Raw genomic sequence first — 57386 nt, forward strand, 5'->3', positions numbered from 1 at the left:
CCGCCGATGAAGTCCGGGGCCTGGACATGGACCAGCAGGGTGTCCCCCAGGTCCTCGCCCAACCGCTCGGAAATCAGCCGGAGGTCGGCGGCCATGTCCTCGCTGCGGGTGTCGGTCAGCGCCGTGGGGCAGACGCCCAGCACCGAGGGCTTGGACTTGGTGGCGATGGTGCGGATCGCCGATTCCAGGTTGTCGGTGCCGCCGAGGATGGTCTCGATCTCGCCGAGCGCCGTGGTTTGCAAGGGAATGGCCTCGCGGAAGTGGCGCACCAGCAGCACCAAGGCGAAGGCAGTGCAGCCCACCGACCCATGGAACAGCGGCATGCCCCGGTCGACGCTGAGCAGGGCCAGCGCGGCGCCCAGCGGCGGCGACACCTTCAGCGGGTCGATGGTCAGCGCCTTGCGGGACGCCTCGACGCGGGAGGGAGTGGTCTTCGGACTCATGCGGTGTATCCCTCCTCCCAGGGGGCCGGGCTGTGCACCTGCTCCCAGATCGGGGCGTTCAGGGTCAGGGACATCCGCTTGGCCAGGTTGATGAAGCCCTCGTAGCCGGCGTAGGCGTGGTGACGCTCCTGGTTGGTATCCAGCCAGGGGCGGCGGGCGTTCAGGGCTACGAACTGGCTGCGACCGCCGGACAGCATGATGTCGGCCTCGCCGTCCTTCAGCATGCGGAACATCTCGCCGGCCGGGATGGCGCCGAACAGCTTCTTGTCCTCGTGCAGCAGGTCCTTGGCGCGGGCCTTGCCGTGGTCCGTGGACTTGCGCACCGAGGTGCCGATCACCTCCATACCCATGTCCTGCAAGGTCTGGACGATGGACCAGGCCTTGTTGCCGCCGGTGTAGAGCAGCACCTTCTTGCCCTCGAGGGTGGCGCGGTACGGCTCCATCTGACGCTGGACCTCGGCTTCCTTCTCGGCGATGAGAGCCTCCGCCCGGTCGATCAGGTCCGCGTCGGCGCCCTGCTCCACCAGCAGGCGGGCGAAGGTGCGCAGGGCTTCCGATGTGGCCCGCACACCGTTGAACGAGCCCTCGAAGTAGGGGATGCCCCATCGCTCCTGCAGGCCGCGTCCCACGTTCACCATGGCCTGAGAGCAGACCACCATGGAGGCCTTGGCGCGGTGCGCGTAGGTGACCTCGTGGTAGCGGGCGTCGCCGGTGATCGGGGACAGCAGGCGGATGCCCAGGGCGTCGAACAGCGGTTTAACCTGCCACAGGTCGCCGACGATGTTGAACTCCGCGATCAGGCAGATGTCGGTCGGCGTGGTGGTCTCGGGTTCACCGGTGCCGATGACATGGTCGAGCAGGGTCTGACCGGCCAGACGGTTGCCCGCGTTCTTGGTGCCGACGAAGCCCGGGGCCTCGACGGGGATCACCGGGCGGCCGTGGCGCTCGGCGGCGGCGGCGCAGACGGCGTGGATGTCGTCGCCGGTCAGCGACGGCACGCAGGTCTGGTAGACGAACACGGCGGGCGGATCGAACTTTTCGACGGCCTGACGGATGGCCTTCCAAAGCTTCTTCTCGCCGCCGTGGATGACATCCAGTTCGGTCAGGTCGGTGGTCAGGCCGCGCCGGTACAGGTCGGACCCAGACGACGCCGAATGGCGGTTATCCCAATTATTGCCCTCGCAGGCGATGGGACCGTGGACGATGTGCGCGGCGTCGACGATGGGCTGCAACGAGATTTTGGCGCCGTCGAACGCACAGCCGCCGGCCGCCGCGCCCGGGGTCGGGCCCTTGGCCTTGCAGCCGGCTCGCTTCTGCGCGTCGGTCTTGGCGCGGTTGGTGGCACAGGCCGGTTCTTCGAACACCGGCGCGAGACGATCGGTCAGCATCAAGGCCCTCCCGCGTTGGCGCCCCCGAACGAAACGGTGGGCACGGGGCATGCAAGCAAACTTAATGCCACCACGGCAATGCTCTGATCCATAAAGAGAATAAGCCCATGCCCCGACCCGAGTGTCTGACATGCGACAGCCTTGATGTCGCAACACGAACGCGACACGACCAATTTTAGGACAGTCCAGCCCAGGGATTGACCTGACCGCGCGGGTTCGCCAGAAAGGGACGGGGTCGCGCCCTGCCGGAGACGCCCGGCAGCGCCGGTTAACGCTTCATTTTATCAACCGGCGGCATCCTGCAAAGGATACACACGGCGAAGTTTCGCTTAAGGATGGGTGGCCGAGCGGTTTAAGGCACCGGTCTTGAAAACCGGCGGACGGGAGACCGTCCCGTGGGTTCGAATCCCACCCCATCCGCCATTTATACTAGAAAACACACTCTCCACTCCCGGCTTCGGCCGGGTTTTGCGGTCTTTCAAAGGGGTATGGGGCCGGGCTGTTCACCGGCTCACGCCCGCACCGCAACTCAAGGGCGAACGCCGTTTCCCCGGCGGTTCAAACCCCGCCGGCGCCTGCGGGACTCAGGACAAATCGCTGCGGCGAATCGGATTCCCGCGCCCCGCCCGTCGACAGCACGGCCCGCGCCGCCTGGGCTCATACCCTTTCCCCGGCCGCAAGGGGCAGCCACACGGTCACCGTGGTCTGCCCGGGCACGTCGGTATCGAGCGCGACACGGCCTTTCTGGGCACGGGCCATCATGCACGCCGAATAGGTGCCCAGCCCCGTGCCGCCGGACTTGCCACTTGTGGCGTACTTGTCGAAAAAGCGGTCGCGGATGTCCTCCGGCACCGCGCCGGGGTTGGTGACGCGGATGACCGCCTCGTCCCCGTCGGTCGTCACGCGCACATCGACGGCCTGCCGTTTCTCCGGCAATGCCTCGACGGCGTTGCGGACCAGATTGGACAGCAGCGTTCGGCACAACCAAGCATCGCCCAGGGCGGCGACGGGCTTCTCCATGGTCAGTCGGAGTCCGGCAAGTTTCGCGGCAGCGAGGTGCTCTAGTTCCTCATGGACCTCGCCGAACACGGCCCCCAGATCCACGGCGGTCGGTTCGAACCGGAAGGTGCCCGCCTCCACGCGGTGCAGGGTCATGGAGGCATCGAGCAGCGAGAGCTGTCGCTGGGCGGCCCGCTCCATCATGTCCAGCACAGTCCGGTTATCATCGGAGAGGGCATCGGACAGGCGAAGGATGTTGATCCCCGAAATGGTGGCCGATATGGGGCTGCGCATATCGTGGCGGATGATCCGCTCGATATCCTCGCGGAACTCGTCCTCGCGCTTGCGCTTGGTGATGTCCTGGACGGTGGCGTGGACCACGTGACCAGCAGGACCGCGATCCGGCATGGGGCGGCCGAGAAGATGGATCCATTTGACACGGCCGTCCGACATGTGCAGGGGCACCGTCAGGTCGAACGGCTCCGCATCGGCTACGGCGGCGCCTACGGCTTCGCGGAAGGTCTGGTAGTCTTCGTTCGTGAACAGTTTGGCGTGATCGCCCAGACGCGACGGCCCAAGCGCCGGGTCACGCTCGTAGATGCGATACATCTCTTCCGACCAGTCCGACCGTTCAACCGCCGGATCGATGGTCGCACTGCCGATGCCGGCGATCTGCTGCGCCATCTTCAGACGCACCAAGCTGTCCGCCAAGTCTCGCTCGCGGCGCTTTTCCCGGGTGACGTCCTGGACCAGCCCTCGCAACCGCGTCGGCCGGCCCCGGTCGTCGTGAACCAGATGGCCGTAGGCGCGCAGGTGCAGCGTTTCGCCGGTTTGATAGTGGATCACCCGGTGTTCCATCTGCTCGGCATCTCCGCGCAGCATCGCGACGAATTCCGTGTGGACGCGATCCCGGTCGTCGGGATGGATCCACTCCAGAAGCTCGTCCGTTGTGGTCGGACGGACCTCGGTCCCGGACAGTTCCCGCCATGTGTCGGACAGGGACCACCGTTCGGTCTCCATGTCATACTCGAACGAACACATGCGACCCAGGCGCTGTCCGGCCACCATCAATTCCGTGGTTTCGCGGAGTATGTGCTCGTGTTTCTCCCGGTCGGTGATGTCCAGCGCCACGCCACGGACCTTCACGACGCGGCCCGCGTCATCCAGGATCGGCGTACCCCGGACCTTGATCGTTCGAATGGCGCCCGTGGTCTGGTCGATGGTCCGGTGTGTGATGTCGTAGGGTCCTCCGCTCAGTGTCCGCTCGAAGGCGGCCTCGACCCGAGCCATATCGTCCGGGTGAGCAAGCGGCAACAGATCGCCGGTGGTCCGGGGAGGCTCGTCCACACCGTGCAGCCGGCACCAGTTATCCGAGAAGGTCCACACATCCGACGTGACATCCCATTCCCAGGAGCCGATGCCCGCCAGTTCCTCGGCGTTCAGCAACAGGTCGGCGGTCTCGCGCAAACGGGTTTCGGCATCCACGCGATCGCCGATGTCCTCGGCGATGGCCAGAACGATATCCGGCGACGCAGACGTGAACTTGAAGCTGACGTGCCGTTCCTTGCCGGAGGCGCGCATACGGTAAAGTCCGTTGTGCGCCAGCACGGTACCGTCTCGGCCACAGCGGTGGATCAGGTCAACCAAGTCCGGCCTGTCGGCGTAGAAGTCAGAGAGGCGCCTGCCAAGGTGCTCCTGGACGTGTCCTCCCGACAGGCGTTCGTTGGCCGGATTGACATCTTCCAGGACGTAGTCGTCCCCGTCGCGGCGCCAAACCGCCAGATAGTCGGGCATGGCCTCGAACAGGCCGCGAAACCGCGCTTCGCTGGCCCTGAGTGCTAGATCAGCCTTTTTTTGGTCGGTGATATCCTGGACGGCGCCGACCAGTGCGCGCGCGCGTCCGTTGTCGTCATGCAGCACCCTGGCATAGGCGCGCACGTAAACAACCTCACCGGTCTTCTGATGGATCTCGCGATGCTCATTGACGAACGAACGACCGCCCAGATGCGCCTTTAAAGCGACGGCGAACTGCTCATGGTCATCTGGATGAACGATCTCCATCAATCGAGCCGGCGTGAGCGGGCCGGTGTCCTCGACCCCCAGGCGCTCCAGGAAGTTCGGCGACACGGTCCAGGTCTCACGGATCATGTCGTATCCGAAGATCCCAAGTCCCGTCAGGTCCTGGACCGTGGCCAGAAGGTCGACCTGTTCGCGCAGCGCTTCAACGGACGGGCACGAAGCGGGCCCCAGGGTTGTGGCGTCCGGTTTCACGGACGCGCCTGAGGCCGTCTCCGCTTCGCGATCGGAGGTCATGCGCGGAGCCCCTCACCCAATCAACCAAACTGAAACAACATCCTTTATAATTATTCTAACTCTATTAGCGTAGCCTTGCGATGACAAGACTTCAACGCCCCATCGCAATTCAGGTTTCCACAAAATTCGAGCGACCATCACCCAGGAAGGCCGAGCGCCTCCAATTGATGTAATTGGATAGTTAACTGCACCACACAATGGGACGTGCGTCAATGTGTGTGTTTCGCGCTCCGCACAACCTGATCTTTGTTTCAAGCCCGTAACAAAACCGGTTTATTGGTTCAAACTCCGGCATGCTGGCGCGCGGCCCCGCCGACCTCGCGAGATCCTTTCGTCCGACCTCTGCCACGGCGCGCCGGGGGTCGGACTCAGAATGACATTTTCCGTTCCAAAACAAGACGCTTCGGTCGTCCCGCGCAAACTGGAGGTTCAGCCAGCCTGGCGGTCCGCCGCGAGACCTCCAACGCAAACGCATCAGACCGTCAGTCGGCGGTTTGCGGGGACGGAGCGGGACGCAATCATCCGAAATCCGTATCATTCCGCATCCGGCCGCCCGCGCAGCGCCTTGGTCTGCCCGCGCCGTGTCTTGGCGTCAGCGCGCCGTTGTCGGGCGGCCCGGCTCGGACGGGTCGGTTTGCGCGGACGCGGGGTGTGGGTGGCGGCGCGGATCAGGGCCGCGAGACGCTCGCGCGCGTCGACGCGGTTGCGCTCCTGGCTGCGGAAGCGGTCGGCCGTGATAACCACAACACCATCACCGGTCAGCCGGCTCCCCGCCAGCCGTTCCAGCCGCACCTTGACCGCATCAGGCAACGACGGCGAGCCGCGCGCGTCGAAGCGCAGTTGCACCGCCGTCTCGACCTTGTTGACGTTCTGCCCGCCGGGACCGGACGCGCGGGCGAAGCGCTCCTCGATCTCGCGGTCGGGAATGCTGAGGTCAGGGGTGATGTCGAGCATGGGTCCGGTGCTCCGGCACGGGCCGCGCCGAGGCCGGCCCCGTCCGGACGGGACCCGATCTCAGCCGGCCGCGTTGGCCGCCTTCAGTTTCGCAAGGATGGGCTGTTCGTACTGCATCAGGGTGTCGTACCCACCGATCAGATGGCCGTCCATCAGGATCTGCGGCACCGTCTTGGCGTCCGGCAGGCGCTGCTTCATCTCCGAGAAGGCGGCCACCGTGGAGACATCGTGCTCAGTGTACGCGACCCCGTGTTCCTGCAACCAAGCCTTCGCCTTGGCGCAAAACGTGCAATTCGATTTGGTGTAGACTTCGACACTGACCATCGGGTCCTCTCTCGCCTTGCAAATGGAAACCGAGCGCCGCCGAAATGGGGCGGACAAAACGGAACGCCGAGCGGATGGGCTCAGGCGGAAATCCCGTGCTGGATCGCCATGGCCACGGCCTGGGTGCGGTTGGCGGCGCCGATCTTCTTGAAGATGCTGCGCATGTGCGACTTGACGGTGATCTCCGTCAGGCCGAGGTGCAGGCCGATTTCCTTGTTGGACTCACCCCGGACCAACAGCGACAGCACCTGGATTTCGCGGTTGGTCAGATCGGCGAAGCGCCCGCCGTGGTGTTGCGCCTGGGCGGCCTCGCCGTCGCCGCCACCGGGGCTGAGCAGATGCGCCGAAAAATAGGGCTGGCCGCTGAGGATCAGCCGCAACGCATGCACGAACGACGCCCCGCTCATGGCCTTGGGCAGATACCCGGACGCACCCAGTTCCATGGCCCTGAGCACATCCTCGCGCAGCACCTGTCCGGTGATGATGACCACCGGCACCTCCGGGCACGCCTTGCGGAAGGCGCTGACCGTCTCCACACCGGCCATCCCGGGCATCTTCAGGTCGAGCAACAGCAGGTCCGGCGAATGCTCCGACGCCTGCGCCAGCGCGCTGTCGAAATCGACCGCCTCCATGATCTCCACATGCTCGCCCAGGTCGGTTAGGAACGGGCGGATCCCGTCGCGCAGCAACGCATGGTCGTCCGCCAGCAGAACCCGAACAACCGCCGAAGCCTTACCCGCCCCCGCCGACGAGGGACCATCCTGGGGCAGGTTGCCGTTGGCATTGACGTTCAACACGGATTCGTCCGGAGCCATCGTTGGCACCCTTCCTCATCAGAGACCCGGGCACCGCGAAGCGGAGCCCGACTTTGCGCGTATGAGTGAAATGCTACCAGACAGACGCCGGCATATCCACCTTTTGCGACGCGGCTGCGCCGCGAAAGGATCAGTGCGACCGATACACAACCCGTTCCTTGGAATGACTCCGACCTGACTTCCAATCCGGATCACGACACCCCCCTACACCGAAACAATGCGCGCAGCCTCTGCCTTGATCCGCTCGATCATCGACAGAAAGCCATTGCGCCGATTAGGGCTGATGTGCTGGTCCAGGCCCAGGCGCTTCATCTCGCCCTGGGCATCGGCGGCCAGAATCTCTTCCGGCGTGCGATCATTGAATAAGACCAACAGGATGGCGATCAACCCCTTGACGATATGGGCATCAGAGTCGGCGCAGAAGTGCAAACGCACCGGGTTGCCGTCGGCCTCACGCGCGGTCATCCAGACCTGACTCATGCAGCCGGGCACCTTGTTGGCCTCGGTCTTGTCGGCGTCCGGCATGGGCTCCAGCTTACGGCCCAGGTCTATGATGAAGGCGTAGCGCTCTTCCCAGTCGTCCAGAAGCTCGAATGTTTCGGACAGTTCGTCCAGGGTCATGGTCATGGTGGTGCCTCGAACGTCACGGAAAGGCGGGCGCTCCCCCGATGTAGGCAGAACGGCGCCTCTTGGGAACCCCGCGCGACGTGTGGACATGGCGCTTGTCGCCATCGCGAGTCTGGCCGGGGCGCTGTTCCCGATCCTCATGAGCGTTTTCGGAACCGGGCGACAGAGGCTGCGGCGCGGACTTCGTGGGCCGGCCCTTCGGCCCGCTTGACACGGCGGGCGGTTCGGTGTGGGTTCCTGCCCACCGACGCCACCGGGGCGCCACCCGTCGCACGCCAGGGAACCCGCTCATCATGCACGCCTTTCGCACGCACACCTGCGGCGCGCTGCGCCGCGCCGACGTGGGCCAGACCGTCCGCCTGTCCGGTTGGATTCACCGCAAGCGCGACCACGGCAACCTGCTGTTCGTGGACCTGCGCGACCATTTCGGCCTGACCCAGTGCGTGCTGGACGTTTCGTCGGACGTGTTCCCGACGCTGGAAGCGGCGCGCGTGGAAAGCGTCATCACCGTGACGGGCCGGGTCATCGCCCGCAGCGACGAGACCATCAACCCGCGCCTGCCCACCGGCGAGATCGAGGTGGGTGTGGACGCGGTCGAGGTGCAGTCCACCGCCGACGTGCTACCGATCCAGGTGGCCGGCGAGCAGGAGTACCCCGAGGACCTGCGCCTGACCTACCGCTTCCTCGATCTGCGGCGCGAGCAGATGCACCGCAATATCGTGCTGCGCTCGCAGGTGATCCAGTCGATCCGCCGCCGCATGGTGGACCAGGGCTTCCTGGAGTACCAGACGCCGATCCTGACCGCCTCCAGCCCCGAGGGGGCCCGCGACTTCCTGGTGCCGTCTCGCCTGCACCCCGGCCAGTTCTACGCCCTGCCGCAAGCCCCGCAGCAGTTCAAGCAGCTGATGATGGTCGCCGGCTTCGACCGCTATTTCCAGATCGCACCCTGCTTCCGCGACGAGGACAGCCGCGCCGACCGCTCGCCGGGCGAGTTCTATCAGCTCGATTTCGAAATGAGCTTCGTCACCCAGGACGACGTGTTCAACGCCATCGAACCCGTGCTGGCGGGCGTGTTCGAGGAGTTCGCCGGGGACCGGGCGGTGACCAAGCCGCCGTTCCCGCGCATCCCCTACGAAGAATCCATGCTCAAGTACGGCTCGGACAAGCCAGACCTGCGCAACCCGCTCCTCATCCAGGACGTGACGGACCACTTCCGGGGCGGCGGCTTCGGCCTGTTCGCCAAGCTGATCGAGACCAAGGGCGCCGTGGTGCGCGCGATCCCGGGGCCGGGGGCGGCGGACCGGCCGCGCGGCTGGTACGACAAGCTGAACGCCTGGGCGCGGGAGAACGGCGCTGGCGGGCTGGGCTACATCATCTTCGGCGCCGAGGGTCCCAAAGGGCCGATCGCCAAGAACCTGGAGGCCGACCGGGTCGAGGCCCTGCGCGTCCAGATGGATCTGAAGCCCGGCGACGCCGTATTCTTCGCCTGCGACAAGCCGCTGGCGGCGGCCAAGTTCGCCGGTCTGGTGCGCACCAAGATCTGCACCGAACTGGAAATGTTGGAGACCGGAGTCTTCAAATTCTGCTGGACGGTCGACTTCCCCATGTTCGAGCTGAACGAGGACACCGGACAGGTGGAGTTCAGCCACAACCCGTTCTCCATGCCGCAGGGCGGCCTGGAGGCGCTGGAGACCGTGAACCCGCTGGAGATCAAGGCGTTCCAGTACGATATCGTCTGCAACGGGGTGGAACTGTCGTCGGGCGCGATCCGGAACCACCGGCCGGACATCATGTTCAAGGCCTTCCGGATCGCGGGCTATGAACAGGAACACGTCGAGGCGCACTTCGGCGGCATGCTGAACGCCTTCCGCTACGGGGCACCCCCGCACGGCGGCGCCGCGCCGGGCATCGACCGCATCGTCATGCTGCTGGCCGACGAGCCCAACATTCGCGAGGTCATCGTCTTCCCCATGAACGGGCAGGCGCAGGACCTGCTGATGCAGGCGCCCAGCGCGGTGAGCGAGAAGCAGCTCAAGGACCTGCATATCAAGCTCGACCTGCCCAAGCCCAAGCCCCAGGCCAAAACGGGGGGGTAATGGGCCGGATCCGGCGGGGCCGTCCCGCGCGGGAGGCGGCGTCATGTCCCAGGATCGCCTGACCACCAGTTCCGTCACCGTCGATCTGACGGCCGTCGTCATTGCCGTCACGAACGAAACCCCCGTGACCCTCGTGCTGAAGCCCGGCGCGGGCGGGCGGCCCGCGCTGCCGGCCGGGCCGCTGCAGGCCGAGCACGGCACGCTTCAGGCGGGCCTGCGCAGCTGGGTCGAGCGGCAGACGGGCCTGCGCCTGGGCTATGTTGAGCAGCTCTACACCTTCGGCGACCGGCCCCGGCCCGCCGACGACCCCTCTCCGGGCCACGATGACCGGCGGCTGTCCATCGCCTATCTCGCTCTTGTACCGGTGGCCGGTGTGCCGGTGGCCGGCCGCGCGGCGTGGATGCCCTGGTACGATTGCTTCCCCTGGGAGGACGAGCGGAGCGGCGCGGGACCCTGGCGCGATCGCCTGCTGGCCGGGCTCGACGGGTGGGCGGAGACAGCGCCGGATCCCCTGCGGGCGGCGCGGCGCGAGCGCGCCCGGCTGACGTTCGGCGGCGATGCCGGCGGTTGGGACGTCGAGCGGGCGCTGGAACGCTACGAACTGCTGTACGAGGCCGGCTTGGCGCCCGAGGCATGGTGGGACGCGGGACACGCGCCGCCGTCCGACGTCCTGGCCGGGGTAGGACGGCCGCTGGCCATCGACCACCGCCGCATCCTGGCCACCGCCATCAGCCGCCTGCGCGGCAAGATTAAATACCGCCCCGTGCTGTTCGAACTGCTGCCGGAGACCTTCACCCTTTTGCGCCTGCAGCGGGCCGCCGAGGCGATCTCCGGCGTCCGCCTGCACAAGCAGAACTTCCGCCGGCTGGTGGCCCAACAGGGGCTGGTCGAGGACACCGGCCGGGTCGAGACCGACACCGGCGGCCGACCGGCGAAGCTGATGCGCTTCCGGCGGGAGGTGGTCTCGGAACGGCCGGCCCCGGGGGTCCGTGTGACGGCCACGCGACGCGGCGGTTACCCTTGAATGACAGCGTGAGTTCTATATACTCTGCGTGAGCATAAGGGCCGGATGCCCAACCGGCCCTGTTTTCGTCACGCGATAATGCTCGAAACGAGCATATGGGGGATATGATGACGGCGTTGACAGGTTTCGATCCGGCTCCCCTGCCCTGCAGCCGCGAGGCCGAGGCGCGCACGGCCGATGTGTACGCGCGCATCAAGGACGTCATCCCGGCGATGGAATGGCCGCTCCACGCCCCGGAGATCGACGCCATCCGCGACCTGAAGCGCGCCCGCAACGCGGTCGTCCTCGCCCACAACTACCAGACGCCGGAGATCTTCCACGGCGTGGCGGACATCCGAGGCGACTCCCTGGCGTTGGCCCGGCAGGCCGTGGAGAGCGACGCCGAGGTGCTGGTCGTGGCCGGGGTCCACTTCATGGCCGAGACCGCCAAGCTGGTGAACCCGGACAGGACCGTGCTGATCCCCGATCCCCACGCCGGCTGCTCGCTGGCGGAGTCGATCACGCCGGAGGACGTCGTGGCGCTGCGGGCGGCCCACCCCGGGGTCCCGGTGGTGACCTACGTGAACACGTCGGCCGCGGTGAAGGCCGAGTGCGATATCTGCTGCACCTCCGGCAACGCGGTGCGGATCGTGGAGTCGCTCGGCGTGCCCCGGGTCATCTTCATTCCCGACATGTTTCTTGCCAAGCACGTGGCCCGGAACACCGACGTCGAGATCATTCCCTGGCACGGCGCCTGCGAGGTCCACGAGCGCTTCACCGGGGACGAGATCCGGACGTTCCGGTCCCGCTTTCCCAGCCTGAGCGTCGTCGCCCATCCGGAATGTCCGCCGGACGTCCTCGACGCCGCCGACCATGTCGGATCGACGGCCCAGATGATCGACTACGTGCGGCGGGAACGGCCGGAGCGGGTCTTTCTGGTCACCGAGTGCTCGATGAGCGACAACGTGGCCGCGGAGCTGCCGGAGGTCACGTTCGTCAAGCCGTGCGCGCTGTGCCCGCACATGAAACGGATCACCCTGCCCCGCATCCGGCACGCGCTGGAGACCCTGTCGCCGCGCGTGGAGCTGGATCCCGAAATCGCCCTGAGGGCGCGCGCGCCGGTCGAACGCATGCTGGCGGTGACGTGAGGGCCGCCATGGTGACCAACGCCGGGGAGAGACTCATGACGAACGCGCCGGATCGCGGGCCGTTGCCCGACCTTCTGGTGGACCCGTTGGTGCGGGCCGCGCTGGCGGAAGACCTGGGACGGGGCGGCGACATCACCACCGACAGCCTCGTGCCGGCCGACCGCACGGTTCAGGCGGCGGTGGTCGCGCGGCGGGAGGGCGTGGTGGCCGGCGCCGGCGTGGCCGCCCTGACCTTCCGGCTGCTTGATGCCCGCGTGACCTGCCGGGGCCGGATCGACGACGGCACCGTGGTCTGCCCCGGCGAAACCATCCTGTTGATCGACGGACCGGCCCGGGCCGTGCTGTCGGCCGAACGGGTGGCGCTGAACTTCCTCGGCCACCTCTCGGGCATCGCCACCGAGACCGCCCGCATGGTGGCGGCGGTGCGCGGCACCCGGGCGCGCATCGCCTGCACGCGCAAGACGACGCCGGGCCTGCGCGCGCTGGAGAAGTACGCGGTGCGGGTCGCGGGCGGCATCAACCACCGCCTCGGCCTCGACGATGCGGTGCTCATCAAGGACAACCACATCGCCGTGATGGGCGGGATCACGGCCGCCATCACGGCGGCGCGCGCCGCGATCGGCCACATGACGCGGCTTCAGGTCGAGATCGATTCCCTCGACCAGCTCGACGAGGCGCTGGCGGCGGCCCCCGACGCCATCCTGTTCGACAACATGACGCCGGAGGTGCTGGCGGAAGGGGTGCGCCGGGTGGCGGGGCGCGCGATCACAGAGGCGTCCGGCAGCATCACGCTCGACAGCGTGGCGGCGGTCGCGGCCAGCGGCGTCGATGTCATCTCCGTCGGCTGGCTGACCCACAGCGCGCCCAACCTCGATCTCGGGCTGGACATGCTGCCCCTGGCCTGAGGCCGGGGACTTACGGCACGGCCGGGTCGTCCGACAGCACGATGCGCCCGTCCTCCGTGAGCGGGAACTCCCGCACCCAGGTGATCTCCCACGGATGGCCGTCGGGATCGGCGAAGTACGCGGTTACCCCGCCCCAGGGCATCTCGCGCGGTTCCTTCATCACGGTGGCGCCGGCGGCGACCGCCTCCGCCAGACGTGCCGGCACATCCTCCGGCTTGGGAACGTTGAAAGCCAGCGTCATGCCGCCCGGCCGGGCATCGGCAAGGCCGGTGTCTTCCGCCAGCGCCTCCCGGCCATACAGGCTCAGCACCACTCCGCCCCCGTCCAAGAAGGCGACGGCCTCGGCCTCGTTACTGGGCGTCGCGTCACGCATCCCCAACGCCTCGTAGAACGCCCGCGACCGCGCCACATCGGCGACGGCGAGGGTAATCAGGCTGATGGACGGCATCGACGTTCCTCTCGATTGAGTCCGTGTGACATCACACGTTCAGCAACAGGTACTCCCGTTCCCAGCTTGAAATCACGTGCTGGTAGGCGTCCCATTCGGCCCATTTGACGCTGGTCAGGACCTTGGTGAAGTCCTCGCCCAGCACCTCCCGCAGGCCACGGGCCCGGGCGAAGCGCTCGATGGCGTCGGGCAAGTGGCGCGGCAGGGCGTGGGCGCGGGAATAGGCGCTGCCCTCGATCGGCCGGCTCGGTTCCTGGCGCTCGATCATGCCCAGATAGCCGCAGGCCAGTGACGCAGCGATGGCTAGATACGGGTTGGCGTCGGCGCCCGACAGCCGGTTTTCGACCCGGCGGTTGGCGGCGTCGGAGTACGGCACGCGCAGGGAGACCGTGCGGTTGTCGTAGCCCCAGTGCATGTTGATCGGCGCGCCCCAGTCCGGCACCAGGCGGCGGTAGCTGTTGACGTTGGGCGCCAGCAGCAGCATGGCCTCTGGTAGGTGGCGTTGCAGGCCGGCGATATGCCAGCGGAACAGGGAACTGTCCTCGCCCGCGTCGTCGGCGAACAGGTTGCGGCCGGTCGCGGTGTCCACCACGGACTGATGCAGGTGCATCGACGAGCCCGGCTGCCCCTCCAGCGGCTTCGCCATGAAGGTGGCGTAGACCTTGTGCGACAGCGCCGCCTGACGCACCGTGCGCTTGAACAGGAACACCTGATCGGCCAGCGCCAGCGGCGCGCCGTGGTTGAAGTTGATCTCGATCTGCGCCGCCCCGCCCTCGTGGTGCAGCGTGTCGACATCGAGCCCCTGCGCCTCGCAGTGGTCGTAGATGTCCTCAAACAGCGGGTCGAACTCGTTCACGGCGTCGATGCCGTAGGCCTGACTGCCGGTCTCGGCCCGCCCGGAGCGCCCCTTGGGCGGCTCCAACGGGTAGTCCGGGTCGTCGTTCATCTTGACCAGGAAGAACTCCAGTTCCGGCGCAACGATGGGATGCCAGCCCTTGGCCTCGTAAAGCGCCAGCACCTGCTTGAGCACATGGCGCGGGGCCGCCGACACCGGCTCTCCCGAGCGATAGACACAGTCGCTGATGACCTGGGCGGTCGGCTCCTCGTACCACGGCACCATGCGCACGGTGGTGGGATCGGGGATCAGGAAGATGTCCCGGTCCTCGATGTCGATCGGATCGTCTTCCGGATAGCCGCCGGTCACCGTCTGGATGAACACAGATTCGGGCAGGCGCAGGCCCTTGTCGCGCAGGCTGGAGAGGAACTTGCGCGCCGGCAGGATCTTGCCGCGCGGAATGCCCGACAGGTCGGCGACCATGCACTCCACCTCGGTGATTCCGCGCAACCGCACCCATTGTTCTAACGCCCCGATGTCGCCGGGGCCGGGGCGATCCTCGGCCGGGGTCAGATCCGGATCGACGGACGGAAGGGATGCTAGGGGCTCGGAGGGTGGGGGCACGGGGGCTCCTGGCTGATGGCCGACACGTCTGATTTGTAGAGCGTGGAGAAGTCTACTCTGTCTCCGGACACGCGCAAGCCAACAGCGCGAAGGAACGGCCACGCGATCATCCGGTCCGGCATCCGGGCCGGATGGATCCATCCTTCGGGCGGTCTTGCCAACGGCCCCCGGCTTGGGCACCATCCCGGCGGGCCGTGCCCCCGGATCGTTGGTCGGCCCCAGAGCGTGAAGGAAGCTGATCGATGACCCTTAAGGATATTCTGGTGCATGTGGACGGTTCGCACCACTGCCGGGCCCGGTTGGAGGCCGCGGCGCACCTCGCCACCCGTCACGAGGCGCGATTGACCGGCCTGTTCGTGCGCACCGCCCCCCATGTCCCCCAGTTCGTGATGTCCCAGCTCGGCCCCGAGGTGGCCCAGGCCCAGCGCCAGTTTGCCAACGAGGGCGCCGCGACGGCGCGGGCGCTGTTCGAGGACGTCATGGCCGGGTTCACGATTGCCAACGAGTTCCGCGCGCCCGAGGGTGAACTGATGGACATGCTGGTTCTGCATGCCCGGTACAGTGACCTGGTCGTGGTGGGCCAGTACGACCGCCACGACGACAACATGGCCGAGGAACGCGACGCCGCCGATCACGTCATCATGGACTCGGGCCGGCCCGTCCTGGTCATTCCGTATGCCGGGCACCACAACACCATCGGCGAGACCGTCATGGTGGCCTGGAACGCCAGCCGGGAGGCCACGCGCACGGTCAGCGACGCCTTGCCCATCCTGCGTCTGGCCAAGGAGGTCCGTGTCCTCGCCGTCAATCCGCGCCGCAACGGCGTCAACGGGCACGGCGACATCCCCGGCGCCGACATCGCCGCCCATCTCGCCCGGCACGGCGTCAACGCCACGGCAGAGCATGTCGTCGCGCGCGATGTCGATGCCGGCAACATGCTGCTGTCCCGGGCCAGCGACGAGGGGGTGGACCTGCTCGTCATGGGCGCCTATGGCCGCTCGCGCCTCCGGGAACTGGTGCTGGGCGGGGCCACATGGCACATCCTGCATCACATGACCGTCCCCGTGTTGATGGGACATTAGGGAGCCGCACGCCCAATGGCCCCGTTTTTGGCGGGGTTTACCGGGCGGGGCCGGGTGCCGTAAAAGGGCGCAGATGCCCGCGCCACGTCGAGAGCAGCGCCGTTCCCCAAGGGAGACCGTCCCGCCCCGCCCGGCGGGACCAGCACGCCATGATCCGTATTGAGGACCTGACCCACGTCTACCCCGGCGGCCGGCGCCAACCGCCCCGCACCGCCGTCTCCGGCCTGACCCTGCACATTCCGGACGGCCGCTTCGCGATCCTGTCCGGCCCCAACGGCAGCGGCAAGAGCACCCTGTTCCGCATTCTGTGCGGCTTGGCCCGGCCCAGCCGGGGGCGGGTGACGGTCGGCGGCCATGACCTGCTCGCCGACCCGGCCCCGGCGCGCGCCCTGATGGGCGTGGTGTTCCAGAGCCCGGCCGTGGACAAGCACCTGGGTGTGCGGGAGAACCTCGCCCTTCACGGCGCCCTGCACGGGCTGCGCGGTGCCGCCTTCCGCGTACGGCTCGACGAGGCCCTGGCCTGGACCGACCTCGCCGGCCGCCTGGGCGACCGCGTCGAGACCCTGTCGGGCGGGCTGGCCCGGCAAGTGGAACTGGCCAAGTGCCTGCTGACCCGCCCACGCCTGCTGCTGCTGGACGAGCCCACCACCGGCCTGGACCCGGCCAGCCGACGGGCCTTTCTGAACGCGCTCGGCCGACTGCGCCGGGAACTGGGCATGACGGTCCTGATGACCAGTCACATCTTCAGCGAGGCCGAGGAGGTGGACAGTGTCGCCATCATGGCGAACGGACGCCTGTTGGCTCACGACACGCCGCAAGCGCTGCGGGATCGCCTGAAGGGCGATGTCCTGGTGATCGACAGTCCGGACCCCGACACCCTCGCCGCCCGGCTGCGCGACGACCTGGGAGTGGCCGCCATGCGCCACGGCGACGAACTGCGGGTGGACGATCCGCCGGACGCGGATGCGGTCATGCTGCTCGAACGGGTGCTGGCCGACTACCGCCGCCTAGTCCGGGGCATCACCGTGAAGCGACCGGCGCTGGAGGACGTGTTCATCCATGTGACCGCCGAGGCGCGCGCCCAAGGCGCGGCGGCCACGGCGGAACGACAGGAGACCGCCGCATGACCCATGCCGGCAACACAACGGCCGAAACGGCGGTGTCACCCCGGGCGGCCTCCACCGGCGCCGGGCCCGGCGCTTCGTTGGGCGCCGTCGCCACCGCCTTGGCGGGCCGCGAGTTCACCCGCTTCATCCGCCAGCCGCACCGGGTGATGGGCTCAATTGGGCAGCCGCTGATCTTCTGGGTCCTGCTGGGAGCGGGCCTGACGCCCAGCTTCGACGCGCCCGGTCTGGAGGGCATGAGCTACCTGGAGTATTTCTATCCCGGCGTTCTGATGATGATGATCCTGTTCGCGTCGGTGTTCGCGTCCATCACCATCATCGAGGATCGGGACCAGGGATTCCTGCAGGGCGTGCTGGTCGCCCCCGTGCCCCGGCTGGGCATCGTCATGGGCAAGGTCGGCGGGGCTTCACTGGTGGCGCTGTTCCAGGCCGGCATTCTGCTGATCGCCGCGCCCTTCGTCGGTATGACCATGGGGCCGCTCGGCGCCGTGCTGCTGGCCCTGACGTTGGTGCTGATCTCGCTGGGGTTCACCGGGCTCGGGTTCCTGTTCGCCTGGGGCATGAAGTCCACCGCCGGGTTCCACGCCGTCATGATGGTCATCATGATGCCCATGTGGGTGCTTTCGGGCGCCTTCTTCCCCATCACGGGAGTGCCGGGCTGGCTGCATTGGATCATGATGTTCAACCCCGTCACCCACGCCATGACCATCCTGAGGGGGCCCTTCTATGACGCACCGCTTGCGCTGTTCTCGCGCGGCGACTATCTGTTGTCGCTGTTTGTGGTGATCGCGTCCGTGGCGCTGTGCCTGACCCTGGCGGCGGCGCGGGTGGGCAAGCGTGAGACCGGCGCGTCCGTCGTCGCTTCCGGCCAGCCGAACGGATAACGCTGCGTCAGGGGTCGCCCTGCGGCCCGCAATGGGGCATGCTGGGTCGCGGCGCCCCTGACGGGCGCAAGTCCCTCTCTCCTATCCGGTTGCCCGCGATGACCACCAACCCCCTTTTCGTGGCCCTTGACACCATGGACCTGTCCCGTGCCCGCGCCTGGGCGCGGGACCTGCGGGATCTGGCCGGCGGCATCAAACTCGGCCTGGAGTTCTTCGTGGCCCACGGGCCGGAGGGTGTCCGCGCCGTTCGGGATACCGGCTCACCCCCGCTGTTTCTTGACCTCAAGTTCCACGACATCCCCAACACCGTCGCCGGCGCCGTGCGCGCCGCCGTGCGACTGGAGCCCTGGGTGCTGACGGTCCACGCCCCGGGCGGGCGGGCGATGATGGAGGCGGCCGGCGACGCGGCGGCCGAGGAGGCGGATCGCCTGAACCTGCCGCGCCCGAAGGTCATCGCCGTCACGGTGCTGACCAGCCTGGACGACAGGGATCTCAAGACCACGGGGATCAACGACGCGCCCGCCGATCAGGTGCGCCGGCTGGCGGCCCTGGCCATGGAAGCGGACCTCGACGGCCTTGTCTGCTCGCCCCGGGAGGTGGCCGTGCTGCGCGCCGACCTTGGCCCGAAGCCGATGCTCGTGACCCCCGGGGTGCGCCCCTCGTGGGCCGTGGCCGGCGATCAGAAACGGGTCATGACGCCGGATCAGGCGCTGGCGGCCGGGGCCAGCCATCTGGTGATCGGCCGGCCCATCACGGGTGCGCCGGATGTCGCGGTCGCGGCCCGGCACGTGCTGGAAGACCTGCAGGACTGAGGAGGCCCGCGCGGTGGGGGGACGGATCGAGATCAAGATTTGCGGGCTGACCGACGTGGATTCGGTGGACGCGGCCGTGGCCGCCGACGCCGATTGGCTGGGCGCGGTGTTCTTCCCGCCTTCCCCCCGCGCGGTCACCGCCGAGGACGCCGCCGAACTGTTCGACGCGCTGCCGGAGACGGTCGGCACCGTCGGCCTGTTCGTGGACCCGGACGACGCCCTGCTCGACCACGTCCTGAACACCGTCCGCCTGGACATGATCCAGCTTCATGGGCAGGAAAGCCCGGATCGGATCGACTGGATTCGACAGGAATACGCCGTGCCGGTGATGAAGGCGCTGGGCGTGGCGGAGGCGGCCGACCTGCAAAGGGCAAGGGACTATGCCGATCATGCTGATCGCCTGTTGCTGGACGCCCGCCCGCCGGAGGGGGCCGACCGGCCCGGCGGGCACGCGCGGGCCTTCGACTGGTCCGTACTGACCGGCTGGGCGGCGCCGTTGCCGTGGATGCTAGCCGGGGGCCTGACGCCGGAGTCGGTCGGCGAGGCCCTGCGCGTGACCGGTGCGCCTGCCGTCGATGTTTCATCCGGGGTTGAAAGCACCCGTGGTAAGAAGGACCCGGCTCTGATCGCGCGGTTTTGTGCCGCTGTGCGGGCCGCCGAAGGGAGCCAGCGCTCATGAATGCCCCGCCGTTTCGCGAGCATCCGCAACGAGAGGAACTCGTCCGCGAGCTTCATGCGCGCGCCTCCGAGCCGTTGCGGCCCCCCATCCGCATTTCCCAAATTGCCGTGGTTTCGGGCGAACATGCATTCGAGTCCGACCGGGCGCACCTGGCGGCCCTGTGCGCACGCAAGGGCGGGACCGCCCCGGCGGCGGGGGCTAAGCAGCATGTGGCGGACCTGGGTGGTCTGTTCGTCAAATGGGAACGGCACACCGAGTTCTGCTCCTACATGTTCTTTCGCCGCGCCCATTTCTCGGACCCGTTTGAACGGCCGGTCATCGAGGAAATCCCGTCGGACTGGCTGGCGGAGATACCCGGCGAGGTGCTTTCGGCCATCCACATCGCCTTCGTGCAGAAGGAGGCGGAGCTTCCCGACAACAACGAGATCTCGCTGCGCTACTTCAATGGCAATGCGCTGACCGGAAATGCGGTGGCCGGCGGCAAGGCCATGATCTGGGCGGACTTCCGCCTGCACTCGGACCACTTTTCCCGCATGCTCGTCCAGGACCGGGGACTGGACGACCGCCACGCCGGACGCACGATTCAGCGCCTGATCGAGTTGAACAATTACAGAGCGTTGGCCCTTCTGGCCCTGCCGACCGCCATCGAGATGATGCCGCGCCTGCGCGATATCGACGAGTCGCTGGCGGACGTCAGCGCGCGGATGGCCGACCAGTCCGACCATACCAGCGACGCGGAACTCCTGGGCCGACTGTCGCAGTTGTCGGCCGAGATCGAGAGCATCGCGGCGCGCACAAGCTATAGGTTTGCCGCATCCAGAGCGTACTATCAATTGGTGCGACAACGCCTGCGCGATCTGCGGACATCTCGAACCGACAACCTTCTGACCATCGACGGCTTCATCGACCGCCGCATGGGGCCAGCCATGGCCACCTGCGAGTCGGCGGACACTCGACAGGAAGCCTTGGCGCAACGCGCCGCGCGCATCGGCAGTCTGCTGCGCGCCCGCGTCGAGGTGGGCCTGGAACATCAGAACCGCGATCTGCTCGACAGCATGAACGAGCGGGCGCGGGTCCAACTCAAGCTTCAGGAAACCGTCGAGGGCCTGTCCGTGGTGGCCATCAGCTACTACGCCGTCGGTCTGGTCGGGTACGTGCTCAAGGCCATCAAGGATACGGGGGTGTCGCTCAACGTGGGCCTCGCGACAGGCATATCCGTACCGGTTGTGGCGATTCTGGTGTGGTTTGGGGTACACCGGATCAAGCGATCAGTCGTCAAGAACGAAAAAGATTAGGGCGCAAACCATGACCATGGAACGCCTATTCGCCAACAACAAAGCCTGGGTCAGCCGCAAAACGGCGAATGATCCGGATTTTTTTCAACGTCTGGTTAATCTTCAGAAGCCGGAATATCTGTGGATCGGTTGCTCCGACAGTCGGGTACCAGCCAACGACATCGTTGATCTTGCACCGGGCGAGTTGTTCGTTCACCGCAACGTCGCCAACCTTGTCGTTCCGTCCGATCTCAACATGCTGACGGTCCTTCAGTATGCCGTTGACGTCCTCAAGGTCAGGCATGTCATGGTGGTCGGCCACTACGGATGCGGCGGCGTCAAGGCAGCCCTGTCGCGGGCCGAAATGGGCCTGATCGATAACTGGCTGCAACCCATCAAGCAGATCATGGCCACGCATCGGTCCCTCCTGGACGGTCTGGACGACTCGACGCGGCTCGACCGTCTGTGCGAACTGAACGTCGTGGCCCAGGCCCGGAACGTCGCGGCGACATCCATCGTCCAGACCGCCTGGACGCGGGGACAGAACGTCCAGGTGCACGGGCTGATCTACGCCCTAAACGACGGCCGGCTGAAGGATCTCGGCTGCACGCTGTCGGCTCCGGATCACCTGGAGCCGGCCTTCCGGCTCATCCATGACGGCGGCTGACCCGGCGCGCCCGATCCAGGGCAATCGGGTGAAAGGACGTGTGGTCGCAAAGACGCGGGGGATCGTGTGCCTTACGGCAGAACGGCCCACCATCTTTTATGAACGCAGGGCGGATTCGACCCGCGAAGCGCGGCAATCCGCCGCGTGGCGGTGATGCGATGGGTTGCGCCTTCGGCGCGAACCCACCCTACGACGTTTCGCGAACGCCAAGGCATCCAAGCCCCGTAGGGCGGATTCGACGCGCGAAGCGGGGCAATCCGCCGCGTGGCGGTGATGCGGTGGGTTGCGCCTTCGGCGCGAACCCACCCTACGACGTTTCGCGAACGCCGAGGCATCCAAGCCCCGTAGGGCGGATTCGACGCGCGAAGCGGGGCAATCCGCCGCGTGGCGGTGATGCGGTGGGGTTCGCCTTCGGCGCGACCCCACCCTACGACGTTTCGCATTTCGTCAACAATGCAGTCACCCGATTGCCCTGGAGCCCGATCAGGCAGCTCTTGGTTTCAGCGCGCGGCCTGCCTATGATCGGTGGTCTTGCCCGGTTCGACGGCACGACCTGAACCGGCGTCACGGCAAAGGACGACGCCCGCCTTGGTGCTGCTTCCCATCGATGTTCATATGTGGCTGACGCTGGCGCTGACCGTCGTTGTCATGACGCTGTTCGTGACCGAATGGGTCTCGCTTGAACTGACCGCGCTGGGAAGCCTGGCCACCCTTTTGGCCCTGTTCCACGTTCTCCCGGCTGTCGGCGCCGATGGCACGCAGTTGGTCACCTCGGCGGACCTCCTGGCCGGCTTTTCCAATCCAGCGCTGCTGACGGTCCTGGCACTGCTGGTGGTCGGCGAGGGCCTGATCCGAACCGGCGCGCTGGACAGCGTGGCGCATTGGACGGCACACCCGCGCCTGTCGCCCTCGGCCTCCGTGATCCTCACCCTGCTGGCCGTGCTCGCGTTGTCGGCGTTCCTCAACAACACGCCGGTGGTGGTGATCTTCATTCCCATTCTCCAGGCCATGGCGGTGCGGCTGAACGTCAATGCCAGCCGGGTGATGATGCCGCTCAGTTACGCGGCGATCCTGGGCGGCATGACGACGCTGATCGGCTCGTCCACCAACCTGCTGGTGTCCAGCGCCCTAATCGACCAGGGCCTGTCTCCCCTCGGCTTTTTCGAGATCACCGCGCCGGCGCTGGTGGTGGCTTGTCTGGGCATGCTCTACATCGTGCTTGTGATGCCCCGTCTGCTGCCCGAGCGGGCCAGCATGGCCAGCCATATGACCCACCACGGCAAGCAGTTCATTTCGCAGATCGTGGTCCCCTCCGATTCGCACCTTGTCGGCGAAAAGGCGGTGGCGGGCGCCTTCAAGTCGCTGCCCAACATCACCGTTCGGGTGATTCAGCGCGGGGAGCACGCCGAACTGCCGCCCTTCGACAGCTACGCGCTTCAGGCCGGCGACACCCTGGTGATCGCGGCGACACGGTCGGCGCTGACGGAGCTCGCGACCCGCTATCCGGGACTGCTGCACCCGCCGCGCCGCCCCGGCGAAGGAGACCGCACCCGCGACCGCCTGCGCGACAACGCAGAGGAAACACCGCAGCCGGCCCGGCGGGATAAGTCAGAAAACGGCGACAACGGCCGTGCTGCCCCGAGCGAACAGGTCATGGTGGAGGCCATGATCACGCCCTCGTCGCGCCTGATCGGCCCCAACCTCCAGCAACTGGCCTTCCGGCAACGCTACCGGTGCCTCGTGATCGGCATCCAGCGGCGCGCCCGGATGATCCGCGCCAGCATGACGCAGATCCGCCTGGAGGCCGGTGACAACCTGCTCATCACCGGTCGGCAGTCCGACATTGCCGCGCTCGGTCAGGACCGCGACCTCGTCGTGCTATCCGGCACCACCGGAACCCTGCCCCAGCGGCACCATGCCGTGCTGGCCAGCACCATCTTCATCGTCGCCGTCGGACTGGCGGCCCTGGGAGTGGTCCCAATTGTCGTCTCGGCCATCGTGGCGGCGACGCTGATGGTGGCCATTGGGGCCGTGAACCTGCGGCAGGCGACGCGCGCCCTGGATCGCAAGATCCTGCTGGTCGTCGTCGCCGCCCTGGCGCTGGGACAGGCGCTGGAGGCCACCGGCGCCGCCTCGTTCGTCGCCCACTCGGCCCTCGGCCTGTTCAAGGACCTCGGTCCGGCCGTGATCCTGTCGATGTTCTTCCTCCTCGTGGCCGGCTTCACCAACGTGCTGACCAACAACGCCTGCGCGGTGCTGTTCATTCCGGTGGGAATCAACCTCGCCGAACAACTGGGGATGGATCCCCACATCTTCGCCATCACCACGGTCCTGGCGGCCAACTGCAGTTTTGCGTCTCCGGTCGGGTATCAGACCAACCTGCTGATCATGGGGCCGGGGCATTATGCCTTCACCGACTACGTCCGGGCCGGCCTGCCGCTACTGCTGCTGGTCTGGCTGGCCTACAGCCTATTCGCGCCGTGGTATTGGGGGCTTTAGACGCGCCCGCGAGACTGGCGGAAGGCCGTCGGCCGCGATAGGCTGGCCGGGTCCCACTCTCCCGACCCCGGAGGTGCCCGATGGAAACGATGAACCGATGCGTCGCGCTGCTGTTCCTGGCGGCGTTGCTTGTGGGTGCGATGGTCATCGCGCAAACCCCGGATCGCCGGGAGACCGCGTCCGCCCCGACCCGCTTCATGGTCGCCGCCGCCAACCCCCTGGCCGCAGAAGCCGGCCGGGCGGTCCTGGCCGAGGGCGGCACGGCGGCCGACGCGGCGGTGGCGGTGCAGATGATGCTGAACCTCGTCGAGCCGCAGTCCTCCGGCATCGGCGGTGGCGCGTTCGCGCTGTACTGGGATGCCTCCGAACGCCGTCTGATCACGCTGGACGGCCGCGAAAAAGCGCCGATGGCGGCCGACGAAACCTATTGGCTGGGGCCGGACGGCGAACCGGTGAGTTGGTGGGACGCGGTCGTCGGCGGTCGCTCGGTCGGCGTGCCGGGGACGCTCAAGCTGTTGGAGACGATGCACCAGCGGTACGGCAGCCAAGCCTGGGCCGACCTGCTCCAGCCGACCATCGAGACGGCGGACGCCGGATTCGAGATCTCCCCCCGTCTGGCCGAGTCGATCGCCGCCGCGCAGGAGAAGAAGCTCGACCTGTTCGAGACCGCGCGGGCCTATTTCTTCGCGGCCGACGGCACGCCGAAGACGGCCGGAACGGTACTGCGCAATCCCGCCTTCGCCGACACCCTGCGCCTGATCGCGGAACAGGGATCGGCGCCGTTCTATGAGGGCGAGATCGCCGCCAACATCGTCGCGGCGGTCAAGACCGAGATCAATCCAGGCATCCTGACCCTGGACGATCTGGCGGCCTATGAGGTGGTCGAGCGCGCGCCGGTCTGTGTGCCGTACCGCGCGTACGAGGTGTGCGGCATGGGGCCGCCGACCTCCGGCGGTCTGACGGTGGGCCAGATTCTCGGGATGTTGGAGGCGTTCGACCTCCCCGCGATGGAGCCGTCGGCGGAAGCGTGGCACCTCTACATCGAGGCCGCCAAGCTGGCCTATGCCGACCGCGCGCTGTACATGGCCGATTCGGACTATGTGGACATGCCGACGCGCGGGCTGATCGACGCCGGCTATCTGGCCGGGCGGGCCGGCCTGATCGATCCCGACAGCGCCATGGACAGGGCCGAGGCCGGGTCTCCGCCGTGGGATGAGGCCGCCATCTGGTCGCCCGACACCCAGGTGGAACGGCCAGGCACCAGTCATTTCGTCATTGTCGATTCGCACGGCGACATGCTGTCGATGACCACCACCATCGAGACCGGCTTCGGCAGCCGCGTGATGACGCGCGGATTCCTGCTGAACAACGAACTGACCGACTTCGCCCGCGCGCCGGAGGACGACGGCCGCCCGGTCGCCAACCGGGTGGAGGGCGGCAAACGGCCCCGCTCGTCCATGTCGCCGACCATCGTGTTCAAGGACGACGAGCCTGTGGTGCTGGTGGGGTCGCCGGGTGGATCGCGCATCATCAACTACGTGGCCAACGCCCTGGTGGCGATGCTCGACTGGGGCATGGACCCGCAGGCCGCCGTTTCCATGGGCCATGTCGTCAACCGCAACGGTGCCACGGACCTTGAGGAGGGCTCCGACGCCGAGGCCCTGGCGGAGGCGCTCCAGGCCTTGGGTCACGAGATCAATGTGCGGCTGCTCGAATCGGGCCTGCATGCGATCCGGATCGGCGCGGACGGCAGTCTGACCGGCGGCGCCGATCCGCGCCGCGAGGGCGTGGCCCTTGGGGAGTAGACCGTCGATGGCGCGCTGGCGACGGACCGAAAACACGTGAAGCGGCTCTATCTCTTCCGTCACGCCAAATCGAGTTGGGAGCATCCCAACCTGGAGGATCACGATCGTCCGCTGGCACCGCGCGGCGAGCACGCCGCCACGGCCATGGGCGCGGTTTTGGAGGGCTTGTCTCCGCGCCCGGCTTGGGTCCTGTGCTCCACCGCTGTCCGGGCCAGACAGACACATGACCTCGCGCGGCACGGGCTGGCCGACATCCCGGCGAGTGCCGTTCTGGTCGAGCCTGACCTGTACACCTTTGAGGCATCCGCGCTGCGCCAGCGGCTGCAACGGCTGGACGACGGCGTTCCGTCCGTTCTGGTGATCGCCCACAATCCGGCGCTGGAGGACCTCGCCCGCGACCTGACGACTGGGGACGACGGTTCGGCGCGAAGACGTCTGCGTCGGAAATTCCCCACCGCCGCGCTGGCCGTCCTGGCGTTGGACGTCGCCCGCTGGGCCGATCTGGCGCCCGGTCGCGGCCACGTGGCCGATTTCATTCGACCGGCGGATCTCGAATCTGCTCCGACCGAGCCGCGTTGATCGCCTCCCGGGCCAAGACCTGGGTGATGGGCCGTCCTTTGCTTAGGGCAAGACGGTCGAGCCGCTCCACGACGTCCCGCACGGCGCCGAAGCTGCGCTCCAGGTGGCGGGCCAGATAGCGGACCACCTCCGGCGAGACCGACACCTGCCGGTCGGCGAACAGCTTGACCACGATCATCTGCATCAGCGTTTCGTCGGGGTGCGTGATCTCCGCCACCGGCAGCGCCGCGAGGCGAGAGCGCAGGTCGGGCAAGCTCACCGGCCAGCGGGCGGGCGGCTCGGCGGCGGTCAGCAGCAGATGTCCGCCGGTCTCGGCCGTCAGGTTCAGCAGGTGGAACAGGGCCTCCTGCAGGGCCGCGTCCAGGATCGGCATCCCCGGCCCCAGTTCCAGCACCATCGGCCCGACCCGTTCCTCGACAAGCGCCTCGTCAAGCCGCGCGGCATCCGGACGGTCGAGAATCACCGCGCCGGCCCGCGCCGCGAGCACATGGGCCAGATGCGTCTTGCCGCAGCCGGCCGGCCCCACCAGCGCCAGCGCCGGCCCCGGCCAGTCTGGCCACCGGTCGATCCAGGCCACGGCGGCGGCATTGCACGGCGCCACCAGGAAATCCGCGCGGTCGAGCGCCGGCCGGGTGGGAAACGCGAAGGCCATCTGCCGGGGACCCGGTGCCGCTTCGTCCCTGTCGGGGCCGCTCATCGGCCCGGGCCTCCCCCGCCCCGCGACCGCGTGGACCCCGCCATGTGCGACAGCGCCGCCCGGCCATAGTCGAGTCCGGAGGCCAGGGTCGTCACCGCCACGATGGGAACGAGGATCGCCAACACCGGTTTGGTCAGGCCATCGGACAGAATGGGGGTCGCCAGCGCGACCGCCACCAGAACGATCTGAGCCAGGGTGTTGGCCCGAGAGATTCGCGTCGGCCGGGGCGCAAACGCACCACCGCCTAGACGGATCAGAATCGCGCCCGCGACCAGGGCCAGATCCCGCCCGATCACCAGAACGGCCAGCCACGCCGGCAGGTCCCCGCGCAGCGCCAGGACGATGAACACGCCGGAGACCAGGGCCTTGTCGGCCAACGGATCCAGCAGGGCACCCAGCGCCGTGCGTGCATTCAGGCGGCGCGCCAGGGCGCCGTCGAGCGCGTCGGTCAGTCCGGCCACCAGGAACAACAGGAAGGCGGCCCAGTCCCAGCCCCGCATCAGGCACCACAGGATGGGAGCGACCAGAACAAGCCGCATGGCCGTCAGTGCATTGGGGAGATGCGCCCACCTCACCACGTCGTCGCGGTCCCTCCGTACTCCGGCGCTTGACCGTATCCCGAGCCCTGACCTTGGGGCGCCGCTCCTTGCGAGCCATCGCTCGGATAAGGGTATCCGGCTCCCGGGCCGGCGCCGGGGCCGGCCACGGCGCGTCCGATCATCCAGTAGCCGCCCCGCTCGGTCAGGGTCAGCCCTTCCGACGCCAGCGCGGCGCCCACCTGCCCGATATCGCCGAGCACGGTCAGCGTCAGTTGCGCCATCTCCCGCGACATGGCCTGCACCCTCATGTCGCTCACCAGGGGCGAGCGCTCCAACACACGACGGATCGCCACCCAGTCGTCGAAGCCGCCCAGGGTGACCAGGGCCGTGGCCTGCCGGGCGGCGCCGCCACGGACCATCGTCGCCTGTCGCCAGTCCGACTCCATGCGGCGCGCCAGTTCGGTGGCGGCCCGGATCAGAAAGGCCGCATCGTCCTCGTCAGGTCCGCGCTGGATGGTCTGCTTCCCGGTGCGCGCCATAGCGCGCGGAGAGCCGTAGTTCAGGGACACCGTCAGCATGTTCGGCGCCGTGCGCACGGCATGGGCCACGAGAACGCGGGAATGGCCGTAGCGCGAGATCAGCCGATCCAGCGCCGTGCTGTCCGGCACCAGAGCCTCCTCGGCGGTGATGCTGGTGACGTCGCGCAGATCGCCGGTCGGCACCTCCAGCGGCATCAGCATATTGCCGCTGTCCTGTTGCCGCCACGCGGCCAGCCAGGGGTTGGTGTCCTCCCACAACAGGGCCGTGGCCAGCGGATCCGACTGATAGACGGGCACGACCAGAACCGGCGCCGACGCGCTGGCGGCAAAGGCGATGCCGTGCGTGCGCAACAGGCCGCGCACCGCATCGCCGTTGAACTCGACCGTCATCATCGCGCGGTAGGCGGTGTCCGTGGTGCGTTCAGCGGCCAGACTGTAGGTCTCGACCATGCCGCGCGCGGTCGACGCATCGACGGGCGGCAGACGGCCATGATCGGCCGGGTCCGTGATGCGCCGCATGACCTCCTGAAGGGCCTTGACCTGTCCCGCCGCGATGGCCTGATCGCGCGCCGCCGCAGGATCGGCCGCTTCGGCCTCGGTGGCCACCGCGCGGACGGTGTAGCCCGTCGCCTCGCCCGGTCCAGGCCCCTGGGCGCCGGCAGGAGCGGTCCCGGCCACGGCCAGAACCGCCCCGACCAGCAGCGCGACAAGCAGCGCCGAAATCATCGTCCGGAGGCCCCCGGTTGCAACGGGCGCCCGTTCGGGTATGGTTCGCCGCATCCGTTCCCGTCCTTCCGTCAACTCGCGCGAGGCCGCCATTTCCACTCCCTCTCACACCGCCGACCCATCGCCGGAGGGTCTGACCTACAAGGCCGCCGGGGTCGATATCGCCGCCGGAGATGCCCTGGTTCAGGCCATCAAGCCGCTGGCCCGCGCCACCGCGCGCCCCGGCGCGGATGCCGCCCTGGGCGGTTTCGGCGCCGTCTTCGATCTGGCCGGCGCCGGATTCCGCGATCCCCTGTTGGTCGCCGCCACCGACGGCGTCGGCACCAAGCTGAGACTCGCCATCGAAACCGGGCGACACGAAGGCATCGGCATCGACCTTGTGGCCATGTGCGTCAATGACCTCGTGGTCCAGGGCGCCGAGCCCCTGTTGTTTCTGGACTATTACGCCACCGCGCGTCTGGATGTCGAGACCGCGCGCGCGGTCGTCGCCAGCATCGCCGAGGGATGCCGCATGGCCGGTTGTGCCTTGGCCGGCGGCGAGACGGCCGAAATGCCCGGCCTCTATGCGGATGGGGACTATGATCTGGCCGGCTTCGCGCTGGGCGCCGTCGAGCGCGGCCACCTGCTGACCGGGGACCGCGTGACCGACGGCGACGTGCTGGTCGGGCTGGCCTCCAGCGGCCTGCACTCCAACGGCTATTCGCTGGTGCGCCGGGTGCTGGCCGACCAGGGGCTGACCTGGGACGCACCGGCCCCGTTCGACGAGAAACGCACCCTGGGCGAGGCCCTGCTGAGCCCGACCCGCATTTACGTCAAGGCGTGCCTGGAGGCCGTGCGGTTCGGCGCCGTGCATGCCCTGGCCCACATCACCGGCGGCGGGTTCGTGGAGAACATCCCGCGCGTGCTGCCGAACGGTCTGGCGGCGGTGCTGGACGCCGACGCCCTGCCCCTGCCCCCGGTGTTCCAATGGCTGAAGCGGGCCGGCGGCATTGCGCCCCTTGAAATGGCCCGCACCTTCAACTGCGGCATCGGCATGGTCGCCGCCGTGGCGCCCGACCATGTGGACGAGGCCGTCTCCCGCCTCTCCGAGCAGGGCGAGGCGCCCCGCGTCATCGGCCGCGTCGCGCCGCGCGGCGACGGCCCGGCCGTGCGCCTGGACGGACTCGACGAGGCGTGGTCATGACCCCCGCCGGCCCCGAGGACAAGCGCGTCCCAACCGCCATTCTCATCTCCGGGCGCGGCAGCAACATGATGGCCCTGGCCGAGGCCTGCGCCGACCCCGCGTTTCCGGCCCGCATCGTCCTGGTGCTCAGCAACGAGCCCGACGCCCCGGGCCTGACCTGGGCGGCCGACCGGGGCCTGCCCACCGCCGTAATCCACCATCGGGCCTATGACGACCGCGAGAGTTTCGAAGCGGCAATGACCGAGCGCCTGCGGGAGGCCGGGGCGCGGCTGGTCTGTCTGGCCGGGTTCATGCGGTTGCTGACGCCGGGGTTCGTCTCGACCTGGGGTGAGCGCATCCTGAACATCCATCCCGCGCTGTTGCCGGCGTTCAAGGGCCTGCACACCCATGAGCGGGCGTTGGACGCCGGGGCCAGGGTGCATGGCTGCACGGTTCACCTCGTCAGCGCCGAGATGGACTCCGGCCCCATCGTCGCCCAGGCCGCCGTGCCGGTGCTGGCCGACGACACGCCGGAGACGCTGGCGGCGCGGGTGCTGGAACAGGAACACCGCATCTACCCGCTGGCCCTGCGCCTGCTGGCGGAGGGACGGCTGCACGTCACCGGCGCCGCCTGTCATGTGCGCGGCGCCCAGGGACCGGACGCCGGGCCGCTGGTCAACCCTGTGGGGTAGCCGACCGTCGCGCCACCAGGAACAGGCGCCGGAAGGGGAACAGCACACTGCCGTCGGGCAAGGGCGGATAGGCCACGCGCAAGCGGGCCCGGTAGTCGGCCACAAAGGCCGCGCGCGCCGCGTCGTCCGGAAGCCGCGCCAGCCACGGCCGCAGGGCCGTGGACCCGGTGAAGTCGGCGATGGCCTCCGGCCCACCGGTCAGCCGCTGCTGGTAATCGGTCTCCCACAGATCCAGTGACTCCGCGCCCGCCGCCAGCAGGCGCCGCGCATACGCCTCGGGCGGATCAACCGGGTTCGGCGCGGCGATCAGGTCGGCCAGAGCGCCCGCCCACGGTCCGTCCGCCGCCACCGCCTTGATGAGGGTGTGGGACGGCCGGTCGTGGTTGCGCGGCATCTGCACCGCCAGCACGCCGCCGGGCCTAAGGGTTTTCAGGAGACGGGGAATCAGCCGGTCGTGATCGCCCAGCCAGTGCAGCGCGGCGTTGGACAGAATCAGGTCCGGCCGCGCCGCGTCGCCGGCCGGCGTCCAGGCCGCGATATCGGCCTCGCGCCAGTCGATGCCGTCCGAGGCTTCGACGCGGGCCCGGTCCAGCATTTCGGCGGATGAATCCACGCCGATCACCCGCGCCGTCGGCCAGCGCGCTCGTGCCGCCCGGGTCAGTGCGCCGGTGCCGCAGCCCAGATCGACCACGCACACCGGCGCGTCCAGCGGCACCCGCGCCAACATCTCCAACGCCGGGCGCAGGCGGTGGTCGGCGAAGGTCAGGTAGGCGTCGGGGGACCAGGGTTCGTGCGCCATCGGTTCTTCCTTGCTGCGGAAGGTAGGGCGCGTCACCATGCGGTCCAAACGGTAGCGTATGGAATGATCGCCCCGCCCCACCCGTATCCGGAGACCACCATGCCCGTCTATGCCTTCGAGGACCTCGTTCCCGTCGTTCACCCCACCGCCTTCGTGCATCCCACCGCCATTCTGATCGGCGATGTGATCGTCGGACCCGGCGTCTATGTCGGGCCGTCGGCGTCGCTGCGCGGCGACTTCGGCCGCCTGATCCTGGAGGAAGGCAGCAACATCCAGGACAACTGCACCATGCACGGCTTCCAGGGGACCGAAACAGTGGTCGAGGTGGATGGCCACATCGGGCACGGCGCGGTCCTGCACAGTGCCCGAGTCGGACGCGGCGCCCTGGTCGGCATCAACAGCGTGGTCATGGACGGGGCCGTGATCGGCCCGGAAAGCATCGTCGCGGCACAATGTTTCGTGAAGGCGGGTAGCTCGTTCGCGCCGCGATCCCTGATCGCGGGCGTTCCGGGAAAGGTGCTGCGCGAGGTGACAGACGCGGAGTTCGCTTGGAAAATGGCGACAACCCGCCAATATCAGGAGCTGGCCCAGCGCTGCCGGACAGGCCTGCGCCCTGTCGAGTCGCTCGACGAGCCGGAGCCTGACCGTCCGACCGTCCGCTGGAAGGACGTCAAGCCCTTGTATCAGACGAAACGCTAACCAATAAGTCTTGTAGCGTTCGACCGCACCACAGGACTTCACGAAAAAGCCCCAATCGAACGTGATAAGGTCCTCTAGAGAATTGGGGGCTTAAGCGACGGAAGTCATATGGTCATGTTCAATCCGAAATGATACTGTGGATGTGTTAGGGGCGAGAAGAGACGAGGAGAGGGAACAGGGGGCGCGGTCGACTGTTTGACCGTCCCCGCAGAGGGGCGAATGCCCTGAATGAAACCGGTCGGCTCTGGAGCGGCGACAGAATATCGTCGCGGTGCCACCAGGAAGGGTGGGAGGTTTTGAATGCGGCCGAATGACTTTGGTCTGTATGGTTCCAAGTCTGTGAGCTGGGCGTCCCGTGACGCTGAGTCGGGCGATGATGGTTCCTCATCCGATCACGACTTGGTTTACCGTGTTCATCAGCTGGCCCTTCGGCACGGCGAGTCAGAGCGCCGGGCGTGGCGCGCCGCCGTGGGCGCCTACCTGGAGCGACACCCCTCGGCGTCCGTGACCATGGCGGAACGCGTCGTCACCTGCCTGATCCGGCAACGTCTCGACGACCTGCCCACCATCAAAACCGCCTGAGCGCGCCGCGTCCGGGACGGACTGTCCCCGATATCCCCGCTATCCACAGCATGCCAGGCATCGGCACCGGGCGGCGGCTGCGGTATGCTGAGGCATGGACACGTTCGCCCCCGACAGCAGCCACGCCGACGCCCCCTCCGACACCGAGACGGCACCCGGCTTTCGCCCGCCCCCCGCCAGCCTGGAGGCCGAGCAGGCGTTCCTCGGCGCCCTTCTCTCGAACAACAAGGTGCTGGAGAAGGCCGGCGAGTTCCTGCGCGCCGAGCACTTCACACACCCCGGCCACGGCCTGATCTATGACGTCTGCCAGCGCCTGATCGAGCGCAACCAGGTCGCCAACCCGGTGACCGTCAAGCCGTTCGTCGAGTCGGCCGATGAACTGTCCGACCTGGGCGGGGCACGGTATCTGGCCGTGCTGATGGGCTCGGTGGTCACGATCATCAACGCGCACGACTACGCCCGCCTGATCCACGACTATTTCCTGCGGCGCCAGCTCATCGGGTTGGGGTCCGACATGGTCAACGAGGCGCACGACAACGATATCGACATCAGCGCTACCGACCTGATCGAGGCCGGCGAACAGCGGCTGTACGATCTGGCCACCCACGGCCAGTACGAGGGCGGGCTGAGCGACTTCAAGACCGCGCTGATCTCCGCCATCGGCATGGCCGAAGCCGCGCACCGGCGCGAGGGCCGGCTGGCCGGCATCACCACCGGTCTGATCGACCTGGACCGCAAGCTGGGCGGTCTGCATCCCTCCGACATGCTGATCCTGGCGGGGCGCCCGTCGATGGGCAAGACGGCCCTGGCGACCAACATCGCCTTCAACGCCGCCAAGTACTGCATCGACGAGGCCGACGCGGAGACCCAGGGCAAGGCGGTGGCCTTCTTCTCGCTGGAAATGAGCGCCGAACAGCTCGCCACCCGAATCCTGGCGGAGCGGGTCGAGGTGTCGTCGCACAAAATCCGCACCGGCGAGCTGTCCAACGAGGATTTTGAGCGCCTTTTGGTGGCCAGCACCGATCTGCATCGCATCCCCCTGCACATCGACGACACACCGGCCCTGACCGTCTCCGCGATGCGCACCCGGTGCCGCCGGCTGGCACGGCAGAAAGGCCTGGCGCTGGTGGTGGTCGACTATCTCCAGCTCATGAGCCCCGGCAAGATGGGCAACAGCGACTCCCGGGTGCAGGAGGTCTCGGCCATCACGCGCGGGCTGAAGGCGCTGGCCAAGGAACTGAACGTGCCGGTCATCGCGTTGTCGCAGTTGTCGCGCGCGGTCGAACAGCGCGAGGACAAGCGACCCCAACTGGCCGACCTGCGCGAATCCGGCTCCATCGAACAGGACGCCGACGTGGTCATGTTCGTGTATCGTGAGCAGTACTACCTGGAGCGCGCCGAGCCCACTCAGCGCGCCGAGGAAAACGCCGACAAGTACACCGAGCGGCACCAGAAATGGCTGGAACGCTGCGACAAGGCGCACAACGTCGCCGAGGTCATCGTCGCCAAGCAACGCCATGGCCCCATCGGCACGGTCCGGCTGTTCTTCGACGGCACGTACACCCGTTTCGGCAACCTGGACACCAACGACGCGCCCGAAGGACCGGCGTTCTGATGATGACCGCCGCCCAGGGCCTTCTCACCATCGACCTGGACGCGCTGGCAGGCAACTGGCGCCGGTTGCGGGATCGGCTGAGATCCGGAACCGAATGCGCCGGGGTGATCAAGGCCAATGGCTACGGCCTGGGCGACATCCCCGTGGCCCGCGCCCTGTATGGCGCCGGATGCCGCACGTTCTTCGTCGCGCAGATGGAGGAAGGCCTTCGGGTCGCACCAACGCTGCCGCCGGGGTGCCGCGTGTTCGTGCTGTCCGGCCCGATCCCGGGCTGCGAGGCCGATCTCACCGCCGCCGGGCTGATCCCGGTCCTGAACAGCGCCGAGCAGATCGAGCGCTGGGCCGCGCACGCCCGCGCCCGCGCGCCGGGTGCCCCGGCGGCGATCCATGTCGATACCGGCATGGAACGGCTGGGTCTGATGCCGTCGGAGCTGGCGGCATTGCGGGAGGATCGCCGGCCGCTGGAGGCGTTCGCGCCCGTCCTGGTCATGAGTCACCTAGCCTGTGCCGACATGCCGGGCCATGCCATGAACGCCCGTCAGGTCTCGGCCTTCCAGGCCGCGCGCGCGGCCTTTCCGGGGGTGCCGGGCAGTCTGGCGAATTCGTCCGGGATCTTTCTGGGGCCGGCGGCCCATCATGATCTGGCCCGTCCCGGAGTGGCGCTGTACGGCGTCAATCCGGCTCCGGGCCGGCCCAATCCCATGGCACCGGTGGTCCGCCTTCAGGGTCGGATCCTTCAGGTGCGCCACGTTGACGCTCCGGCGACCGTTGGCTATGGTGCGACCCATTGGGTCGCGGGGCGACGCCGGATCGCGACCGTTGGGATCGGATATGCCGATGGGCTGCCGCGTGCCGCCAGCGACCGCATCATGGGGGTCCTTGAGGAAACGCCGGTGCCGCTGATCGGGCGGGTCTCGATGGATCTTGTGACGTTCGACGTCAGTGCCGTGCCGCATCCCGATGCGGTCAGGCCAGGAGCGCTCATCGACCTGATCGGTCCCCTGAACCCCATTGACGATCTGGCCGCCCGCGTGGGAACCATCGGGTATGAGATTTTGACCTCTCTCGGATCCCGGTACGCCCGCCGCCATATTGGGGGCACCGCGCCGGACGGAGGAACCGAAAGGACATGACGCCGTGAACTTCCTGGCCATCGTCGGGCGCGTCTTCCTTGCCTTCGTCCAGCAGGTCGGCCGGTTCGCCATCTTCACCGGCCGGTCGCTCGGCCACATGGTCCGCCCCCCCTATTTTCCGCGCCTGATCGGCCGCCAGATGGTGGAGATCGGGTATTATTCGCTTCCCGTGGTGGGCCTGACGACCATCTTCTCGGGCATGGTCCTCGCGTTGCAGAGCCACACCGGCTTCGCCCGCTTTTCCGCCGAGGGCGCGGTGGCCACGGTGGTGGTCATCTCCATCACCCGCGAGTTGGGGCCGGTGCTGGCCGGCCTGATGGTGGCCGGACGCATCGGCGCGGCCATGGCCGCCGAGATCGGCACCATGCGGGTGACCGAGCAGATCGACGCTCTGACGACCCTGTCCACCAATCCGTTCAAGTACCTTGTCGCGCCGCGCCTGATCGCCGGGGTCACCATGCTGCCGCTGCTGGTGCTGGTGGGCGACATCATCGGGGTGTTCGGCGGCTACCTGATCGGCACCACCAAGCTGGGCTTCAACCCGGCGGTCTACATCGAGCGCACGGTCGAGTTCCTGGAGGTGATTGACGTCGTCTCCGGGCTGATCAAGGCGGCGGTGTTCGGGTTCGTGATCGCCCTCATGGGCTGCTATCACGGATACTATTCCCGGGGCGGCGCCCAAGGTGTCGGCGCCGCGACCACCAATGCCGTCGTCTCCGCCTCGATCCTGATCCTGATCCTGAACTACGTCATCACCGAGCTGTTCTTCGCCCAGTAAGACGAAAACCGGATGATTGGTTCGATGTGTGGATGATCGAGTGTAGGGCGGGTGACCGAAGGGCACCCGCCCCCCGTGGCTTGGCGGCGGCTGTCCTTCGGCCAACCGCCCTATAGGTGCGAACGATTTCACCGCAAACCGTATAAGACAACGGAAACGCCATGGCCCCGCATCCGGACAGCGCCCCCTCCAAGATCAGCCTACGCGGCGTTCAGAAGCGCTTCGGCGCCAACGTGGTGCTGGACGGGATCGATCTGGACGTGACGCCTGGGGAATCCCTGGTGGTGATCGGCGGATCGGGAAGCGGCAAGTCCGTGTTGCTGAAGTGCATTCTGGGCCTGCTCAGACCGGATGCCGGATCCATCGCCATCGACGGCGAGGAGACCGTGGGGTTGACCGGACGGGCGCGCGACCGAATCACCGCCCACATCGGCATGTTGTTCCAGGGCGCGGCGCTGTTCGACAGCCTGCCGGTCTGGGAAAACGTGGCCTTCGGCCTGATTCAGGGGCGCCGCGCCGGCCGGACGGAGGCGCGCGCCCGGGCCATGGAGTGCCTGGACCAAGTGGGATTGCTCCCCAGGGTCGCCGATCTTTACCCGGCCGAGTTGTCCGGCGGCATGCAGAAGCGCGTCGGTCTCGCCCGGGCCATCGCCACGCGGCCCGACATCGTCTTTTTCGACGAGCCGACCACGGGCCTTGATCCCATCATGGCCGACGTCATCAACGACTTGATCGTGGCCACCACCAAGACCCTGGGCGCCACCGCCCTGTCGATCACCCACGACATGGCCAGCGCCACCAAGATCGGCGACCGCATCGCGATGCTGTACCGGGGGCGCCTGATCTGGGTGGGGCCGGCCAAGGGCGTGTTCGACAGCGACAACGCCCATGTCGATCAGTTCGTGCACGGCCGCGCGGACGGACCGATCACCCAGGAAACCGAGGCGAAGTAATCGCGACCGACACCACCGATGCGAGAACGGCAGGGTATCCCGCCGTTACTTCCGGTCACCAGGCCCGCGGGACGGAGAAGCCGCATCGCCGAAGTGCGGCGGCTTTGGGCCGCGCTCGCCGAACGGGACTCTGGCCCATAGGGGGTCCGGCCGCCAGTGCCGCGCCCACTCCACGAACCGATCCGCCGACATCGGCGGCGCGATACCGTACCCCTGACCCAACTCGCACCCCAGACCCAGCAGCAGAACGCCATGCTGCGTGGTCTCCACCCCCTCGGCGATCACGGTCAGGTCGAAGGCCTTCGCCAGTCCGATGACACCGGAGACGATGGCGTGGTCCTCGGCATCCCGCGCCATGTCGAGGATGAACGACTTGTCGATTTTCAGCGTATGGACGGGCAACAGCTTCAGATAGGTGAGAGAAGAGTAGCCGGTTCCGAAGTCGTCCAGGGCCGAGTGAACGCCAAGCGCGCGACAGGACTCGATCAGCTTGGTGACGTGCCTGAGGTCGTTGATGGCGGCGGTCTCGGTAATCTCGATTTCCAGAACGTCCTGTTTCAATCGGCCAGCTTGTCGCAACTGAGCTTCCAGGCGCTCGACGAAGCTCGCGGTCTGGAGGTGGCGCACGGAAATGTTGACGCTGATCGGCAGGCGGAACCCCTGTTGCTCCCATGTGTCGAATTGGCGCAATGCTTCTGCAATGACCCACTCGCCAAGGGCCACGATCATCTCGTTGTCCTCAATGATCGGCAGGAACTCGCCGGGAGGCACCAAGCCGCGTTCGGGATGGTGCCAGCGGATCAGCGCCTCTGTCCCCACAATCCGGCCCGTTCTCATGTTCACCTTGGGTTGGTAGTGGAGGACAAGCTCATTGTCCGATAGCGCTTGCTCAAGCCGCTTTATCATCTTTTGCTGTTCTATGATGACGGTATCCTGGTTGTCATCATAGAAGAAGTAAGTGTTCTTCCCCATCTGCTTCGATTTGTACATCGCCTGATCGGCTTGGCGCACCAGCGTATCGGTATCGTTTGCCCGCAGCGGGAACAGCGTCACCCCGATGCTTGCGGTAACCGACACGCTGTGACCGTCAATTTCGAAGGGTCGGCTCACCGTGGCCAGAAGCCTTTGCAGGGTGTGGGTGCAGGCGGTTTGATCCTCCAGATCGGCGAGCAGGATGATGAATTCGTCCCCGCCCAGCCGCGCCACCGTATCGTTGCCGCGCAACGCGCCCCGGAACCGATCCGCCAGTTCGATCAACAGCATGTCCCCAGCACCGTGGCCCAGGGTGTCGTTGACCGGCTTGAAGCCGTCGACATCCAGGAAGCACACGGCCAGCAGTGTGCGGTCCCGCCGGGCCTTGGCGACGGCCTGCTGCAGGCGGTCATTGAGCAACACCCGGTTCGGCAGGCCGGTCAGCGAATCATAGTGGGCAATGCGGTCGAGTTCAGCCTCGTGTCGCTTGATGGCGGTGATGTCCACGACGACCCCGACATAATGCGAAGGTTGGCCATGGCCGTCCAGCACCGCCGAAATGGTCAGGTGCTCCGGATACACGTCGCCGCTCTTGCGTCGGTTCCAGATTTCCCCGCGCCACAGTCCTTCCTCGAGCAGGGCCATCCACATCGCGTTGTAGAACTCCGGCCCATGCTGGCCGGATTGCAGGATCCGCGGCGTCTTTCCGATCAGCTCCGCGCGAGAATAGCCGGTGATGCGCACGAAGGAATCATTGACCTCCAGGATCGTGCTATTCGGGTCGGTGATGACGATGCCTTCCTGGGTGTGTTCGAAGACACTGGCCAGCAGCTGCAGTCGGACCTCGGCCTGCTTGCGACCGCTGACGTCCTGGAACGTCACCGCCAGTTGCCCCTCCACCGGCCGAAACGCGCGCACGTCGAAGTGCCGGCCGGAGACGGGCACATCAACCTCGAACGAATCCGGAATGCCGGTGTCGGCGACGCATGCCAGCCGGTCAAAGACCTTGTGCACGATGCCGGGCGAATTGACCTCCTTGAAGGTACGGCCAAGGACGGTGTCGCTTTCCAGCCCCGTCATCTCCTCAAACGCCGGATTGATGATCAGGTACCGGAAATCGCTCGCCTGGCCGTGGTCACCGAACACGGTTTCGAGCAGGACCAGGGCGTTGATCATCTCATTGAAAAGGGTCCTGTATTTCTCTTCCGCCACCAAGCGCTGGCTTTCGGCGTAGGCTTCCTCCGCCCGCTTGCGTTCCGTGGTATCCTGAAGCGTCTCAATGGCCCCGATGATCTCTCCGTCCAGGCCGCGCAGCGGCGCCGCCGTGAAGAACAGCCAGCGCCCACCTCCAGGGAAATGGGGAAAGAACCCCTCCGCCTCATAGGCGCCCTCGACAAAGGACGACGGCTTGTAGGCGCCGTAGTAGCGTTCGTATTCGCTCAGCCGGGCCTGATCGAGAATCAGGTCGGCCATCACGGGCCGGACCTTGGGATAGAACGCCCGCCATTGATCGCGCGTGCCGATCATGGTGTCGGCCGGAATCCCCATGATGATCTCGCACGCGCGGTTCCAGTGCGTGACGCGATGCTCGGCGTCGATGACGAACGTGGGGACCGGATTGCCTTCGATGATCTCCGTCAGAAGTCGCTGGCCGGCGAGCCGATCCATGTCCGATTTCTTGCGTTCTGTAATGTCCAGGCAGGTCTGCACAGCACCGATGACGCTGCCGTCGAAGGCCCGCAGAGGGGTCGCGATCGCCGCCAGCCAGCGTCCGCCGCCAGGCAGGGCCGCGCAGAAGGCATTGGCCTGGATGGATCCGTCGTCGCCGCAACGGCTCCAGGCGTCTCCGTAAAGACCGGAGATCTGATCGTCCGTGGCGGATGCGACGACAAGGTCCGCCATCAAAGGGCGCTCCTGGGGATAAAACGCTTTCCAATGGTCGCTGGTGTCGAGGATGTCCGAGGCCAGCACGCCGGTCATGGCCTCGCACGCCGCGTTCCACTGAACCACCCGGTGGGCCCGGTCGATCACGAACATGGCGATGGGCAAGCGTTCGACAAGCATGCCTTCGGGTACGGACATCCTCTCTCCCCCTGGGTCTTCGTTTCTTTATTGTTGTGTTCAGTTGTTTGTAATTTGTATGGCCCGTCCTGACGCAATCGACAAGGCCGGCCCCGGATTACCGGACAATTCGCGTGCGTCAGCATCAAGTATCAACGATACGGTTTGCAGTCTGCAAGCGATCCGTTCACATCGCTGGGAAAGATGTGGCCCGGGACACCTGTCCGGCGACCCGCTTTCGGATATCACCGGAGCGGCGCGCAGCCGTCCATTGTTCGGCCACCCTTGAGGACCGGTGCGTCCGGGTGCTCCGGTTCCAGGCGAAACCAGCGGCCGAACGCGGTCAGGCGCAGGGCGTGGTGAGGCCCCTCGCCGACCGCGCGCAGGCGGCGCCGGAACTCCGCCTCATCCACATCGGCGGGCAAACGGCACAAAGCCTCGAAATCGGCCCGGCGTCGCGCCGGACCCGACCACGACAGGTCAAGCACAGGCAGGGGCCGAGACAAGTCTGTCAGGGCCGGCGCCATGCCCTCCAGCAGGTGAAGGGCCAGCCGCCAGCTCAGCGCCTCCAGCGCCAGCCGACCCATGTCCAGCGCGATGTCCACGGTGTTGGCCGCGACGATGGCGCCTGAGTCCACCTCCGGCGCCATCTCGTGCAGGGTCACACCGAACGACGTCGCGCCGTCGTACAGCGCGAATACGGCCGGGAACAGGCCGGGATAGTCGGGCGGCCCCGGGTGCAGGTTGTAGGCCGGGCCGGACAGCCCCGCCAGAACGTCCGCCGGCACGATCACCGGCGAGCACACCGACACCAACCGCGCGCCGGGCCGCGCCTGAACCGCCGCGCGCAGGGCGGCGAGATCGCACACCGGAACGATGGCCGCGTCCGGTCGGGCCGCGCGCAGCGGAGCGGCGGCCTCGACCTGATCCTCCGAAGGGGTCAGGAGCAGAAGGGTCGGCGGTTCGGTCATGGTCGGGTGTCGCGACGGTTCGGACATCACGCCAGCATAGCGCATTCTGACGGGCCATGGGGCTTCGGTGTCTGCCGCCATCAAAGTCTTCGGCTTGCCCGCCGCGCGGTGCTACCATCCGCGCCCCCCGCCACCCCGGCGTCGGCCCGGCGCCGACCCCTTTTCTGGATAAGGATCCGTCCGCGTGAGACCTCCGGCCCCCGCCGGTCCCGTTCCGGCGTCGCCTGGCACGCTCGATGAGGCCGCCCGGCGCCACCGCGCCGGCCTGACGGCGGCCGTCGGCGCCTATGTGTTCTGGGGCCTGTCGCCCATCCTGTATCATGTGCTCGGCCATGTCACGCCGCTGGAGGTCATGGCCCACCGCATCGTCTGGGCGTTGGTGTTCGCGCTGCCGCTGGTCATCGCCTTCCGGCAGACCCGCGCCCTGCTGGCCATTCTGCGCCGGCCGCGCGACCTGCTGGTCTTCGCCGCCAGTTCTCTGGCCATCTCGATCAACTGGCTCACCTTCATCTTTGCCGCCGGTGGCGGTCACAAGCTTGACGCCAGCATGGGGTATTACATCTTCCCGCTGGCCACGCTGCTGCTGGGTTTCGTCTTCCTGGGCGAACGACCGAGCCGACGGCAGTGGGTGGCGGTCGGACTGGCGGTTCTGGGCGTGCTGGTGATGCTGGTGGGGCTGGGCCGCCTGCCCTGGATCGCCCTAGTTCTGGCCAGTTCCTTCGGCCTGTACGGCCTGCTCCGGAAGATCGCGCCGGCCGAGTCCCTGGTCGGGTTCACGCTGGAGGTCCTGATGATGGGGCCTTTGGCGGCGGCGTACCTGGGCTGGCTGGCCTGGACGGGAACCGGCGTCATGCCTTACGGAGCCGGCCTGGACATGGCGGTGCTGGTGTTCGCCGGTCCGGCGACGGCGATCCCGCTGTTGCTTTTCGCCTTGGGCGCCCGGCGACTGACGCTCGGCACCCTGGGCATGCTGCAATACATCAACCCGACGCTGCAATTTCTGATGGCCGTGATCGTGTACGGCGAGACCTTTACGCTTGGTCACGCGGCCAGCTTCGGGCTGATCTGGCTCGCGGTGGGTCTGTATGCGTCCGAACGACGCGGGCGATCAGGGACAACGACGGCTCCGCTTGACCCGCGTCCGGAGGCGGACTAACCAGAGGGACCGTTCGAGACCCCGCACCGGGAGCACGCATCCGGACCATGCCGACCCTTTCGCTGCAGCGTGATCTGCCGTACCCGCGTCCGGCGGTGTATGAAGCCATCGCGGATGTCGCGCGCTATCCTGAGTTCATGCCCGGTTTCAAGCGCGTGCGCACCGAGGGGTGGGAGGATGACGCGCTGCGGGTGCGCCAGACGGTGGGCATGGCCGGGTTGACGGTCACGTTCCTGAGCCGGGCGCGGTTCACGGAACCGGAACGGATCGACATCGTCTCGCACGAGCGGCCATTCCAGGTGCTCAGTCAGATCTGGCGCTTCGAGGAACGCCCCAACGACCGCACTCGACTGCATCTGAAGGCGGAATACGGTCTTGTGGATCGGATGGCCGGCGCGGTGTTCGAGCGGGTCTATCCGGGGCTGATGCGCGGCGCCATGACCGCCATCGGACGCCGGGTCGCCGCGCTGTCGCGGCGCACGTCCAGCCGGGGGGAAACGGCGTTGTCATGAGGGAATCACAGGTGACGGACCAGAGCCCCGGATCCACCGGGAACGGCGCGGAGACCGCGCATCCCCAGGATCCACGTCGCATCCGCGCCATGTTCGACGTGGTCGCGCCCCGCTACGATCTGCTCAACGACCTGATGAGCGGCGGCATACACCGACTGTGGAAGCGCCGACTGCGCCGCCTGGCGGGCCGTCCGCGCGGGCGCGGTCTGGCGCTGGATCTGGCCGGCGGCACCGGCGATATCGGCAACGCCCTGGCGGCGTCCGGCTGGGCGGTGGTGGTCTGCGATCCCTCCGAGGGCATGATGTCCAAGGGCCGCAACCGCCGCGCCGGCCCGCGCCTGCGCTGGGTGTGCGGCGACGGCGAAACGTTGCCCTTCGCCGATGGCACGTTCGATCTGGTGACCATCGGCTTCGGCCTGCGCAACATCCAGGACCGGCAACGCGCGCTGGCCGAGATGGCGCGGGTTCTGGCGCCGGGTGGCCTGATGCTATGCCTTGAGTTCTCCCAGCCGGCACCGTTGATCGCGCCGGCCTACGGGCTGTGGCAGGAGCACGGGATTCCCCGCCTGGGCGCCGCCGTGTCCGGGCAGCCGGACGCCTATCGCTATCTGGTGCGGTCGATCCAAGCGTTTCCGGACCAGAAGACGCTTGCGGACTGGATGCGGCAGGCCGGATTCACCGACGTCTTCTACCGCAACCAGTTCTTCGGCATCGCCGCAATCCATGGCGGCCGCCGCCCGGCGGCAACCCCGTGAGGCCCCCAGTGAGTCCGCCAGTGAGTCCGCCAGTGAGTCCGCCGTCTTCGTCGCCCGAGCGCCCGCCCTGGTCGGTCATCGCGTGGCACGCCATCCGCCCCCATACCCTGCCGCTGTCGCTGTCACCCGTGATCGCCGGCACGGTGCTGAGCTGGGTCGCGCACGGACAGATCCGCCTGGACGTCCTGATCGCCGCCGCGCTGTCCGCCCTGGCCATTCAGGTCGGCACCAATCTGCACAACGACGCCGCCGACACCCTGAACCACACCGACGACGAGGGCCGACTGGGGCCGGTGCGCGTCACCGAGCGCGGCTGGATGACGCCCAACCAAGTCCTGTGGGCCGCGCACGCGGCCTTCGCCCTGTCGGTGCTGTGCGGCGGCTGGCTGGTGGTGGTGGGCGGCTGGCCCATCGCCCTGATCGGCGCCGTGTCCGTGCTGGCGGGTTACGCCTACTCCGCCGGGCCGTGGCCGATCTCGCGCGGACCCTGGGGCGAGCTGCTGGTGGTGCTGTTTTTCGGCGTCATCGCCGTGGGCGGCGTGGTCTACCTGCACGCGGGCACGGTCAGCGGGGCGGCGTTGCTGCTGGGGCTGATCGTCGGCCTGCCGGCGGCGGCCGTGCTGATGGTCAACAACACGCGCGACCGCGTGGGCGATGCCCGCGCCGGGCGGCGCACCTTGGCCATCCTGATGGGGCGGGACCGGGCCGTGACCGCGCACGGCCTTCTGCTGGCCGCCGCCCTCGCGGGGTTGGTGGCGCTGGCGGCCCTGGACCCGGCCCTGCGCGGGGCCGTGCTCGGCCTGATCTGCGCGCCGCTGGCGTGGCGCGTGTGGCGCGCGCTGAGAACCGCCGACTCCTCCGTCGGCTACAACGCCGTGCTGGCGCGCACCGGTCGCGTGCAGGTCGCCCTCGTCGCGAGTTGTTCGCTGGGACTGGTGCTCGTGGGCAGCGTCTGGTGATCCGGATCTGACCCGGACGGGGTCACGGGAGCACCGGTTCGGCCGTGTCCACCGCGTCGAGCAGCGCGTGCATGTGGCCGTCGCGGATGCCCAGGTCATCCAGGTGCGCCACCGTGCTGGCCAGATAGTCCCGCGCCGTCCCGCGCGGCCCCACCCCCTGACGGATCAGGCGCACACGCTCACCCGGGCTGAGGTGGCCGGCGTACTGCCGGTGACCGGGGTCGGCGACGAACGTATGGCAGGACACCCGCCGGCCGTCGTCCAGGGTGGCGGGAACCCGACGCGGGATATAGGCGTAGGTGGTCATTTCGCGCTCGTGAAGATAGGTCCGCACCTCCGGCCAGTCCTCCGGCGCGACACAGTAGGCGATGCCCCGGCAGGAGCCGCGCCCGCGCAGGCCCAACACCAGTCCGGGGCACTCCGGGGTTCCGCGATAGCGTAGCGAGAGAATACACATGTCGCGGTGATAGCCGCGCAGCAGGGCCGGACGGCGTTCACGGTGCGGAAACCCGGGGTGCCACATCAGCGACCCATACCCGAACACCCAGCGTTCGCCCGCCTCGGGCTCGAGCCCCCACGTCGGCGGGGCGGGCGCGGTCGGCGCGGTGTCCTGCATGTCCGGTCCCCCTTTTCGTCGAGGTCGGGCGCCGCGATGCGCGCCCTTCTCTGTCCGGGTGGACGGTGGCGCGGCACGGCCTGCCGTGTCTATAGTGGAGTCAGCATCGCCTGACACCGTTCCCCGCTCCAGAGGAGCCGCCATGAGCCGCCGCCCCTCCGACCGCCCGACCGCCAACCGATCCGATGACGACGCCGGAGATCCCGACGCGCGGTCGGAGGCTTCGGCGAAAAAGTCCGCCGCCGCGGGACACGGATCCAAGCCGAAACGCGCCCCGAAGAAGAAGCCCCGCCGCCGCGCCACCCCGATCATCGGCTGGACCGTGCTGATCGGCCTGATGGCGATGGGCTATGTCGCCTACTGGACCTTTCTGGGCATGACCTTCGAGAGTGCCATTGATGACATCATCGCCCAGCAGCGGGCCGAGGGGATCATCATCACCCATGGCGCGGCCGATGTTCAGGGATTCCCGCTGAAGGTCGAGGCGATCGTGGACAATCTCTCGGTGTCGGCCACGCCGGAACGGGGGGGGTGGACGTGGCGCACCGATCAGATCGTGGTGTCCATCTCGCCCCTGCAGCCGAGAACCACGACCTTTGACCTGGCACCCGCTCCGCACCGGATCGCCCTGGCCGACGGAACGACATGGACCGCAAGGGCCGCCGAGGCACGGGTTACGGTTGGCGTGTCGGGCAGCGGTCGCCCGCGCGACGGCTCGATGGCGCTTTCGGACCTGACCCTGAAACAGGACGCCGGGGACGGTGCTGCTCTGGAGCGCCTCGATCTCACGTACGAGCATGAGCAGCTATGGGACCCCGGTCCGTTCGATGTGACGGAGACGGTGTCCCTGACCCTGACGGGACTGCGCGCGGAGGCTGGCATGTCCATGCCGCTGGGCTCCGAGATCAGCGAGGCGCGGCTGGAGGCCGCCGTTCTGGGCAAGATATCGCATGACCTGCCGCTAGAAAGGGCCCTAACGGAATGGCGGGACGCGGACGGCCGGTTGCGGCTCGATCAATTGTCGCTGACGTGGCCGCCCATGCGGCTTGACGCCGCCGGCGCGCTGGGGCTGGACACGGCGTTGCAGCCGGAAGGCACCCTCAACGCGCGCATGGCCGGCTTCACCAAAGCGATCAACATGCTGGAAGACCAGCGCGTACTGCGCGGCCGGGACGCCACCATGGCCCGGGTCCTGCTGGGCGGGATGGCGCGTCCCGACGCGACCGGAACGCCGGTCCTGGAAATCCCGCTGATCGTGCGCGACAGCGCCCTGTGGGCGGGTCCCGTCCCGGTGGCGCGATTGCCGCGCCTACCCTGGGGACCGCCCCCCGGCAGCCTTGGCGCCGAGGGGATCCGCCCCGGGTTCAGCGTCGATGCGGACGGCAACGTGATCCCCGGGCAGTGACCCCGACCGACGATTCCGGACCCGTCATCCGGAACCGGTGTAATCGTTCGCAATCCGGCGAATAGGTTCGTAGGTTGGGGTGAGCGGAGCGAACCCCAACATCATTCGGATCTGTGGGCCGGCTCCGTTGGGGTTCGGTGCCTCGCACCTCACCCCAACCTACGGCAAAGGCTACGACAAGGTGGCCGACGCACGCGAACCCATCAAGCGGTCAGGGTATCAGATCAGCCCGGCCAGCGGTGAACTGGGATCGGCGTAGCGCTTCTTGGGCATGCGGCCGGCCAGATAGGACAGCCGCCCGGCCTCCACCGCCAGCTTCATCGCCCGGGCCATCATGATGGGGTCCTTGGCCCCGGCAATGGCGGTGTTGAGCAGCACACCGTCCACGCCCAGTTCCATCGCCACCGCGACGTCGGACGCACAGCCGACCCCGGCATCCACCAGCACGGGGACCGAGACGGTTTCCTTGATGAGGCGGATGTTGACCGGGTTGATGACGCCCAGGCCGGAGCCAATCATGGAGCCCAGGGGCATGATGGCCTCGCACCCCATGTCCTCCAGCCGCTTGGCGGCGATGGGGTCGTCGTTGCAGTAGACCATGACCTTGAAGCCGTCCTTGATCAGGGCTTCGGCCGCCTTGAAGGTCTCCGGCATGTCCGGATAGAGCGTCTTCTGGTCGCCCAGCACCTCCAGCTTGACCAGGTCCCATCCACCAGCCTCGCGCGCCAGACGCAGCGTGCGCACTGCATCGTCGGCGGTGAAGCAGCCAGCGGTGTTCGGCAGGTAGGTGTAGACCTTGGGGTCCACGTAATCCATCAGCATGGGCTGGGTGGGGTCGGAGACGTTCACCCGGCGGACGGCCACGGTGACGATCTCGGCGCCGGACGCCTCCAGGGCGCGGGCCGTCTCCTCAAAGTCCTTGTACTTGCCGGTTCCCACCAGCAGGCGGGAGCGGAAGGTCCGCCCGGCCACCGTGAAGCCCTCGTCGTCGGCGACGGCCGCCGCCGTGGTGTCGGGCGCGCCGCCGCCGATGAAGTGGACGATCTCCAGCGCGTCGCCATCCGCGACACTGGTTTCGCCGTACTGGCCGCGCGGCACGATCTCGCGGTTGCGCTCCACCGCCACCTTGCGGGCGTCGAGCCCCAGCGTCGTCAGCAGCGCATCCAGGGACATGGGGTGGTCAATCGGGCGGGACTCGCCATTGATGGTAACCTGCATGGGTCTGTCGGATTCCGGAAAAGAGAAAACAGGCGCGGCCCGCATGGCCGTCGCGAGCCAGAGTATGGGTCGGCGCCGGGGCGGATTCAACCGCGCGGAACGGCCTATTTTCGGCGAGGTCGATGGCACCCGACACGGATTCCGGAGGGTTGGGTCCCGGTCCGTCGCCGCCCCCGGGTGATGGTCAGGCGCGTTCGCGTGGGAGACCCTTTGACGGCCCCATCGGACCGGATGGCCCTCCGGCCGTCTCGGGATGAAGTTACCGTCTTGAACTCAAATCAACCTCTTCCCGCGCCCGACCCGCCGTCCCATCGGGACGGCGCCCGGGTCGAAGGAGCTCCCGAGGCTGGCGGGGCCATGTCTTGACACGCCACGGCCCGCACCAATCACCCGGGGTCCGTATCACAGTCCCACGGACCTACGTGAAGCGGATGTTCGGTTTGGGCGCCGACGCCGCGTCGGCGACCTCAAGCTGTTCAGCGATCCGTTCGGCGATGCTCCGATAAGCGGCGGCGTGGGGGCTGTCGGGCTCAGCGGCCACGATGGGGGTTCCCGCGTCCGAGGTCTCGCGGATGCGGATGTCCAGCGGCACGTCCCCCAGGAAGGGGCAGCCCAACTCCTCCGCCGCGCGCCGCGCTCCACCGTGCGCGAACACCTCCTCGCGGTGACCGCAGTTGGGACAGACGTAGTAGCTCATGTTCTCGACGATCCCCATGACCGGCACGTTGACATGGCGGAACATCGCCAGCCCCTTGCGCGCGTCCAGCAGGGCGATGTCCTGCGGCGTCGAGACGATGACCGCGCCGGCCAGAGACACCCGCTGGCTCATGGTCAGTTGCGTGTCGCCGGTGCCCGGCGGCATGTCCACGACCATCACGTCCAACTCGCCCCAGTCCACGTCGCGCAGCAACTGTTCCAGCGCGCCCATGACCATGGGGCCGCGCCAGACCACCGGGTCCTCCTCGTTGACCATGAAGCCGATGGACATGATCCGCAGCCCGTGGTTCTCCAGCGGCTGGATGCGGTCGCCCTCCACCTCCGGGCGGCGGCCGGCCAGACCCAGCATGCGCGGCATGGAGGGGCCGTAGATGTCGGCGTCGAACACCCCCACCCGCAGCCCGCGCCCGGCCAGGGCAAGGGCCAGATTGGCGGCGGTGGTCGACTTGCCCACGCCGCCCTTGCCGGAGGCGACGGCAATGATATGCCGCACGCCCGGCGGCGCGATGGAAGGCGGACGGCCTCCACCCTGAGGCGGACGGTTGGGCGCGGCCGGGGCCGCTGGCGCCGCGGCGGGCTCGCCCGCCTGCCGCTGCGCGGTCAGGACCACCGTGGCGGCCTTGACCCCGTCCAACGCCAGAATGCGGCGCTCCGCCTCGTCGCGCAGGGGCTCAAGCTGCGGCCCCAGATCGGCCGGGACCTCCAGGGCCACGGTCACGCGGCCGTCCTGAACGGAAACGCCCGCGACCCACCCCAGGGACACGGGGTCTCGGCCGGTCTTGGGATCGGTGAGTCCCTTCAGGGTGGAAACCACATCGTCCCGGCGTGGGTCTGCCATGCTTGAAAACTCCTTGTGTCTGTCCGATATCCGGGGGGCGTTGGCGGCGCCGGCAAGCCCGATGCGCCGTTGCCGTGTGGGGCCGGGTATCCTATACCGGGACCCGACTCGATGGTCGGTTCCAGCGGCCGGCCCGAACCCAGAGACCGGTCAAAATGCACGACCGGAGGTATTCAGCGGAAGGATCATCGTCAATGGCATGGAATCCGCAAGGCGGAGGTGGCGGCCCCTGGGGTGGGGGCGGCGGCGGCAACGGGGGCGGTGGTCCCTGGGGCGGCGGCGGTGGTGGCGGCATGGGCGGCGGCCCGCGCAACCCGCCCCCCGATCTGGAGGACATGTTGCGCCGAGGTCAGGATCGGCTGCGCACCATGCTGCCCAAAAACTTGGGACCCAAAGCCGTCGGCCTGCTTGTGGTCGCCCTGCTGGCGATCTGGGGCCTGACCGGGTTCTACCGGGTGCAGGTGGACGAACAGGGGGTGGTCCTGCGCTTCGGCGACTACGTGGCCAGCACGCCGCCGGGCCTGCACTATCACCTGCCCTACCCGATCGAGACGGTGCTGACCCCGAAGGTCACCCGCGAGAATCGGATCGTCATCGGCTTCCGTCAGATCGGCGACAACCCGGACGCCCGCCGCGACGTCCTTGAGGAAAGCCTGATGCTGACCGGGGACGAGAACATCATCGATATCGATTTCAGCGTGGTCTGGGTCATCGACGACGCCGCCGACTTCCTCTTCAACCTCCGGGATCCGGGGGAGGCCGTGCAACTGGCCGCCGAAAGCGCCATGCGCGAGGTCATCGGCCAGACGCCGATCCAGGTGGCGCTGACCGAGGGCCGCCAGCAGGTCGAGGACAAGACCAAGGAAACACTTCAGCAGTTGCTCGACGACTACGAGGCCGGCATTCAGATCCGGCGCGTTCAGCTTCTGAAGGTGGACCCGCCGGCCGAGGTGGTGGACGCCTTCAACGACGTGCAGCGCGCCCGCGCCGACCGCGAGCGTCTGCGCAACGAGGCCGAAGCCTACCGCAACTCGATCATTCCCCAGGCGCGCGGTCAGGCCGAGCAGTTGACGCAGGAGGCCGAGGCGTACCGCGAGGAGATCGTCAATCGCGCCGAGGGTGACGCGGCCCGCTTTGATTCCGTCTATCAGGCCTACAGCGCGGCCAAGGACGTGACGGTCAAGCGCATCTACCTGGAGACGATGGAGGAGGTGCTGTCCAACGTGAACAAGGTCATCATTGGGACCGAGGGGGGCTCCGGCGTGGTGCCCTACCTGCCGCTGCCCGAACTGCGCAATCGTCTTGAGCAGGACGGACGTCCCGAGCAGCGTGGAGGCCAGACCCAATGAACAAGATTCTGTTGATCCTTCTGGCCGTGGTGGTGGTGGCGGGCGCCATCATCGCCTCCGGCGCGCTGTTCATCGTGCGCGAGACCGAACAGGTTATCGTCATGCAGTTCGGCGATCCGAAACGCGTGCTCAACGATATCGTCACCACCGAAAGCGGGGAACTCGAGGACCAGGAGTACGAGCAGGGCCTGAACTTCAAGATCCCCTTCGTCCAGAACCTCGTCGTCTACGACAAGCGCGTGCTGGGCCTGAACCCGCCGGGCGAGGAACTGATCCTGGCGGACCAGAAGCGCGTGGTGGTGGACACCTACACCCGCTGGCGCATCGCCGACCCGATCCTGTTCTACCAGGCGGTCACCACCGAGGCGCAGGCCCGCTCCCGGCTATCGGACATCATCATCTCGACGCTGCGCCGGGTGCTCGGTAACGTCAACCTGACGCAGTTGCTGTCTGAGGCGCGAGCCGATTTGATGACCCAGATCCGCGATCAGGTGGACAAGGAAGCGGCCGAACTGGGCATCACCATCACCGACGTGCGCATCCGCCGGGCCGACCTGCCGACGCAGACCAGTCAGGCCATCTACGACCGTATCCGGTCCGAGCGTGAGCGTGAGGCCCGCGAGGCCCGCGCCCAGGGCCGCGAGCTCGCGCAGCAGATCCGGGCGCGGGCCGACCGCGAGAAGACGGTGATCGTGGCGGAGGCGGAGAACCGGGCCCAGGCGACCCGAGGTCAGGGTGACGCCGAGGCGATTCGCATCTACGCGGAATCGTTCGGCCGCGATCCGGAGTTCTTCGCCTTCTACCGGTCGATGGAGGCGTACCGGAAAGCGCTGCCGAACGGAGAGACGTCGTTTGTGCTGTCGCCGGACAGCGAGTTCTTCCGTTACTTCGGCGATATCGAGGGGCGGTTGCCGTCTCCGGCGCAATAACACCGCCGGTGTGGGGCGCCGGTTCGCCTTGCGCGCCATCGGATGGGACGGGCAGTGTGAATGCCCGTCCCATTTCCAGTGAGCGTGTGCGGCCACATCAGGGTCACGGGAATGGTGGAAACGGACTGTCCGCGCTGCGGTGTTGTTCCGGCCCGGAGTGACGAGGAAGGCCGGCTTTTCGTGTGGCCGCCGCTGGGGCACACGCGGGCCAAACTGGTCCGGACACTGGCCCAGGCCGGCTGGCCGGTCACGTCGGAAGGCGAACGCGGCACGGTCATCCTGGACCTGCCCCAAGGGAACCGGGACGCGCTCGCGGAGGTGCTGTCGCTCGCGGTGACCCGGGCCGAGGCGCATGACAGCCGCGCGCTGTTCGTTCCGGCGGGCCGCGATCCCGGCATCGAGGACCTGGGCCGGGTCGAGACGCTGGAGGCGGTCATCGCGCGGGCGCAGGGCGGCTGGCTTCTGGACCTGATGCGTGACGGGCGCATCGTCACCCACTTCCAGCCGATCGTTCACGCAGACGATCCGGGCCGCATATTTGCCCATGAATGCCTGTTGCGCGGACAAGGAGCTGACGGCGCGCTGGTGCCTCCGGGGCAGATATACGACATTGCCGAGCGCGCGGATCTGGTCTTCACCTTGGACCGGATGGCGCGCACGACATCGGTGCGGAACGCGGCGGCGCATCGGGTGGCGGGCCACATCTTCATCAACTTCACGCCGGCGGCAGTCTATGATCCGGAATACTGTCTGCGCACCACCGTTCAGGCCGTGGAAGAGGCCGGTCTGGAGCGGAGTCGGGTGGTGTTCGAGGTGATCGAGACGGAACACATCGGCGACCCGGACCATCTGGCGAATGTTCTGCGGTTCTACCGCGAGGCCGGCTTCAAAGTGGCCCTGGACGATCTCGGCGGCGGTTATTCCTGTCTCGGCCTGGTGGCCCGGCTGAAGCCAGACTTCATCAAGCTCGACCGCTCGCTGATCGACGGCGTCAGCGGTCATCCGGAACAGGCCGCCGTGGTCCGGCACCTGTTCGCGTTGGCCCGCGATCTGGACATCCGAACCGTCGCGGAGGGCCTGGAACAGCCCGAGGATCTCGCCTGGGTGCGAGAGCACGGCGCCGATTTCGTGCAGGGCTTCCTCGTCGGTCGGCCGGCCCCGGAGCCCGTGGCTCAGACCTCCACCACCCCATAGGCCAGCGCCAGCAAACCCAGGCCCAGCAGCACGCGGTAGGCCACGAACGGCATGAAGCCGGCCCGGCGCAGCCAGGCCATCATGACGGCCACCGCCAGCAGCGCTGAGAGAAAGGCGAGGAAAGCGGCGATCAGAGCATCGCGGGTGATGGTCCAGTCGTCGAGCCGGTAGAGGTCCAGCCCCAGCAGGACTCCGGCCGCCATGATGGTCGGAATCGACATCAGCATGGAAAAGCGCGCCGCCTCCGGCCGCTCGTAGCCCAGGAAACGGGCCGCCGTCATGGTGATGCCGGAACGACTGGTGCCGGGGATCAGCGCCAGCACCTGCGCCAGCCCCAGGAACAGGGCGCCGCCCCAGGTCATGTGCTCGACCCGGCGCACGGTCATGCCCACGCGGTCGGCCAGCCCCAGCAGGATGCCGAAGCCGAGGGTGGCCCAGGCGATCACCTCCAGGCTGCGCAACCCGGACTCGATCAGATCCTTCATCAGGAATCCGGCGATGACAACGGGGATGGTGGCCAGGATGAGGTGCCATACCAAGCGGGCGCCGGGGCCGCCCTGCCCGACCACGAGCCGACCCGCGCCGCCGAGCATCAGGCCGAGGTCGCGCCAGAAGTACAGCATCACGGCCAGCAACGTGCCGACATGCACCGCCACGTCGATCTTCAGGCCCTGGTCCGGCCACTCGGTCAACAGCGGAACCAGCGCCAGATGTCCCGAGGAACTGACGGGCAGAAACTCCGTGATACCCTGAACCAGGGCGAGGACGACGATCTGTAGTGGGGCCACGGCGCTATCCACAAGATGATGTGGGAGCTTTATAGCAGAAAGCCCCACCGCTGGCCCACCCACAAAATGAGCGGAGAATACGGAGGGACCACCACAACCCAGGGCACGTCGGGTCAACATTGCTGACAGAAATCTCGGCGTGAATACCCGACCACACGGCTCCGTTTGGGATCTTGCCGGTTCACTTAAGAATTATAGGTCAGTCATATTGTCCTATATGACGTTTTTCCTTGTGGTTCGGCTCTGTCGGTCGTATCTGGGGGACCCGGTTTCGCGGCGGGCCCGTCCCGCGCCGCTGGGGACCGTGTGTGCTGAGGGAGGGCCGCGATGACGCGGAAGATGATGCAGTTCACCCGCCTGGACGGGAAGACCCCGGAAAAACGCGGCGCCGACGAGCGGCGCGACGATTTCGCCGAGATCTACACCGCTTACGCGCCCGAGCCGGCGTCCGATCAGGCCGCGCGCTGCGAACAGTGCGGCATTCCGTTCTGTCAGGTCCACTGCCCGCTTCAGAACAACATCCCCGACTGGCTGTTGCTGACCGCCCAAGGCCGTCTGGAGGAGGCCTATGCTGTCTCCTCGGCGACCAACACCATGCCCGAGATCTGCGGCCGCATCTGCCCCCAGGACCGGCTGTGCGAAGGCTCCTGCGTGCTGGAGCAGTCGCGCCACGGCACCGTGACCATCGGCGCGGTGGAAAAGTACATCACCGACACCGCCTGGGACAACGGCTGGGTCAAGCCCGTGCAGCCGCTGCGGGAACGGGATCAGTCGGTGGGCATCATCGGCGCCGGCCCCGGCGGCATGGCGGCGGCGGAGCAGTTGCGCAAGCACGGCTACAAGGTGACGCTGTATGACCGTCACGACCGTGCCGGGGGCCTGCTGATCTACGGCATTCCCGGCTTCAAGCTGGACAAGCACGTGGTCGAGCGGCGCACCCATTGGCTCGTCGACTCCGGCGTCGAGATCAAAGTGAATGTCGAGGTCGGCCGAGACATCTCCCTGACCGACCTGCGCCAACGCCACGACGCCGTTCTGATCGCCACCGGTGTATACAAGGCCCGGGGACTGGGCGTGCCGGGGGCCGGCCTGCCCCAGGTGCTGCCGGCGCTGGCGTACCTGACCGCCTCCAACCGCTGCAATCTGGGCGACACGGTCCCGGAGTTCGAAAGCGGCCTCCTGAACGCCGAAGGCAAGAAGGTGGTGGTCATCGGTGGCGGCGACACCGCCATGGACTGCCTGCGCACCGCCATCCGTCAGGGTGCGACGTCGGTCAAGTGCCTCTACCGCCGCGACCGCGCCAACATGCCGGGCTCGCAGCGCGAGGTAGCCAACGCCATCGAGGAAGGCGTGGAGTTCGTCTGGCTGACCGCGCCGGAGGCTGTTCTTGACCAGGGCGGACAGGTCTCCGCTGTGCGCACGGTACGTATGTACCTCGGCGTGCCCGACGCCACCGGCCGCCAGAGCCCGGTCCCGATCGAGGGCAGCCAGTTCGAGGAACCAGCCGACATGGTGATCTCCGCGCTCGGTTTTGAGCCGGAGGACCTGCCCGCCCTGTTCGGCGAACCCGACCTGCCGGTCACCAAGTGGGGGACCGTCAAGGTGGACTCCGACACCCTGATGACCGAGATGGACGGCGTGTTCGCCGCCGGCGACATTGTCCGTGGGGCCTCTCTGGTGGTCTGGGCGGTGCGCGACGGCCGCGACGCCGCCGCCGGCATTCACGATTACATCCAGGCGAAACAGAAGGACACGGGCGACGCCGGCGACATCGCGCTCGCGTCCTGAGGTCGGCGCCGCGCCGTTGCCCCATCCAACCTCCTCGCTGATTCCGCCCCGAAAGGAGTCCGGCCATGACCGAGACGTTGAACACTGACGCCGCCCGCTTCGTGGCCGACTGGCGCGCCAATGCCGATCTGCTGGAACAGGCCGACGCCTATCGGCCGTCGGACGAGCACGACGCCTGCGGCGTGGGCTTGGTCGCCTCCATCGACGGCACGCCGCGCCGCGACGTGGTGGTGGCCGGCATCGAGGCGCTGAAGGTGCTGTTCCACCGGGGCGCGGTCGACGCCGACGGCAAGACCGGTGACGGCGCCGGCATCCATGTCGAGATTCCGCAGGCCTTCTTCAAGGAACACATCATCGCCACCGGCCACGAGGTGCTGGACGGCCCCCTCGCCGTGGGCATGATCTTCCTGCCCAAGACGGATCTGGTCGCCCAGGAGGAATGCCGCTGCATCGTCGAGACAGAGGTGCTGGCCGCCGGGTTTTCGATCTACGGGTGGCGGCAGGTCCCCGTCGATGCCTCCGTGATCGGCGAGAAGGCCAACGCCACCCGTCCCGAGATCGAGCAGATCATGATCTGCAATCACAAGGGCATGGACGAGGACCGCTTCGAACTCGACCTGTACGTGGTGCGGCGGCGCATCGAGAAGAAGATCCAGGCGGCTAGCATCCAGGACTTCTACATCTGTTCGCTGTCCTGCCGCTCCGTGATCTACAAGGGCCTGTTCCTGGCCGAGCAGCTCACCAGTTTCTATCCGGACCTTCTGGACGAGCGATTCGTCTCGCGGTTCGCCATCTATCATCAGCGCTATTCGACCAACACCTTCCCCACCTGGTGGCTGGCGCAGCCGTTCCGCATGCTCGCGCACAACGGCGAGATCAACACCCTGACCGGGAACGTCAACTGGATGAAGGCGCACGAGACCCGCATGGCCTCGCCCCTGCTGGGCGCCGCCATCGAGGATCTGAAGCCCCTGGTCAAGGTCGGCGGGTCCGACAGCGCCGGGCTTGACGCCGTGTTCGAGTTGATGTGCCGGGCCGGACGCGAGGCCCCCATGGTCAAGGCCATGATGATCCCGCAGAGCCTGAATCAGGACAGCACCCTGCAGGAAGAGCACGCCGACCTGATCGCCTACTGCAACTGCGTGCTGGAGCCGTGGGACGGCCCCGCCGCCATCTGCGCCACGGATGGCCGCTGGGTGGTCGCCGGCATGGACCGCAACGGTCTGCGTCCCATGCGCTTCAGCGTCACCCGCGACGGCCTTCTGGTGGTGGGCTCCGAAACCGGCATGGTCCGCGTCGCCGAGGCCGACATCGTGCGCAAGGGCCGTGTCGGCCCGGGCGGCCTGATCGCCGTCGATCTGCGCGAGGGGGTGTTCTACGAGGATCAGCAGATCAAGGATCGGCTGGCCGCGCGCAAGCCCTATGGTGACTGGATCAAGCGCATCACCAAGCTGGACAGCCTGATCGCCGGCGACCGCAACGAGCCCGGCACCCTCGCGCCGGAGTCCCTGCTTCGCGCCCAGGTCGCCTACGGCCAATCCATGGAGGACATGGAACTGATCCTCCAGCCCATGGTCGATGAAGCCAAGGAGGCGACCGGCTCCATGGGCGACGATACGCCGCTGGCCGTGCTGTCCGACCACTATCGGGGCCTGCACCAGTTCTTCCGCCAGAACTTCAGTCAGGTGACCAACCCGCCCATCGATCCCCTGCGCGAGACGCGGGTGATGAGCCTGCGCACGCGCCTGGGCAACCTGGGCAACATCCTTGATGAATCGGCCGAGCAGTGCGAACTGCTTCAACTGGAAAGCCCGGTGCTGACCACCGCCGAGTTCGAGGCGATGCGCCGCTACATGGGCGAAACGGTGGCCGAGATCGACTGCACCTTCGATGCCGGCGCGGGCGAGCACGCCCTGC

General features: G+C 67.6%; 51 protein-coding genes and 1 tRNA gene (2 of these 52 cut by a window edge). 33 read left to right on the plus strand and 19 right to left on the minus strand.

The features are described 5' to 3' along the window. Positions 1-443, minus strand: the 5' portion of a protein-coding gene (gene nifN, locus BLS85_RS13370) for a nitrogenase iron-molybdenum cofactor biosynthesis protein NifN (protein ID WP_092787115.1). Its footprint begins 970 nt before the window's first position; only the first 443 of its 1413 coding nucleotides appear in the window; the start codon lies at positions 441-443; its stop codon lies off the left edge, out of view. Continuing rightward, on the minus strand, positions 440-1831 hold the full coding sequence (gene nifE, locus BLS85_RS13375; RefSeq protein WP_092787117.1) for a nitrogenase iron-molybdenum cofactor biosynthesis protein NifE: 1392 nt from the start codon (positions 1829-1831) through the stop codon (positions 440-442). The genes nifN and nifE overlap by 4 nt, the downstream gene beginning before the upstream one ends. Before the next feature lie 333 nt (positions 1832-2164). On the opposite strand from nifE, the gene BLS85_RS13380 reads away from it, so the two are divergent. After that, positions 2165-2254 (plus strand) — tRNA-Ser (locus tag BLS85_RS13380). 234 nt (positions 2255-2488) lie between these two features. Here the strand turns inward: BLS85_RS13380 and BLS85_RS13385 are convergent. From BLS85_RS13385 to BLS85_RS13405, 5 genes are all read right to left on the minus strand, one after another. Then, entirely contained in the window at positions 2489-5143 is a 2655-nt protein-coding gene (locus tag BLS85_RS13385) for a PAS domain-containing sensor histidine kinase (protein ID WP_092787119.1), read from the minus strand. Positions 5144-5677: 534 nt separating this feature from the next. Further along, positions 5678-6097, minus strand: a complete 420-nt coding sequence (arfB, locus tag BLS85_RS13390; protein WP_092787121.1) for an alternative ribosome rescue aminoacyl-tRNA hydrolase ArfB — start codon at positions 6095-6097, stop codon at positions 5678-5680. Between the two features lie 60 nt (positions 6098-6157). Beyond that, positions 6158-6421, minus strand: a complete 264-nt coding sequence (locus tag BLS85_RS13395) for a glutaredoxin domain-containing protein (protein WP_092787123.1) — start codon at positions 6419-6421, stop codon at positions 6158-6160. 80 nt (positions 6422-6501) lie between these two features. Further along, positions 6502-7236 carry a response regulator transcription factor gene (locus BLS85_RS13400; protein WP_092787125.1) on the minus strand — a complete coding sequence of 245 codons (735 nt, stop codon included), beginning with the start codon at positions 7234-7236 and terminating at the stop codon, positions 6502-6504. Between the two features lie 204 nt (positions 7237-7440). Beyond that, positions 7441-7863 carry a SufE family protein gene (locus tag BLS85_RS13405; protein WP_218128426.1) on the minus strand — a complete coding sequence of 141 codons (423 nt, stop codon included), beginning with the start codon at positions 7861-7863 and terminating at the stop codon, positions 7441-7443. Between the two features lie 293 nt (positions 7864-8156). Here BLS85_RS13405 and aspS point away from each other — a divergent pair, with 293 nt between their 5' ends. From aspS to nadC, 4 genes are all read left to right on the plus strand, one after another. Then, positions 8157-9959 carry an aspartate--tRNA ligase gene (gene aspS, locus BLS85_RS13410; RefSeq protein ID WP_092787127.1) on the plus strand — a complete coding sequence of 601 codons (1803 nt, stop codon included), beginning with the start codon at positions 8157-8159 and terminating at the stop codon, positions 9957-9959. A gap of 43 nt (positions 9960-10002) precedes the next feature. Further along, on the plus strand, positions 10003-10983 hold the full coding sequence (locus BLS85_RS13415) for an NUDIX hydrolase (protein ID WP_092787129.1): 981 nt from the start codon (positions 10003-10005) through the stop codon (positions 10981-10983). A 104-nt stretch (positions 10984-11087) separates the two neighbouring features. Continuing rightward, the gene (gene nadA / locus BLS85_RS13420; RefSeq protein WP_425438485.1) at positions 11088-12110 is read left to right on the plus strand and encodes a quinolinate synthase NadA; all 1023 of its coding nucleotides are present in this window, start codon (positions 11088-11090) and stop codon (positions 12108-12110) included. A gap of 35 nt (positions 12111-12145) precedes the next feature. Beyond that, a complete protein-coding gene (gene nadC, locus BLS85_RS13425) occupies positions 12146-13015 on the plus strand; it encodes a carboxylating nicotinate-nucleotide diphosphorylase (RefSeq protein WP_092787254.1) in 870 nt (289 codons plus the stop codon). A 10-nt stretch (positions 13016-13025) separates the two neighbouring features. Here nadC and BLS85_RS13430 read toward each other — a convergent pair whose 3' ends face one another. After that, positions 13026-13463 (minus strand): VOC family protein, encoded by a 438-nt coding sequence (locus BLS85_RS13430; RefSeq protein ID WP_092787133.1) that lies wholly within the window; start codon positions 13461-13463, stop codon positions 13026-13028. 31 nt (positions 13464-13494) lie between these two features. Next, positions 13495-14781 (minus strand): glutamine synthetase family protein, encoded by a 1287-nt coding sequence (locus BLS85_RS13435; RefSeq protein ID WP_092787256.1) that lies wholly within the window; start codon positions 14779-14781, stop codon positions 13495-13497. A gap of 383 nt (positions 14782-15164) precedes the next feature. Here BLS85_RS13435 and BLS85_RS13440 point away from each other — a divergent pair, with 383 nt between their 5' ends. The 10 genes from BLS85_RS13440 to BLS85_RS13485 all read left to right on the plus strand — a co-directional run bounded on the left by BLS85_RS13440 (position 15165) and on the right by BLS85_RS13485 (position 26327). Continuing rightward, a complete protein-coding gene (locus BLS85_RS13440) occupies positions 15165-16004 on the plus strand; it encodes a universal stress protein (protein ID WP_092787135.1) in 840 nt (279 codons plus the stop codon). A gap of 149 nt (positions 16005-16153) precedes the next feature. Next, on the plus strand, positions 16154-17131 hold the full coding sequence (locus tag BLS85_RS13445) for an ABC transporter ATP-binding protein (RefSeq protein WP_092787137.1): 978 nt from the start codon (positions 16154-16156) through the stop codon (positions 17129-17131). Continuing rightward, the gene (locus BLS85_RS13450; protein WP_092787139.1) at positions 17128-18012 is read left to right on the plus strand and encodes an ABC transporter permease; all 885 of its coding nucleotides are present in this window, start codon (positions 17128-17130) and stop codon (positions 18010-18012) included. Before BLS85_RS13445 ends, BLS85_RS13450 begins: the two co-directional genes overlap by 4 nt. Positions 18013-18110: 98 nt before the next feature. Beyond that, positions 18111-18824 (plus strand): orotidine-5'-phosphate decarboxylase, encoded by a 714-nt coding sequence (gene pyrF / locus BLS85_RS13455; RefSeq protein ID WP_092787141.1) that lies wholly within the window; start codon positions 18111-18113, stop codon positions 18822-18824. A gap of 13 nt (positions 18825-18837) precedes the next feature. Beyond that, positions 18838-19503: a phosphoribosylanthranilate isomerase gene (locus BLS85_RS13460; RefSeq protein WP_245699229.1), complete on the plus strand. Its 666-nt coding sequence runs from the start codon at positions 18838-18840 to the stop codon at positions 19501-19503. Continuing rightward, positions 19500-20798 (plus strand): DUF3422 family protein, encoded by a 1299-nt coding sequence (locus BLS85_RS13465; protein WP_092787145.1) that lies wholly within the window; start codon positions 19500-19502, stop codon positions 20796-20798. Before BLS85_RS13460 ends, BLS85_RS13465 begins: the two co-directional genes overlap by 4 nt. Before the next feature lie 10 nt (positions 20799-20808). Next, a complete protein-coding gene (gene can, locus BLS85_RS13470) occupies positions 20809-21444 on the plus strand; it encodes a carbonate dehydratase (protein WP_092787147.1) in 636 nt (211 codons plus the stop codon). Between the two features lie 591 nt (positions 21445-22035). Further along, positions 22036-23943 carry an SLC13 family permease gene (locus tag BLS85_RS13475; protein ID WP_245699237.1) on the plus strand — a complete coding sequence of 636 codons (1908 nt, stop codon included), beginning with the start codon at positions 22036-22038 and terminating at the stop codon, positions 23941-23943. Positions 23944-24023: 80 nt separating this feature from the next. Further along, a complete protein-coding gene (gene ggt / locus BLS85_RS13480) occupies positions 24024-25748 on the plus strand; it encodes a gamma-glutamyltransferase (protein ID WP_092787149.1) in 1725 nt (574 codons plus the stop codon). A 36-nt stretch (positions 25749-25784) separates the two neighbouring features. Next, entirely contained in the window at positions 25785-26327 is a 543-nt protein-coding gene (locus BLS85_RS13485) for a SixA phosphatase family protein (RefSeq protein ID WP_176793731.1), read from the plus strand. On the opposite strand, the gene BLS85_RS13490 is transcribed toward BLS85_RS13485, so the two are convergent. Genes BLS85_RS13490 through BLS85_RS13500 form a run of 3 tightly spaced genes read right to left on the minus strand, consistent with a single transcriptional unit; the run spans position 26281 to position 28828 of the window. Then, complete coding sequence (locus tag BLS85_RS13490) at positions 26281-27024, minus strand: HdaA/DnaA family protein (protein WP_245699230.1); 744 nt, start codon at positions 27022-27024, stop codon at positions 26281-26283. The genes BLS85_RS13485 and BLS85_RS13490 overlap by 47 nt on opposite strands. Beyond that, complete coding sequence (locus BLS85_RS13495; RefSeq protein WP_092787155.1) at positions 27021-27602, minus strand: CDP-alcohol phosphatidyltransferase family protein; 582 nt, start codon at positions 27600-27602, stop codon at positions 27021-27023. Before BLS85_RS13495 ends, BLS85_RS13490 begins: the two co-directional genes overlap by 4 nt. Continuing rightward, positions 27596-28828 carry a DUF2066 domain-containing protein gene (locus tag BLS85_RS13500; protein ID WP_176793736.1) on the minus strand — a complete coding sequence of 411 codons (1233 nt, stop codon included), beginning with the start codon at positions 28826-28828 and terminating at the stop codon, positions 27596-27598. Before BLS85_RS13500 ends, BLS85_RS13495 begins: the two co-directional genes overlap by 7 nt. 40 nt (positions 28829-28868) lie before the next feature. Here BLS85_RS13500 and purM point away from each other — a divergent pair, with 40 nt between their 5' ends. Further along, positions 28869-30011, plus strand: coding sequence for a phosphoribosylformylglycinamidine cyclo-ligase (purM, locus tag BLS85_RS13505; RefSeq protein WP_092787159.1), 1143 nt, complete (start codon positions 28869-28871; stop codon positions 30009-30011). Further along, positions 30008-30682 carry a phosphoribosylglycinamide formyltransferase gene (gene purN, locus BLS85_RS13510; protein WP_092787260.1) on the plus strand — a complete coding sequence of 225 codons (675 nt, stop codon included), beginning with the start codon at positions 30008-30010 and terminating at the stop codon, positions 30680-30682. Before purM ends, purN begins: the two co-directional genes overlap by 4 nt. Here the strand turns inward: purN and BLS85_RS13515 are convergent. Continuing rightward, complete coding sequence (locus BLS85_RS13515; protein ID WP_092787161.1) at positions 30666-31481, minus strand: methyltransferase domain-containing protein; 816 nt, start codon at positions 31479-31481, stop codon at positions 30666-30668. The genes purN and BLS85_RS13515 overlap by 17 nt on opposite strands. A gap of 99 nt (positions 31482-31580) precedes the next feature. Between BLS85_RS13515 and BLS85_RS13520 the strand changes: the two genes are divergently transcribed. The 6 genes from BLS85_RS13520 (at position 31581) to BLS85_RS13545 (ending at position 37241) form a co-directional block, all read left to right on the plus strand. After that, entirely contained in the window at positions 31581-32180 is a 600-nt protein-coding gene (locus BLS85_RS13520; protein ID WP_092787262.1) for a phenylacetic acid degradation protein PaaY, read from the plus strand. Between the two features lie 399 nt (positions 32181-32579). Beyond that, on the plus strand, positions 32580-32762 hold the full coding sequence (locus BLS85_RS18775; protein WP_143027195.1) for a hypothetical protein: 183 nt from the start codon (positions 32580-32582) through the stop codon (positions 32760-32762). 94 nt (positions 32763-32856) lie between these two features. After that, complete coding sequence (locus tag BLS85_RS13530) at positions 32857-34377, plus strand: replicative DNA helicase (protein WP_092787165.1); 1521 nt, start codon at positions 32857-32859, stop codon at positions 34375-34377. Next, positions 34377-35510, plus strand: a complete 1134-nt coding sequence (gene alr, locus BLS85_RS13535; protein WP_092787167.1) for an alanine racemase — start codon at positions 34377-34379, stop codon at positions 35508-35510. Before BLS85_RS13530 ends, alr begins: the two co-directional genes overlap by 1 nt. 4 nt (positions 35511-35514) lie before the next feature. Next, complete coding sequence (locus BLS85_RS13540; RefSeq protein ID WP_092787169.1) at positions 35515-36288, plus strand: MlaE family ABC transporter permease; 774 nt, start codon at positions 35515-35517, stop codon at positions 36286-36288. A gap of 161 nt (positions 36289-36449) precedes the next feature. Further along, the gene (locus BLS85_RS13545; protein WP_092787171.1) at positions 36450-37241 is read left to right on the plus strand and encodes an ABC transporter ATP-binding protein; all 792 of its coding nucleotides are present in this window, start codon (positions 36450-36452) and stop codon (positions 37239-37241) included. A 45-nt stretch (positions 37242-37286) separates the two neighbouring features. On the opposite strand, the gene BLS85_RS13550 is transcribed toward BLS85_RS13545, so the two are convergent. Together BLS85_RS13550 and BLS85_RS13555 are read right to left on the minus strand one after the other, a co-directional pair. After that, positions 37287-40295: a bifunctional diguanylate cyclase/phosphodiesterase gene (locus BLS85_RS13550; RefSeq protein ID WP_092787173.1), complete on the minus strand. Its 3009-nt coding sequence runs from the start codon at positions 40293-40295 to the stop codon at positions 37287-37289. Between the two features lie 224 nt (positions 40296-40519). Next, the gene (locus BLS85_RS13555; RefSeq protein WP_176793738.1) at positions 40520-41245 is read right to left on the minus strand and encodes a formyltransferase family protein; all 726 of its coding nucleotides are present in this window, start codon (positions 41243-41245) and stop codon (positions 40520-40522) included. 184 nt (positions 41246-41429) lie between these two features. Here BLS85_RS13555 and rarD point away from each other — a divergent pair, with 184 nt between their 5' ends. The 4 genes from rarD to menA are packed head-to-tail and all read left to right on the plus strand — an operon-like array spanning position 41430 to position 44627. After that, the gene (gene rarD, locus BLS85_RS13560; protein ID WP_218128428.1) at positions 41430-42401 is read left to right on the plus strand and encodes an EamA family transporter RarD; all 972 of its coding nucleotides are present in this window, start codon (positions 41430-41432) and stop codon (positions 42399-42401) included. 47 nt (positions 42402-42448) lie between these two features. Beyond that, complete coding sequence (locus BLS85_RS13565; RefSeq protein WP_092787177.1) at positions 42449-42913, plus strand: type II toxin-antitoxin system RatA family toxin; 465 nt, start codon at positions 42449-42451, stop codon at positions 42911-42913. An 11-nt stretch (positions 42914-42924) separates the two neighbouring features. Then, a complete protein-coding gene (locus tag BLS85_RS13570) occupies positions 42925-43668 on the plus strand; it encodes a ubiquinone/menaquinone biosynthesis methyltransferase (protein ID WP_245699231.1) in 744 nt (247 codons plus the stop codon). A 32-nt stretch (positions 43669-43700) separates the two neighbouring features. Next, positions 43701-44627, plus strand: a complete 927-nt coding sequence (gene menA / locus BLS85_RS13575) for a 1,4-dihydroxy-2-naphthoate octaprenyltransferase (RefSeq protein WP_092787181.1) — start codon at positions 43701-43703, stop codon at positions 44625-44627. 22 nt (positions 44628-44649) lie between these two features. Here the strand turns inward: menA and BLS85_RS13580 are convergent, their stop codons facing one another. Next, entirely contained in the window at positions 44650-45243 is a 594-nt protein-coding gene (locus BLS85_RS13580) for a gamma-glutamylcyclotransferase (RefSeq protein ID WP_092787183.1), read from the minus strand. A gap of 142 nt (positions 45244-45385) precedes the next feature. Here BLS85_RS13580 and BLS85_RS13585 point away from each other — a divergent pair, with 142 nt between their 5' ends. After that, the gene (locus tag BLS85_RS13585; protein WP_176793740.1) at positions 45386-46648 is read left to right on the plus strand and encodes a DUF2125 domain-containing protein; all 1263 of its coding nucleotides are present in this window, start codon (positions 45386-45388) and stop codon (positions 46646-46648) included. A 219-nt stretch (positions 46649-46867) separates the two neighbouring features. On the opposite strand, the gene thiS is transcribed toward BLS85_RS13585, so the two are convergent. Further along, positions 46868-47866 (minus strand): sulfur carrier protein ThiS, encoded by a 999-nt coding sequence (gene thiS, locus BLS85_RS13590; RefSeq protein WP_092787187.1) that lies wholly within the window; start codon positions 47864-47866, stop codon positions 46868-46870. A gap of 418 nt (positions 47867-48284) precedes the next feature. Next, positions 48285-49421 (minus strand): iron-sulfur cluster carrier protein ApbC, encoded by a 1137-nt coding sequence (gene apbC, locus BLS85_RS13595; protein ID WP_092787189.1) that lies wholly within the window; start codon positions 49419-49421, stop codon positions 48285-48287. A gap of 194 nt (positions 49422-49615) precedes the next feature. Between apbC and hflK the strand changes: the two genes are divergently transcribed. The 3 genes from hflK (at position 49616) to BLS85_RS13610 (ending at position 52893) form a co-directional block, all read left to right on the plus strand. Then, positions 49616-50770 carry an FtsH protease activity modulator HflK gene (gene hflK, locus BLS85_RS13600; protein ID WP_092787191.1) on the plus strand — a complete coding sequence of 385 codons (1155 nt, stop codon included), beginning with the start codon at positions 49616-49618 and terminating at the stop codon, positions 50768-50770. Next, positions 50767-51699, plus strand: coding sequence for a protease modulator HflC (gene hflC / locus BLS85_RS13605; protein ID WP_092787193.1), 933 nt, complete (start codon positions 50767-50769; stop codon positions 51697-51699). The genes hflK and hflC overlap by 4 nt, the downstream gene beginning before the upstream one ends. A 111-nt stretch (positions 51700-51810) precedes the next feature. Further along, positions 51811-52893 (plus strand): EAL domain-containing protein, encoded by a 1083-nt coding sequence (locus BLS85_RS13610; RefSeq protein ID WP_092787195.1) that lies wholly within the window; start codon positions 51811-51813, stop codon positions 52891-52893. On the opposite strand, the gene BLS85_RS13615 is transcribed toward BLS85_RS13610, so the two are convergent. After that, positions 52872-53681 (minus strand): undecaprenyl-diphosphate phosphatase, encoded by an 810-nt coding sequence (locus tag BLS85_RS13615; protein WP_092787197.1) that lies wholly within the window; start codon positions 53679-53681, stop codon positions 52872-52874. The two genes, BLS85_RS13610 and BLS85_RS13615, sit on opposite strands and share 22 nt — an antisense overlap. 327 nt (positions 53682-54008) lie before the next feature. Between BLS85_RS13615 and BLS85_RS13620 the strand changes: the two genes are divergently transcribed. Then, positions 54009-55469 (plus strand): NAD(P)-dependent oxidoreductase, encoded by a 1461-nt coding sequence (locus tag BLS85_RS13620; RefSeq protein ID WP_092787199.1) that lies wholly within the window; start codon positions 54009-54011, stop codon positions 55467-55469. 65 nt (positions 55470-55534) lie between these two features. Next, positions 55535-57386: the 5' portion of a glutamate synthase large subunit gene (gene gltB, locus BLS85_RS13625; protein WP_092787201.1), read on the plus strand. The gene runs 2714 nt beyond the window's last position; 1852 of the gene's 4566 nt are visible here — the first part of the coding sequence; it begins with the start codon at positions 55535-55537; its stop codon lies beyond the right edge, outside the window.

The sequence above is a fragment of the Rhodospira trueperi genome (assembly GCF_900101965.1).
GTDB classification, from domain to species: domain Bacteria; phylum Pseudomonadota; class Alphaproteobacteria; order Rhodospirillales; family Rhodospirillaceae; genus Rhodospira; species Rhodospira trueperi.

Bases quoted from the DNA above. Each gene is read 5' to 3' on its own strand.
- nifE (WP_092787117.1), bottom strand. From the start codon at position 1,831: ATGCTGACCGATCGTCTCGCGCCGGTGTTCGAAGAACCGGCCTGTGCC.
- BLS85_RS13385 (WP_092787119.1), bottom strand. From the start codon at position 5,143: ATGACCTCCGATCGCGAAGCGGAGACGGCCTCAGGCGCGTCCGTGAAA.
- arfB (WP_092787121.1), bottom strand. From the start codon at position 6,097: ATGCTCGACATCACCCCTGACCTCAGCATTCCCGACCGCGAGATCGAG.
- BLS85_RS13395 (WP_092787123.1), bottom strand. From the start codon at position 6,421: ATGGTCAGTGTCGAAGTCTACACCAAATCGAATTGCACGTTTTGCGCC.
- BLS85_RS13400 (WP_092787125.1), bottom strand. From the start codon at position 7,236: ATGGCTCCGGACGAATCCGTGTTGAACGTCAATGCCAACGGCAACCTG.
- BLS85_RS13405 (WP_218128426.1), bottom strand. From the start codon at position 7,863: ATGACCATGACCCTGGACGAACTGTCCGAAACATTCGAGCTTCTGGAC.
- aspS (WP_092787127.1), top strand. From the start codon at position 8,157: ATGCACGCCTTTCGCACGCACACCTGCGGCGCGCTGCGCCGCGCCGAC.
- BLS85_RS13415 (WP_092787129.1), top strand. From the start codon at position 10,003: ATGTCCCAGGATCGCCTGACCACCAGTTCCGTCACCGTCGATCTGACG.
- nadA (WP_425438485.1), top strand. From the start codon at position 11,088: ATGATGACGGCGTTGACAGGTTTCGATCCGGCTCCCCTGCCCTGCAGC.
- nadC (WP_092787254.1), top strand. From the start codon at position 12,146: ATGACGAACGCGCCGGATCGCGGGCCGTTGCCCGACCTTCTGGTGGAC.
- BLS85_RS13430 (WP_092787133.1), bottom strand. From the start codon at position 13,463: ATGCCGTCCATCAGCCTGATTACCCTCGCCGTCGCCGATGTGGCGCGG.
- BLS85_RS13435 (WP_092787256.1), bottom strand. From the start codon at position 14,781: ATGGTCGCCGACCTGTCGGGCATTCCGCGCGGCAAGATCCTGCCGGCG.
- BLS85_RS13440 (WP_092787135.1), top strand. From the start codon at position 15,165: ATGACCCTTAAGGATATTCTGGTGCATGTGGACGGTTCGCACCACTGC.
- BLS85_RS13445 (WP_092787137.1), top strand. From the start codon at position 16,154: ATGATCCGTATTGAGGACCTGACCCACGTCTACCCCGGCGGCCGGCGC.
- BLS85_RS13450 (WP_092787139.1), top strand. From the start codon at position 17,128: ATGACCCATGCCGGCAACACAACGGCCGAAACGGCGGTGTCACCCCGG.
- pyrF (WP_092787141.1), top strand. From the start codon at position 18,111: ATGACCACCAACCCCCTTTTCGTGGCCCTTGACACCATGGACCTGTCC.
- BLS85_RS13465 (WP_092787145.1), top strand. From the start codon at position 19,500: ATGAATGCCCCGCCGTTTCGCGAGCATCCGCAACGAGAGGAACTCGTC.
- can (WP_092787147.1), top strand. From the start codon at position 20,809: ATGACCATGGAACGCCTATTCGCCAACAACAAAGCCTGGGTCAGCCGC.
- ggt (WP_092787149.1), top strand. From the start codon at position 24,024: ATGGAAACGATGAACCGATGCGTCGCGCTGCTGTTCCTGGCGGCGTTG.
- BLS85_RS13490 (WP_245699230.1), bottom strand. From the start codon at position 27,024: ATGAGCGGCCCCGACAGGGACGAAGCGGCACCGGGTCCCCGGCAGATG.
- BLS85_RS13500 (WP_176793736.1), bottom strand. From the start codon at position 28,828: ATGATTTCGGCGCTGCTTGTCGCGCTGCTGGTCGGGGCGGTTCTGGCC.
- purM (WP_092787159.1), top strand. From the start codon at position 28,869: ATGGTTCGCCGCATCCGTTCCCGTCCTTCCGTCAACTCGCGCGAGGCC.
- purN (WP_092787260.1), top strand. From the start codon at position 30,008: ATGACCCCCGCCGGCCCCGAGGACAAGCGCGTCCCAACCGCCATTCTC.
- BLS85_RS13515 (WP_092787161.1), bottom strand. From the start codon at position 31,481: ATGGCGCACGAACCCTGGTCCCCCGACGCCTACCTGACCTTCGCCGAC.
- BLS85_RS13520 (WP_092787262.1), top strand. From the start codon at position 31,581: ATGCCCGTCTATGCCTTCGAGGACCTCGTTCCCGTCGTTCACCCCACC.
- BLS85_RS13530 (WP_092787165.1), top strand. From the start codon at position 32,857: ATGGACACGTTCGCCCCCGACAGCAGCCACGCCGACGCCCCCTCCGAC.
- alr (WP_092787167.1), top strand. From the start codon at position 34,377: ATGATGACCGCCGCCCAGGGCCTTCTCACCATCGACCTGGACGCGCTG.
- BLS85_RS13545 (WP_092787171.1), top strand. From the start codon at position 36,450: ATGGCCCCGCATCCGGACAGCGCCCCCTCCAAGATCAGCCTACGCGGC.
- BLS85_RS13550 (WP_092787173.1), bottom strand. From the start codon at position 40,295: ATGTCCGTACCCGAAGGCATGCTTGTCGAACGCTTGCCCATCGCCATG.
- BLS85_RS13555 (WP_176793738.1), bottom strand. From the start codon at position 41,245: ATGACCGAACCGCCGACCCTTCTGCTCCTGACCCCTTCGGAGGATCAG.
- BLS85_RS13565 (WP_092787177.1), top strand. From the start codon at position 42,449: ATGCCGACCCTTTCGCTGCAGCGTGATCTGCCGTACCCGCGTCCGGCG.
- BLS85_RS13580 (WP_092787183.1), bottom strand. From the start codon at position 45,243: ATGCAGGACACCGCGCCGACCGCGCCCGCCCCGCCGACGTGGGGGCTC.
- BLS85_RS13585 (WP_176793740.1), top strand. From the start codon at position 45,386: ATGAGCCGCCGCCCCTCCGACCGCCCGACCGCCAACCGATCCGATGAC.
- thiS (WP_092787187.1), bottom strand. From the start codon at position 47,866: ATGCAGGTTACCATCAATGGCGAGTCCCGCCCGATTGACCACCCCATG.
- apbC (WP_092787189.1), bottom strand. From the start codon at position 49,421: ATGGCAGACCCACGCCGGGACGATGTGGTTTCCACCCTGAAGGGACTC.
- hflK (WP_092787191.1), top strand. From the start codon at position 49,616: ATGGCATGGAATCCGCAAGGCGGAGGTGGCGGCCCCTGGGGTGGGGGC.
- hflC (WP_092787193.1), top strand. From the start codon at position 50,767: ATGAACAAGATTCTGTTGATCCTTCTGGCCGTGGTGGTGGTGGCGGGC.
- BLS85_RS13610 (WP_092787195.1), top strand. From the start codon at position 51,811: ATGGTGGAAACGGACTGTCCGCGCTGCGGTGTTGTTCCGGCCCGGAGT.
- BLS85_RS13620 (WP_092787199.1), top strand. From the start codon at position 54,009: ATGACGCGGAAGATGATGCAGTTCACCCGCCTGGACGGGAAGACCCCG.